This is a genomic window from Streptomyces sp. NPDC037242, assembly GCF_055604165.1.
The window spans coordinates 1-55574 of record NZ_JBVJUY010000010.1; the positions used below are offsets into that span (position 1 = coordinate 1).

Sequence of the window (55574 nt, forward strand, 5' to 3'; positions counted from 1 at the left end):
TGGCGTTGATTTTTGGCACGCTGTTGAGTTCTCAAGGAACGGACGCTTCCTTTGTACTCACCCTCTCGGGCTTTCCTCCGGGCGCTTCCTTCGTTTCCGACTCTATCAGACTCTTTCGTGTCCGATTCCCGGTCGAAGCGGGTTTCGCTTTCCAGGTTTCCGCTTTCGCGTTTCCCTTTCCGGCGAGTTCGACTCTATCAGATCCTTTCGGGCCCGACCCCCAGTCAACGGGGTTTGCCGTTCGGGCTGTTGGGCCCTTGCGGCGAGTGAGACAGTAGCGGATTCCTTGCCCCCGAACCTAATCGGCGGCCGCGTCCTTGAACGCGGATTCCTCATTCGCAAATACGCATGAAAACGGGACGACGAAGTGCGTCGTTCGTTCGAATGTGTAGTGCGGGATGGCTGTCCGGGGACCGACCGGGGTCGGCGCTCACTTCGGACAACTCGAAGAACCTTACGGATGCCGCAAGCCTGTGTCAACCCTTGGCTGGGCGTCACCCGTACGACGAAGGGCCCCGCTCGCGCGGGGCCCTCGTACCTCTGGTGTCGTGGTGTCAGCTGTTGCCGGAGGCGAGCTCGCGGCTGCGGTCGCGGGCGGCTTCGAGGGCGGCGATCAGGGCCGCGCGGACGCCGTGCTTCTCCAGCTCGACGATCGCGTTGATCGTCGTACCGGCCGGGGAGGTCACGGCCTCGCGGAGCTTCACCGGGTGCTCACCGCTGTCGCGGAGCATCACGGCGGCGCCGATGGCGGCCTGGACGATGAGGTCGTGGGCCTGGGCGCGGGGCAGGCCCAGGAGGATGCCGGCGTCGGTCATCGCCTCGACGAGGAAGTAGAAGTACGCGGGCCCGGAGCCGGAGAGCGCGGTGGCCGCGTCCTGCTGGGACTCGGGGACGCGCAGGGTCTTGCCGACGCCCCCGAAGATCTCCTCGGTGTGCCGCAGGTGCGCGGCGGTGGCGTGGCTGCCGGCCGAGATGACGGACATGGCCTCGTCCACGAGGGCGGGGGTGTTCGTCATGACGCGCACGACCGGGGTGCCGGGGGCGAGGCGCTCCTCGAAGAACGAGGTGGGGATGCCGGCGGCGCCGCTGATGACCAGGCGGTCGCCGGGGACGTGCGGGGCGAGCTCCTCCAGGAGCTTGCCCATGTCCTGCGGCTTGACGGTGAGGATGAGGGTGTCGGCGCGCTTCGCGGCCTCGGCGTTGCTGACGGCCTGCACGCCGTAGCGGGAGACCAGCTCCTCGGCGCGCTCCGGGCGGCGGGCGGTGACGAGGAGCTTCGATGCGGGCCAGCCGCCCCGGATCATCCCGCTGAGCAGGGCCTCGCCGATCTTGCCGGTACCGAGGACTGCGACTGTCTGGGTCATGCCCGATTCACCTCGCCGAACTGTGTTGCACGCGTACTGCGGATACCTCCTCATCCTTGCACCCGCGCAGGTGGCGGCGGGCGGGTGTCCGCAGTGCGGTCAGCGCGGTCAGGGCGCGGTCAGGGGGTGCGGCGGCGCAGGGTGGCCGCGCCGAGGGCCAGGACGAGCAGGGCGCATCCGGCGACGATGACGACGTCGCGGATGAAGGCGGCGGTCATGTCGGTGTGGGTGAGGACCTGGGTCATGCCGTCGACGGCGTAGGACATGGGCAGGACGTCGGAGAGCCCTTCGAGGACCGGCTGCATGGTGCCGCGCGGGGCGAAGAGCCCGCAGAGCAGGAGCTGGGGGAAGATCACCGCCGGCATGAACTGGACGGCCTGGAACTCGGAGGCCGCGAAGGCCGAGACGAACAGGCCGAGCGCCGTCCCCAGGAGCGCGTCGAGCAGCGCGACGAGCAGCAGCAGCCACGGCGAGCCGACGACGTCGAGCCCGAGGAACCAGAGGGCCACGCCGGTGGCGAGCAGGGACTGGACCACGGCCATGGCGCCGAAGGCCAGCGCGTATCCGGCGATGAGGTCGCCCTTGCCCATCGGCATGGCGAGGAGGCGTTCGAGGGTGCCGGAGGTGCGTTCGCGCAGGGTCGCGATGGAGGTGATGAGGAACATCGTGATCAGCGGGAAGATGCCGAGGAGGCTGGCGCCGATGCTGTTGAAGGTGCGCGGGTCGCCGTCGAAGACGTAGCGCAGCAGGACGAGCATCAGTACAGGGACCAGCAGCATCAGCGCGATGGAGCGCGGGTCGTGCCGGAGCTGGCGCAGGACGCGGGCCGCGGTGGCGGTGGTGCGGGCTGTGGTCATCGGACTTCGGTCTCCTGAGTCGTACGGGGCGTACGGGACTCCCCGCGGGCGGCGGCGCCGGCGTTGGCCTCGTCGACGAGGCGGAGGAAGCCCTCCTCGACGGTGTCGCAGCCGGTACGGGTGCGCAGGCCCTCGGGGGTGTCCTGGGCGAGGATCCGGCCCTCGCGCATGAGGAGCAGGTCGTGGCAGCGCTCGGCCTCGTCCATGACGTGGGAGGAGACGAGGAGCGTGGCCCCGCGGGTGGCGGCGAGGTCGTGGAAGAGGTTCCACAGGTCGCGGCGCAGGACGGGGTCGAGGCCGACGGTGGGTTCGTCGAGGACGAGGAGCTCGGGGGTGCCGAGCAGGGCGACCGCGAGGGAGACGCGGCTGCGCTGCCCGCCGGAGAGGTTGCCGGCGAGGGCGGTGGCGTGGCTCGCGAGGTCGACGTCGGCGATGGCGCGGGTGACGGTGGCGTGGCGGCGTTCCGCGGCGGCGCGGCCGGGGTCGAGGATCGCGGCGAAGTAGTCGAGGTTCTGCCGGACGGTGAGGTCGTCGTAGACGGAGGGCGCCTGGGTGACGTAGCCGATGCGGTGGCGGAGCTCGGGGTGGCCGGCGGGGCGGCCGAGGACGTCGAGGGTGCCCGTGACGTGGGCCTGGGTGCCGGCGATGGCGCGCATGAGGGTGGACTTCCCGCAGCCGGAGGGGCCGAGGAGGCCGGTGATGCGGCCGCGGGGGACGTCGAAGCCGATGCCGTCGATGACGGTGCGGGGGGTGCGGCCGGTGCCGCGGCGGACGGTGAGGTCGAAGGCGCGTACGGCGGGGCCCTGGGCTCCCGGCTCGCGCTCGGACCGGTTATTCATCATGTGATGAATAATGCTCCCGGCTGTGCCGGGGCGTCAATCGCCCGGAGGGGTGCGCCTGGGTTTCTCCCGGCTCCGCGCCCGCGCTACTTCTTGCGCTTGGGGCGGCGGGCCGCCGGGTTGCCCGTACGGGAGCTGCGGCGGCGGGCGTACTCGGCCACGGCGCGCTCGTACTCGGCGCGGCGCAGCTTCTCGCCCGGTGCCTCGACCAGGCAGCGCAGGAAGTACGCGATGAGGCTGCCGATGAAGCCGATCGCCTTGAGGCCCTTGAGGGCGGCCTCGTCGGAGGACGGGGCGTGGCGGCGGCTGAAGGAGTCCCAGGTCTTGGCGAAGGCGATGGAGCTGGCGATCGCGAAGAGGATGACGACGGAGATGCTGAGGAAGGGGCCGACGTTGCCGATCTCCAGGCCCTCGTAGGACAGGCGCAGCAGGACCGCGGCGGCGACGGCGGTCGTCAGCGCGCCGACGGCGACGGCCGCGCGCCGCAGGGCGTAGCCCCCGTCGTGGTTCACCCAGGTGGTGCCGAAGAACCGGATCGGCTCGGGCTCCGGGCCCGCGGGGGCCGCGGCCTGGGCCGGGCCCTGGGCCTGGGCCGGCTCGGCGGGGGTCTGGTCTCGCTGGTCGTCGCTCACGTCAGCGATTATCCCCCGCCGGGGCCGGCCGGTCAGGGCCGAACGTCAGGCGCAGCGGGTGGCGACGTAGCCGTCACTGCCGGTCTTCACGTACGCGTCGGAGACGAACTGGCCGTTGCCGATGCAGTCCCAGATGTCGGTGGTGCCGTACGGGCCCGAGACGGTCGTGCCGGAGCACTGGCAGCGGATGCCGACGGTCGCGCCGAGCGGCAGCACGTCGACGACGGAGTAGTTGGTCCCCGGACCGCTGCGGACGTTCAGGCGGTAGCCGGGCGCGACCGGATACCGCGGGAATCCGGAGGTCTCGGCAAGGCTCTGTACTTGGCTTGAATCGTTCTCAAGCGACATGTGGAAATTCCCCCCTTGGGTGTCACTCTGCGCAACTCGCGCAGGGTAGCAGGACCTTGGATATCCCTACGGGCCATCGACTAGGCTCCGGCGGGGGTGGTGAGCGGTGCATTCGCTGCGCGCGGACTACGTGGGATTTCCGGAATACGCCGGTCAGTACCGGCTTGAGTCCGTGCTCGGCTCCGGCGGCATGGGCGTCGTCCACCTGGCCACCTCCGGTTCGGGGCTGAAACTCGCCGTCAAGATCGTGCACCCCGAGCACGCGGTCGATCCGGAGTTCCGGGCCCGCTTCCGGCAGGAGGTCACCGCCGCCCGGCGGGTGAGCGGGGCGTTCACCGCGCCCGTCGTGGACGCGGACCCGGACGCCGAGCGGCCGTGGATGGCCACGCTGTTCATCGACGCCCCGACCCTCGCCGAGCGCGTACGGGAGCGCGTGCTCGACCCCGCCGAGCTGGCCCGGCTCGCCGCCGGGCTGGCGGAGGCCCTGCGGGACATCCACCGGGCGGGCGTGGTGCACCGGGACCTGAAGCCCAGCAACGTACTGATGGCACCGGACGGGGTGCGGGTCATCGACTTCGGCATCTCGCGGCCGACCGACAGCGATCTGCGCACCGAGACCGGGAAGCTGATCGGGACCCCGCCGTTCATGGCGCCGGAGCAGTTCCAGCGGCCCCGGGAGGTCGGCACCGCCGCCGACGTGTTCGCCCTCGGCGCGGTGCTGGTGCACGCGGCGACCGGGCAGGGGCCCTTCGACTCCGACAGCCACTACCTCGTGGCGTACCAGGTGGTGCACGGCGAGCCCGACCTGACGGGACTGCCGCCGAAGCTCGCGCCGCTCGTCGCCCGCTGCCTTGCGAAGGACCCGGCGGAGCGGCCCACCGCCGACGAGCTCATCGGGGAGATGCGGGCGCTCGCGTACCCGACGGGCGAGGACACCCAGGCCTTCATCCCCCGGCCGAGGCGGCCGCTCGCCGGAGCCGGCCGGGGCGGGCGGGGCGGGCCGGGCGGCTCCGGCGACGAGGCCACGCACCTGCGGGACCGGGGCGCGGCGGAACCCTCCGCCGCCGGGCGGTCGCGGTCGCGGCGGACCCGGGCTGCCCTGGCGGCGGGCCTCGGGGTGCTGCTCGCGGCCGGAGCGGTCGGCGGGTACCTGTGGTCCGGGCCGGGGGACGAACCTTCGCGGCCGCGCACCGCGCCGGAAGCGCCCGGGCCGAAGCCGAAGCCGTTCGCCCCGTGGGCGGTACCGCTGGGCGAGCGGAACGCCGCCTGCTCCTGGGAGGCCGCGGCGCTGTACTGCGCCGGGCCGGGGCTGGCCGCGGCCCGGCTCGACCCGGCGGACGGCTCGGTGCTGTGGTCCGTACGGGCCGCCGCAACGGCCTCGCGCCCGGCGGCCGACGGCACTCCCCTGCACGCGGGCGGGCTGGTCCTCGCGGCGGCCCCGGGCAGCGGGCTGCTCCAAGCGCTGGACCCGGCCACGGGCGCGGAGCGCTGGCACCGCGGCCTGCCGCAGGGCGCGCACGTCGTACCGGCCGGGGGCCAGGTGCTGGTCGCGGGGGCGGACGGGGGCGTCACCGCGCTGGACGCGGCGAACGGGGCGGTGCGCTGGACGAAGCAGCTCGGCGGGGTCGGCTCGGTGTGGTGGGCCGGGCCGTCGGAGCCGGCGGTGGTGTACGTCGCCACCCCCGACGCGGGCGGCCGGACCACGCAGCTCTCGGCGGTGGACCCGGCGAGCGGAACGGTGCGCTGGCAGACCCGGCCGACGGGCCGGCTGCGGCCGGTGGGGGTCGCGCGCGGCGCGGTGTTCCTGCTGGACCGGGACGGGGACGCGCGCAGCGGCGCGGTCGTACGGGTGGATCTGGCGGGGACGCACCCGGCGGAGCGGGTACGGCTGTCGGCTCCGCTGTTCGAGGCCGAGGCGACGGTGGGCCCGGACGGGGTGACGTACGTGTTCGGGACCACGGGCGCGCTGGCGGCGGTGGGCCCGGCAAAGGAGGAGTGGCGGCTGGAGACCGGCGTGGCGGTGGCCTCGCGGCCGGTGTTCGCCGACGGGCGCGTCTACCTGGCGGCCGCGGACGGCCGCCTGCTGGCCATCGACGCGGCCGTGGGCCGGCTGGCCGGCCAGACGAAGCCCCGGATGGCGGGCGGAAGCGGCGGCACCTTCGCGGCAACCCTCCCCGCCCCCGTCGCCGCCGAAGGCCGAGTCTTCACCTCGGCCCCCGACGGCTCCCTGTTCGCGGTCCCCGCCACCAACCCCGCCGCCTGGTGAACGGCGGGGGGTAGCGCCGCCCGACCCGCCGACGGACGGAGTCCGGCGCAGCGACCCGAAGCCTGCGCAGCAGTGCGAGGGACGCGTCGAGAGGGGCGCGGCCGAGTCTTCACCTCGGCCCCCGACGGCACCCTCTTCGCCGTACCCGCCACCAACCCCGCCCGCCTGGTAGTACGGAAGAACCCCGCCGGGGGTGATATCCCGGCGGGGTTCTTTGTTCGTACGGTCCCGGAAAGGGTCAGCCCAGGCGGGTCACGTCGCGGACCGCGCCCTTGTCGGCGCTGGTGGCCATCGCCGCGTACGCGCGCAGCGCGGCCGAGACCTTGCGCTCGCGGTTCTTCGGCGCGTAGACGCCGCCGAGGGCCTCGCGGCGGGCCGCCAGGGTCTCCTCGTCGACCAGCAGCTCGATGGAGCGGTTCGGGATGTCGATCCGGATCCGGTCGCCGTCCTCGACCAGGGCGATCGTGCCGCCCGCCGCCGCCTCCGGGGAGGCGTGGCCGATGGAGAGGCCGGAGGTGCCGCCGGAGAAGCGGCCGTCCGTCACCAGCGCGCAGACCTTGCCGAGGCCGCGGCCCTTGAGGAAGGACGTCGGGTAGAGCATCTCCTGCATGCCGGGGCCGCCGCGCGGGCCCTCGTAGCGGATGACGACCACGTCGCCCGCCTTGATCTCCTTGCGGAGGATCTTCTCGACGGCCTCGTCCTGCGACTCGGAGACGACGGCCGGGCCCTCGAAGGTCCAGATCGACTCGTCGACGCCGGCCGTCTTCACGACGCACCCGTCGACGGCGATGTTGCCGCGCAGCACGGCGAGGCCGCCGTCCTTGGAGTACGCGTGCTGGACGGAGCGGATGCAGCCGCCCTCGGCGTCGAGGTCGAGGGTGTCCCAGCGCTCGGACTGGGAGAAGGCGGTGGCGGAGCGCACGCAGCCGGGGGCCGCGTGCCACAGCTCCATGGCGGTGTCGCTGGCCGTGCCGGAGCGGGCGTCCCACTTCGCGAGCCAGTCCTCCAGGCCGTCCGAGTGGACGGAGGTGACGTCCTTGTTCAGGAGGCCGCCGCGGTGCAGCTCGCCGAGGATCGCGGGGATGCCGCCGGCGCGGTGGATGTCCTCCATGTAGTACGTACCGCCGGGCGCGACGTTCGGCGCGACCTTGGACAGGCACGGGACGCGGCGCGAGACGGCGTCGATGTCCTTGAGGTCGTAGTCCAGGCCCGCTTCCTGCGCCGCGGCCAGCAGGTGCAGGATCGTGTTCGTCGAGCCGCCCATGGCGATGTCGAGCGCCATGGCGTTCTCGAAGGCCTCGCGGGAGGCGATGTTGCGCGGCAGGACGGACTCGTCGCCGTCCTCGTAGTACCGCTTGGTGATCTCCACGACGGTCCGGCCGGCGTCCTCGTACAGGGCGCGGCGGGCGGTGTGCGTGGCGAGGACCGAGCCGTTGCCGGGGAGGGCGAGGCCGATGGCCTCGGCGAGGCAGTTCATGGAGTTGGCGGTGAACATGCCCGAACACGACCCGCAGGTCGGACAGGCGTTCTCCTCGATGCGCAGGACGTCCTCGTCCGAGACGTTCTCGTTGGAGGCGTCGACCATGGCGTCGATCAGGTCGAGCTTGCGGACGGTGCCGTCGACGAGGATGGCCTGCCCGGCCTCCATCGGACCGCCGGACACGAAGACGACCGGAATGTTCAGGCGCAGGGCGGCCATCAGCATGCCGGGGGTGATCTTGTCGCAGTTGGAGATGCAGATCAGGGCGTCGGCGCAGTGCGCCTCGACCATGTACTCCACCGAGTCGGCGATCAGGTCGCGCGAGGGCAGCGAGTAGAGCATGCCGCCGTGGCCCATCGCGATGCCGTCGTCGACCGCGATCGTGTTGAACTCGCGCGGGATCGCGCCCGCCGCACGGATGGCGTCGGAGACGATCCGGCCGACCGGGGCCAGGTGGGTGTGGCCCGGGACGAACTCGGTGAAGGAGTTGGCGACCGCGATGATCGGCTTCCCGATGTCCGCGCTCGCTACGCCCGACGCACGCATAAGGGCACGTGCGCCCGCCATGTTGCGGCCGTGGGTGACGGTGCGGGACCTCAGCTCAGGCATCGGGTTCACTCCCCATGTGTGCGGCGGCGTCTGACGCCTGCCGCGACTGCGGATATGGCTCGGTTACGAGGCTACGCCCACCGCCCGGGATCCGGACACGCGGTCCGGATGCCGGGACGGGGGGCTCGGTCCTCGGTCACTCTTCGGTCAGGTAGCGCTGGAGGGTCGGTGCCACCAGGGCGACGATGTCCTCCGGGTCGGCGGACGCGAGGGGCTCGACCTGGACGACGTAGCGCAGCAGGGCGATGCCGATCATGTGCGAGGCGGCCAGTTCGGCCCGGAAGGTGGGGTCGGGGACGTTGAGGTCGGCGGCGACGCGCTCCAGGACCCGGCGCAGGATCAGGCCGCGCAGCACCTTCGCGGCGGCCTCGTGCGTCAGCGCGGACCGGATCACGGCGAGCAGCGGGGCCCGGCTGACCGGGTTCTCCCAGATCCCCAGGAAGTAGCGGGCGAGGCGCTCCCCGATCCCCTCGGGTCCCTCGCCGACGATCGCCGGGACCACGAGCGCCGGCTCGATGCTCAGCTCGATGGCGGCGGCGAAGAGCTCGTCCTTGCTGCCGAAGTAGTGGTGCACCAGGGCGGGGTCCACGCCCGCCGCCTTGGCGATCCCGCGTACGGAGGTCTTGTCGTAGCCGCGCTCGGCGAACTCGGAGCGGGCGGCGAGGCGGATGCGCTCCTGCGTGCCGGGACCGTCGTCGGCCTCGTCCTGCCGGGGCCGGCCGGGTCCCCGGCGGGGGCGCTGCGCGGGGGCGGTCACGGGCGGGGCGCCGGGGTGGTGTTCGCGGCGAGGTGGAGGCGGGTGAAGGCCAGCGCCTCGGCGAGGTCGGCCTCGCGCTCGGCGGAGGACATCGCGCGGCGGGTGTTGACCTCGATCACGACGTGCCCGTCGAAGGAAGTGCGGGCGAGGCGCTCCAGCAGCTCGGCGCAGGGCTGTGTACCGCGGCCGGGTACGAGGTGCTCGTCCTTCGCGGAGCCGTTCCCGTCGGCGAGGTGGACGTGGGCGAGCCGGTCGCCCATCCGGTCGATCATCGCGGTGGCGTCCGTACGGGCGGTCGCGGTGTGCGAGAGGTCGACGGTGAAGTGCCGGTAGTCGTCCTTCGTCACGTCCCACTCGGGCGCGTACGCGAGCATCTCGCGGTCGCGGTAGCGCCACGGGTACATGTTCTCGACGGCGAAGCGGACGTCGGTCTCGTCGGCCATGCGCCAGATGCCGCTGACGAAGTCGCGGGAGTACTGCCGCTGCCAGCGGAAGGGCGGGTGCACGACGACGGTGGACGCGCCGAGGCGCTCGGCCGCGGCCTGGGCGCGCTGGAGCTTGGTCCAGGGGTCGGTGGACCAGACGCGCTGGGTGATCAGGAGGCAGGGCGCGTGCACGGCCAGGATCGGCACCTGGTGGTGGTCCGAGAGCCGCCGCAGGGCGTCGACGTCCTGGCTGACCGGGTCCGTCCAGACCATGACCTCGACGCCGTCGTAGCCGAGGCGCGCGGCGATCTCGAAGGCGGTCGCCGTCGACTCCGGGTACACGGAGGCGGTGGAGAGGGCGACTTTCGCGTTCGGGATCCGGACTGGGTTTGCCACGGGGACAGGGTACCGATGCCCCGCCCCACCGGGGGCGGGATCCCTCCGGTGCCCGGCCCCGCCGTCGCCGCGCGTCAGGACGGCGGGGGGACCGGGAGGTGGTCCAGGCGGCGCAGGATGACGCCCTCGCGCAGGGCCCAGGGGCAGATCTCCAGTTCGTCGACGCCGAAGAGGTCCATCGCGCCTTCCGCGACCAGCGCCCCGGCCAGGAGCTGCGAGGAGCGGCCCTCCGACACGCCGGGGAGCGCGGACCGCTGGGAGGTCGTCATCGCCGCCAGCCGGGGGACCCACTCCTCCAGGGCCTTGCGCGTCAGGTCCCGCTGGACGTACAGGCCGTCCGCCGAACGTGCCGCGCCCGCGATCCGGGCCAGCTGCTTGAACGTCTTGGACGTCGCCACGACCCGGTCCGGCGTCCCGAAGCGGCTGAACTCGCCGACCGTCCGCGCGATCTGGGCCCGCGCATGGCGGCGCAGCGCCCGTACGTCGGCGGGGTCCGGCGGGTCGCCCGGGAGCCAGCCCGCCGTCAGGCGGCCCGCGCCGAGCGGGAGGGAGACGGCCGCGTCCGGTTCCTCGTCGATGCCGAAGGCGATCTCCAGCGAGCCGCCGCCGATGTCCAGGACCAGCAGCTTCCCCGCGGACCAGCCGAACCACCGCCGGGCGGCCAGGAACGTCAGCCGTGCCTCGTCGCCGCCGCTGAGCACCGGCAGGTCGATGCCCGTCTCGGCCTTGACCCGGGCCAGCACCTCGTCGGCGTTGGTCGCCTCGCGCACCGCGCTCGTCGCGAAGGGGAGTACGTCCTCGCACCCCTTGTCCTCGGCCGCCTGCACCGCGCCGCCGATCACCGAGACGAGCCGCTCGACGCCCTCGGGCGTGACCGCGCCGTGCTCGTCGAGGAGCTCCGCCAGCCGCAGTTCCACCTTGTGCGAGTGCGCCGGCTGCGGGCGCGCACCGGGGTGCGCGTCCACCACCAGCAGATGGATCGTGTTCGAACCCACATCAAGGACACCGAGTCTCATAGGGGGAAACGCTACTGCGCGGATCGCGTAGGGGTGGAGTAAGGGGCCCTTAGGCTTGGGTTTGTGCCAAATACGAAGAAGGCCAAGTCCAAGAGCAAGAGCAAGACGAAGGCGGGCGCCGCCGCCCAGGCCCCGGTCGCCGGTGACGAGAAGGGCCTCGACTTCCCCCGGGCGTGGGTGGAGTTCCCCGACCCCGCCGACGACGAGCAGGTCTTCCGCTGCGACCTGACCTGGCTGACCTCCCGCTGGACGTGCATCTTCGGCAGCGGCTGCCAGGGCATCCAGGCCGGGCGCGCCGACGACGGCTGCTGCACGCTCGGCGCGCACTTCTCCGACGAGGACGACGAGAAGCGCGTGGCGGAGCACGTGGCCCGGCTGACGCCGGAGCTGTGGCAGTTCCACGACGTCGGCAGCGAGACCGGCTGGACGCAGCACGACGACGACGGGGAGAAGCAGACCCGGCGCTGGGACGGCGCCTGCATCTTCCTGAACCGGCCCGGGTTCGCGGCCGGGGCCGGCTGCTCGCTGCACATCCTGGCGGTGCGCGAGGGCAAGGAGCCGCTGGAGACCAAGCCGGACGTGTGCTGGCAGCTGCCGATCCGGCGGACCTACGACTGGATCGACCGGCCGGACGACACCCGCGTGCTGCAGGTGTCGATCGGCGAGTACGACCGGCGCGGCTGGGGCCCCGGCGGCCACGACCTGCACTGGTGGTGCACCTCGGCCACGTCCGCGCACGGCGCCGGGAAGCCGGTGTACGTGTCCTACCGCGCCGAGCTGACCGAGCTGATGGGCAAGGAGGGGTACGAGGCGCTGGTGGAGCTGTGCGAGGCGCGGCTGTCCTCGCTGCTGCCGATGGCCCCCCACCCGGCGGACCCGGTCCTGCCCGCCTGACGGGTACCGGGCTACGGGGCTACCCCGAGGCGGAGGTGTCCGGGCTCGGGGAAACCGTTCCTTCTGACCCCGTCGGGGTGGGCGTCGCCGTCGGGGTCGGCGTGGGCGACTGCGGCGGCGTCGAGGTGGGAGTCGGGGTCGGCGTGGGGGTCGGCGTCGGGGACGCCGGCGCGGTCGGCGTGGGCGTCGGTGCCGGGCGGCCGCGGCCGCGGATGGAGACGACGGCGCCGCCGGGCTCGATGCCTACGTGGGCCGTCCACTCCCCGACGGGCTGGGCCTCGGGGTCCACGTCGATCCGTAGGGTGGCCGATTCTCCGGGGACCAGCGTGCCCGAGGTCCGGCTCGCCCGGAGCCACGGCGCGTCGGACCACAGCCGCCAGTCCACCGGCGCGTCGCCCGAGGCGCTGAGGGTGAGCAGGGTGGTCGCGCCGTGGGAGGAAGCGGCCACGGCGAGCCGGCCGGGGGCGCCCGGGCCGGAGCGGTCGGGGGTGGCGGGCGGCCCGGTGCTGATCACCTCGACGGACACGTCGGGCGCGGCGCTGCCCGCGGCGAAGCCGGGGCCGCCGGTGGTGACGGCGGCGTTGCCCGCGTTCTCGTACGCCGCCAGCGGGCGGCCGTCGGTGCGCGGCAGCGGCATCTCCGACTCGCTCGCGGAGATCCGGGCGGAGCCGCCGCCGACGGGCTCCCCGGTGCTGGGGGCCCCGCGGTAGGCGGCCCAGAGCGCGAGCACGGGGGCCGCGACGACGGTGGCGACCACCGTGGTGGTCACGGCCCGGGTGCGCATCCGGTCGCGGCGGGCCGCGCGGTCCTTGGGGTCCATCGGGAAGCCGGTCCGGTCGAAGCGCGGGCCGGCTCCGCGGCGCCGACCGGAGCGGAGCATCGCGGCGTGCACGGCCGTACGGGGTGCCGGGACCAGCGGCAGCGCGGCGGTGTCGACCCCGCCGGAGCCCGGCCAGGGCCCGCCGGCCCCGACCCGCTCGGCGACGCGTCGGCAGCGCGGGCAGTCGTCGACGTGCCGGACCAGCTCGGCGCGCAGGCTGGTGGACAGCAGGACCGCGCCGTCGCCGCCGTCGCCGGTGAGCCGGGACACGGTCGGGCAGTTGCCCGTCTCCACGACGGCGAGGGCGGCGCGGGTGCGCTCCACCTCGCAGGCGGCTCCGGTCAGCAGCTCGCGGGCGGCGGGCTGGGCCGTACCGAGGACGGCGGCGAGTTCGGACACCCCGAGGCGGTGGCGGACGGCGAGTTCGAGGGCCTCGCGCTGCCCGGGCGTGGTCCCGGCGGCCTCGGGCCAGGCGAGGCGGGCGAGCTCGGTACGGCGGTAGGCGCTGACGTCAAGGAGCCGGTGGGCGCTCGGCGCCTCCGGCGCACACCCCGGGTCCGTGCGCTCCGGCGCACGCCGGGCGGAATGCGCCCCCTGCCTGGCGCGCCGCTGCTCGGCGAGCCGGCGCAGGCAGGCCCAGCGCGCCAGCGCGTACAGCCAGGCGCGCCGGTCCCCCTCGTCGGGACACCGCCCCGGGTGCCGCTCGGCCACGGCCAGCACGTCGCCGAGCACGTCGGTGGCGGTGTCGTGGTCGCAGAGGACCGAGAGGCAGTACGTGAACAGGCCGTCGAGGTAGGGCTCGTGCCGGAAGGGGGGCGGCTGCTCCGTCGAGTGCCCCTCGCGGCGCGTGCGCCCGTGCGCCCGGTGTGCGCCGGTGCGCGATGCGGGGTGCGATTGGTTGCTGCTGTTCACCTGGCGACCGTAGGCGGCATGCCGCTTACCCCCTGGAAGCCTTCACCACAATTAGCCCTTATGGGTGAACAGATCGGTACCGCGCTGACTTCACCCCTGACGCCGCCCGCCACGGCGCTGTCGGTACCGGCGGCTACCGTGGGGCGCATGGCTGCCCGTACATCTCGCTCATCCGCCAAGGACCGGCCGTCCTACCGCTGTACCGAGTGCGGGTACTCCACCGCCAAGTGGCTCGGCCGGTGCCCCGAGTGCCAGGCCTGGGGCACCGTCGAGGAGATCGGCGGCGCGCCCGCCGTCCGGACCACCGCGGCCGGCCGGGTCTCGTCCGCCGCGGTCCCGATCGCGCAGGTCGACAGCCGCACCGCGACCGCCCGCAGCACCGGCGTGTCCGAGCTCGACCGCGTCCTCGGCGGCGGCCTGGTGCCCGGCGCCGTCGTCCTGCTCGCGGGCGAGCCGGGCGTCGGCAAGTCGACGCTGCTGCTCGACGTCGCGGCGAAGGCGGCCACCGACGAGCACCGCACGCTCTACGTCACCGCCGAGGAGTCGGCGAGCCAGGTGCGGCTGCGGGCCGACCGGATCAACGCGCTCAGCGACCACCTCTTCCTCGCCGCCGAGACCGACCTGTCCGCCGTACTGGGCCACCTCGACGCGGTGAAGCCGTCCCTGCTGGTCCTGGACTCCGTACAGACCGTGGCCTCCCCGGAGATCGACGGCGCGCCCGGCGGCATGGCCCAGGTGCGGGAGGTGGCCGGGGCGCTGATCCGCGCGTCCAAGGAGCGCGGGATGGCCACGCTGCTCGTCGGGCACGTCACCAAGGACGGGGCCATCGCCGGACCCCGGCTGCTGGAGCACCTGGTGGACGTCGTGCTCAGCTTCGAGGGCGACCGGCACGCGCGGCTGCGCCTCGTGCGCGGCGTGAAGAACCGGTACGGGGCCACGGACGAGGTCGGCTGCTTCGAGCTGCACGACGAGGGCATCACCGGGCTCGCCGACCCGAGCGGGCTGTTCCTGACCCGCCGCGCCGAGGCCGTGCCGGGGACCTGCCTGACGGTGACCCTGGAGGGCAAGCGCCCGCTGGTCGCCGAGGTGCAGGCGCTGACGGTGGACTCGCAGATCCCCTCGCCCCGCCGGACCACCTCGGGTCTGGAGACCTCCCGCGTCTCGATGATGCTGGCCGTGCTGGAGCAGCGCGGCCGGATCACCGCGCTCGGCAAGCGCGACATCTACAGCGCGACCGTGGGCGGGGTGAAGCTGACCGAGCCGGCCGCCGACCTGGCCATCGCGCTGGCGCTGGCCTCGGCCGCCAGCGACGTCCCGCTCCCGAAGAACCTCGTCGCCATCGGCGAGGTCGGGCTGGCCGGCGAGGTGCGGCGCGTGACGGGCGTACAGCGGCGCCTCGCGGAGGCCCACCGGCTGGGGTTCACGCACGCCCTGGTGCCGGTGGATCCGGGGAAGGTGCCGCCCGGCATGAAGGTCACGGAGGTCGCCGACATGGGCGATGCGCTACGGGCCCTGCCGCGCGGCCGGTCCCGCACTCCGGCCCGGGAACGCGACGCGGAGTAGCAGCTCAGCAGGTCCGTACGGGGCCCCGTGGCGGGCGCCTGCGCCAACGCTCGGCGGGGCCGCAGTGCGCGCCGGTAGACTTTGTGCTGGTCCGCCCGGCCGTACGCAGGCGGCACAACCCGCGACCGGAGGAGTGCAGTGGCAGCCAAGGACGGGGCAGCAGCATCCGGAAAGTCGGGCGCGAGCTCCAAGCAGGAGGCCATGATGCGTGCCTCGCTGAGCGCGGTCGCACCTGGTCAGCCGCTGCGTGACGGGCTGGAACGGATCGTCCGCGGCAACACCGGCGGGCTCATCGTCCTCGGCATGGACAAGACGGTCGACTCGATGTGCACCGGCGGCTTCGTGCTGGACGTGGAGTTCACGGCGACCCGCCTGCGCGAGCTGTGCAAGCTCGACGGCGCGCTCATCCTCGACAAGGACATCACCAAGATCCTGCGGGCCGGCGTGCAGCTGGTGCCGGACGCGTCGATCCCCACGGAGGAGACCGGCACCCGGCACCGCACGGCGGACCGCGTCTCGAAGCAGTGCGGCTTCCCCGTCGTCTCGGTCTCGCAGTCGATGCGGCTGATCGCGCTGTACGTGGACGGCGAGCGGCGCGTGCTGGAGGAGTCCGGGGCGATCCTGTCCCGGGCGAACCAGGCGCTCGCCACGCTGGAGCGGTACAAGCTGCGCCTCGACGAGGTCGCGGGCACGCTGTCGGCGCTGGAGATCGAGGACCTGGTGACGGTCCGCGACGTGACGGCGGTCGCCCAGCGGCTGGAAATGGTGCGCCGGATCGCGACCGAGATCGCCGAGTACGTGGTCGAACTGGGCACGGACGGGCGACTGCTGTCCCTCCAGCTGGACGAGCTGACGGTCGGGATCGAGCAGGAGCGGGAGCTGGTGATCCGGGACTACGTTCCGGAGCCGACGGCGAAGCGTTCCCGCACGGTGGACGAGGCCCTCTTCGAACTGGACGCGCTGACCCACCCCGAGCTGCTGGAACTGGCGATCGTGGCGAAGGCGCTGGGCTACACAGGCTCGCCGGAGACCCTGGACTCGGCGGTGTCCCCGCGGGGCTACCGGCTGCTTGCGAAGGTTCCGCGGCTGCCGGGGGCGATCATCGAGCGGCTGGTGGAGCACTTCGGCGGCCTGCAGAAGCTGCTGGCCGCGTCGGTGGACGACCTCCAGACGGTCGACGGCGTCGGCGAGGCGCGTGCGCGCAGCGTCCGCGAGGGCCTGTCCCGCCTGGCGGAGTCCTCGATCCTGGAACGCTACGTCTGACCCTTCAGTCCTGCTGACCCTTCAGTCCTGCTGACCTTTCAGTCCTGCTTCAGGACGAACGAGGTGCGGGCCACCGGCATGCCCGGGGACTTGACCTCGACCACGTAGGTGTCAGGAGCCGCGGACCCCGCCGGAGGCGTGGCGCACTGGTCCGCCGCGCTGAAGCGGCGGTCCCATTCCAGGGACTGCTTCGTCTCGCCCTGCGCCGGGACGCGGAAGAAGACGTTGCCCGCGCCCGCAGGGCAGTCCGCCGAAGACCAGACGGCCTTGCTGGTCGTCGCCTGAAGGATGGTCAGTACCGCCTGCCTCGGGCCGAGATCGACCTTGCAGGTCGTGCCGGAGACGTTGCGGGCCAGGAGTTCGAGGCGGGGCTTCTCGTTCGCCTCGTACTCGTTCTTCACGCTCTTGACCTCCCACTGCACCGCGCCCATCGCGCAGGTGGGCAGCGGGGAGTCGGCCGGGACCTGGGCCGAACCGCCGCCACCGGAAGCGGAACCCGATCCGCCCGCGCCGCCGGAGCCCGTGCCGCCGCCCGGTTCGCCGTTCTTGCCGGCGCCCGCGGAGCCGCCGCCACCGCTGCCGCCCTCGGAGCCGGTGCCCGACTCCGCCCGGCCGCCCGGGGCCTGACTGATCGCCGGGCCACTGCCCGAGGGGCCCGGGGTGATCGAGGTGACGGGGTTGGGGCCGCTCTCGCCCTTGCCGTTCGTACTCGTCTTGCCCCCGCCGGAACTGACGGTCCATACGGCGAGGAGCGCGAGGAGCGCGGCAACGGACGCCAGCACAGCCCTCCGTCGCCAGTAGATGGAGGAGGGGAGCGGCCCGACCGGATTGCGCAGAGATCCCACGAACGGAACCTTACGAGAATTCGCGGCGCGATCCGTGCCCCACATGCCGCGCACCCGGCTTGTTTTGGCGATGATCATCCTGCGAGTGGACTGACGAGCGATCAGAACCAGCCGTTCACCTCACAAAGTCATTAATCCGCTTTGAGTACTCTCGGTGACCATGGACAGTTCTGACCTCTATCGCGACATCACCGACTTCGCCCACTCCACACCCGCCTGGGTGCAGTCGGCCGTCGAGGTCTGGACGGAGTACGGGCTCCTCTTCTTCGGCCTGCTCTTCGTGGCCGCGTGGTGGCGGGCCCGCCGCAGCCCCGACCCCCGGGCCGTCGCCCTCGCCGTCGTGGCGCCGCTGGCCACCGCCATCGCCTACGTCGCCTCCGAGGTCGTGAAGTCCACCGTGGACGAGGAGCGGCCCTGCCGGGCCGTGGCCGGGGCGGCGGCCTCGCTGGTCCCGTGTCCGCCCTCCGGTGACTGGTCCTTCCCCAGCAACCACGCCGCCATCGCCGGCGCCGCCGCCGTCGCGCTCGCCCTGGCCGTGCGCCGGCTCGCCCTGCTGACCGTGCCGCTCGCGCTCCTGATGGCCCTCTCCCGCGTCTTCGTCGGGGTGCACTACCCGCACGACGTCGCGATGGGCCTGCTGCTCGGCGGTTCGCTCGCCGCCCTCGTCGTACTGCTGCTGACCGGTCCTATCAGTACGATCACCACCGCCATGCGGGCGAGCGGCGGCCGCGCCGCTGTCTGGTTCACCGGCCCGGGCCCCGCGCGGCAGGCCCGAAACGTGCCAGGATGCCGTCTGCCATGACTGCACCCGTATCCCAGCACTCCGCGCACGCGCTGCACTCCCCCGTCATCGCGTGGTTCGACGAGCACGCCCGCGACCTGCCCTGGCGCCGCCCCGAGGCCGGCCCCTGGGGGGTCATGGTCAGCGAGTTCATGCTCCAGCAGACCCCGGTCAGCCGCGTCCTGCCCGTGTACGAGCAGTGGCTCGCCCGGTGGCCCCGGCCCGCCGACCTGGCGGCCGAGCCCTCCGGGGAGGCCGTACGGGCCTGGGGGCGGCTCGGGTACCCGCGCCGGGCCCTGCGCCTGCACGGCGCGGCCGTCGCGATAACGGAGCGGCACGGGGGCGACGTACCGCGGGAGCACGCGCAGCTGCTCGCGCTGCCCGGGATCGGCGAGTACACGGCGGCCGCCGTGGCCTCCTTCGCGTACGGGCAGCGGCACGCCGTGCTCGACACCAACGTCCGCCGGGTCCTCGCGCGCACCGCCACGGGAGTGGAGTACCCGCCGAACGCCACCACCGCGGCCGAGCGGCGCCTGGCCCGGGAGCTGCTGCCCGGGGACGAGGACACCGCTGCCCGCTGGGCCGCGGCCTCCATGGAGCTCGGGGCCCTGGTGTGCACGGCCAAGAGCCCGGACTGCGCCCGCTGCCCGGTGGCCGGACTGTGCGCGTGGCGGCTCGCCGGGAAGCCGGCGCACGAGGGACCGCCGCGGCGCGGGCAGACGTACGCCGGGACCGACCGGCAGGTGCGCGGCAGGCTCCTCGCGGTGCTGCGGGAGGCGGTCGGCGCGGTTCCGCAGGCGCTGCTCGACACGGTGTGGGACGAGCCGGTGCAGCGCGCCCGGGCGCTGGACGGTCTGGTCGCCGACGGGCTGGTGGAGCCGCTGGCGCAGGGCATGTACCGGCTTCCGCAGAGCGGAGCCGCCACCGGCTCGGAGCCCGCTCGAAGCTGACTGGAAGCTGACTCGAAGATTCCGCTTATGTCCGCGAAACCCCAGCTCACGGGTGCTGTTACACAACCTATGGGTGTCCGTGCGCCCACCGAAGGCTGGTCCGCACAGGCCCGTGACAACGCCTCCGTACTTTCGAATCCGTAAGGCAGAGGACGCGGGTTGGTCGGTCGGTACGGAGGCGGTCTGAGATGGCGCACACGGCGCACGGCGAGGTACTCGAATTCGAGGAGTACGTACGCACTCGGCAGGACGCGCTGCTGCGCAGCGCCCGGCGCCTGGTCCCGGACCCCACCGACGCGCAGGACCTCCTGCAGACCGCCCTCGTGCGCACCTACGGCCGCTGGGACGGCATCGCCGACAAGTCCCTCGCCGACGCCTACCTGCGCCGGGTCATGATCAACACCCGTACCGAGTGGTGGCGCGCCCGCAAGCTCGAAGAGGTCCCCACCGAGCAGCTGCCCGACGCCTCCGTCGAGGACGGCTCCGACCAGCGCGCCGACCGCGCCCTGCTCATGGACATCCTCAAGGTGCTCGCGCCCAAGCAGCGCAGCGTGGTCGTGCTGCGACACTGGGAGCAGATGAGCACCGAGGAGACGGCCGCGGCGCTCGGCATGTCGGCGGGAACCGTGAAGAGCACTCTGCACCGCGCGCTGGCCCGCCTCCGGCAGGAGCTGGAGAGCCGGGACCTGGACATGCGCGCGCTCGAACGCGGTGACCACACCATCCGGTACGAGGGGCGTGAGCGGTGCGCGGCCTGAATGGCCAATGCCTGAGCGGTAGAAGCTCGCTGGTACTGGTGTCGACGGGGACGGTCGTCCTCGTCGGCACAGTGCTGTTCGCGGTCGGATGCTCCACCGGGGGCACCGGCCTGCGCGACGGCGGCCCCGCCCGCACCGAGTCCGTGGCCAAGAGCACCCCGCCGACCGCCGCCCCCTCGGCCGACGCCCCGGCCTCCTCCGCCCAGCCCGCGAAGAAGGTCGACCCGATCGCGCTGCTCAAGGCCGACCCCAAGGTGAGCGCAGAGATCAAGCGCGACCTCAAGCCCTGCACGGGCAAGGAGTACCCGGTCGACGTCAGCTACGGGAAGCTCACCGGCAGCTCGGCCGTGGACATCGTCGTCAACGTCCTGTCGTGCGCCGACGCACTGGGCCGCGGCTCGTACGTGTACCGGGCCGACGACGGGAAGTACGAGAATGTCTTCTCGGACGAGCAGCCGCCCGTCTACGCGGAGATCGACCGCGGCGCCCTCGTGGTCAACAAGCCGGTCTACGGGAAGAGCGACGCGCTCGCCTACCCGTCGGGCGAGGACGTGATCACCTACCGCTGGAGCGGGGAGATGTTCACCGAGCAGGACCGGGTCCACTCGGACTACAGCAACGTGGTCGACGGCGGCGTGGCACCCGCTCCGGCCATCACCAAGAACTAAAGGCGAGGCTTCCGCATGGCCGAGACCCATGTCCTGTTCGTGGAGGACGACGACGTCATCCGCGAGGCCACGACCCTGGCGCTGGAGCGCGACGGGTTCGTGGTCACCGCCATGCCCGACGGGCTGTCCGGCCTGGAGTCCTTCCGCGCCGACCGGCCCGACATCGCGCTGCTCGACGTGATGGTGCCCGGCATGGACGGCGTCAGCCTGTGCCGGCGCATCCGCGACGAGTCCACCGTCCCGGTGATCATGCTGTCCGCGCGCGCCGACTCCATCGACGTGGTGCTGGGCCTGGAGGCGGGCGCCGACGACTACGTCACCAAGCCTTTCGACGGCTCGGTGCTCGTCGCCCGCATCCGCGCGGTCCTGCGCCGCTTCGGCCACGCCGGCGGACCGCAGAACGGCGGCTCCGGCGGCGACGAGGCCGGCTCCGAGGAGCGCGGGGTCCTGGCCTTCGGCGACCTGGAGGTCGACACCGAGGGCATGGAGGTCCGCAAGGCGGGCGCCGCCGTGGCACTGACCCCGACCGAGATGCGGCTGCTGCTGGAGTTCTCCTCCGCGCCCGGCACCGTGCTCTCGCGCGACCGGCTGCTGGAGCGGGTCTGGGACTACGACTGGGGCGGCGACACCCGGGTGGTGGACGTCCACGTACAGCGGCTGCGCACCAAGATCGGTCAGGACCGGATCGAGACGGTCCGGGGCTTCGGCTACAAGTTGAAGGCCTGAGGCCCCGAAGGCAATGAAGCGGTTCACCCTCCGCACCGGCATCCGCTGGAAGATCACCCTCGCCATCACCACCGTGGGCGCGCTCACCGCGCTCGCGCTGAGCCTGGTGGTGCACAGTGCTGCCCGGGTGTCGATGCTGGAGAGCGCCCGCGAGGTACAGCTCGACCGGGTGCAGTTCATCTCCCGCAATGCCGAGGCCGGGCGCAAACCCCCGATGGGGGCCAAGCTCAACGACCCCGACCTGCCCGCCGAGCTGCGCGAGAAGGCGCGCTCGGGGCGGCGCGGCACCTACATCCAGGACAACCCGAAGGGGCTCCCGGAGGTGTGGGCCGCCGTACCGCTCGGCAACGGGCAGGTGCTGTCGCTGCACACGCAGTTCCGGGAGAGCGCCAACATGGTGCGCGACCTGGACCGGGCCCTGGTCGTCGGCTCCCTCGCCGTCGTGATCGGCGGCTCCGCGCTCGGCGTCCTCATCGGCGGGCAGATCTCGCGCCGGCTGCGCAAGGCCGCGGCCGCCGCGCAGCGGGTGGCCCACGGGGATCCCGAGGTACGGGTGCGGGACGCGGTCGGAGGCGTCGTACGGGACGAGACCGACGACCTCGCGCGGGCGGTCGACGCCATGGCGGACGCGCTCCAGCAGCGGCTGGAGGCCGAGCGGCGGGTGACCGCGGACATCGCGCACGAGCTGCGGACCCCGGTGACGGGCCTGCTCACGGCGGCCGAACTGCTGCCCGCGGGCCGTCCGACCGAGCTCGTACGGGACCGGGCGCAGGCCATGCGGGTCCTGGTCGAGGACGTGCTGGAGGTGGCCAGGCTGGACAGTGCCTCCGAGCGCGCCGAGCTCCAGGACGTGGCGCTCGGCGAGTTCGTGAGCCGCCGGGTCGCGGCGCTGATGCCGGAGGCGACCGTACGGGTCGTCGCGGACGAGGTCGTCAGCACCGACCCGCGGCGGCTGGAGCGGATCCTGGGCAACCTGCTCGCCAACGCCGCGCGGTACGGGCGCCCTCCGGTGCAGGTGGACATCGAGGGCCGGGTCGTGCGCGTACGGGACCACGGGTCGGGCTTCCCCGAGGCGCTGCTGCGGGAGGGGCCGAGCCGGTTCCGCACCGGGTCGACGGACCGCGCGGGGGTCGGGCACGGGCTGGGACTGACCATCGCGGAGGGCCAGGCGCGGGTGCTGGGCGCGCGGCTGACGTTCCGTAACGTGGCGGCCCCGGGCGGCTTCGACCGCGAGGGCGCGGCGGCGGGCGCGGTGGCGGTGCTGTGGCTCCCGGAGCACGCGCCGACGGCGACGGGCAGCTTCCCGGTCGTCAAGCCGCAGCAGTAGGCGACCAGGCCGTTCGCAGCCTGGGCCCGATGTCTTAGCATCCGTGCCATGACTGAAGGTACGGATCGCCCCCACAACCCCCAGCCGAACCCCGCGACGGGGCCCGGCGGATACGGATACCCGCCGGGCCAGATACCCGGGGCCGGCTACGGGTACCCGCAGCCGGGGCAGCCGAACCCGTACTCGGCGCAGCCGCAGCCCGGCGCACCGGGCGCGTTCGGGGAACCGGCCTTCGGGGAGCCGGCCTTCGGCGAGCCGACGACCTTCGGCGGACCGGCGCGGCACCAGGAGCCGGCCTTCGCCCAAGCCTCGCAGCCCTCGCAGCCCTCGCAGCCCTCGCAGCCGGACTGGCAGGCGATGGCCGACCGCAGCGAGGCGCAGCGCTCGCGCCGCAAGATGCTGTCGATCATCGGCGGGGCCGTCACCGTGGTCCTCCTCGCGGGCGGGGGCTACCTGTTCTTCGCCGGCGGCTCGGACGACAAGCCGAAGGACGACAAGCCCCCGGTGGCGGCCTCGGACTCCCCGAGCCCCTCGAAGAGCCCGGAGGACAAGTCCCCGACGGTGGCGGGCGACCCCACCCTGCTGCGCGACCGCGTGCCCGGCGGATCCCCGGTGCAGCTCGCGATGGCCCCGGACGCCGCGCTGTTCAAGATGGGCGAGCGCGACGAGGTCCGCTTCAAGGGCGGCCCGAACTCCTTCGCCCAGGGCTCCGAACAGGCCGTGGACGTCACGAAGAGCTTCAGCGTCACCACGCGCCTCTACACCGTCGTCGAGAACGGCTCCCGCATGGCGATCAGCCAGGGCGACGGGGACTCGTACTCCTTCGAGCTGGGCTTCGAGTCGGTGAACGGCAAGCCCTCCTGGGTGTTCCGCGTCCAGACCGGCGACAAGGGCGCCGACGCCACCGTGCAGCAGGTGGTCGTGGACGCTCCCGGCGCGGTGAACAAGTGGACCCAGCTGACCGCCACGTACGACGCCGACAAGAAGACGATCGCCCTCTACGTCGAGGACAAGCTCGCGGGAGCGGCCCAGATCAGCGGGATCTGGCCGGGCCCCGGTCCGGTGCAGCTGGGCCGGTCGCGCCACCACGGCATCTGGAGCGGCTCGCTCGTCGGATCGCTCGACCGGATCCGGATCTGGAACAAGGTGCTGAGCCCCGAGCAGGTCGCGGTGCTGGACTCCGGCAAGCTCGACTCCCTGGGCATGCCGAGCCACGCCTGGATCATCTGATCCGACCCGAAAGCCCCGGACCTGGTCGGGTCCGGGGCTTTCGGGTCGTGCGGGTCGTGCGGGGCTGCGGGTCCGGGTCAGACGGTGACGCCGGCCGCGCGCAGGAAGGCCACCGGGTTCACGGCGGAGCCGTAGTTCGGGGTGGTGCGGATCTCGAAGTGCAGGTGCGGGCCGCTGGAGTTGCCGGTGTTGCCCGACAGGGCGATCTGCTGGCCCTTGGTGACCTTCTGGCCGACCTTGACCTTGATCTTCGAGAGGTGCGCGTACTGCGAGTACGTGTTGTTGGCGTGCTTGATCACGATGGCGTTGCCGTAGGCCGGACCGTCGCCGCCGCCGTTGGGGCCGGCCTTGACGACGGTGCCCGCGGAGGCGGCGTCGACCGGGGTGCCGACCGGGACGGCGAAGTCCTGGCCGGAGTGCTTGTTGGACCACATGCTGCCGCCCTTGCCGAAGGTCGCGGACAGCGTGTACTTGTCGACCGGCTTCTCCCAGGCGACGACCGCCGGCTTCGCGGCGACGGCGTCGGCCTGGGCCTTGGCCTGGGCGGCGACCAGCTCGGCGGTACCGGTCAGGGCGGTCTGGGTCGTGTCGGCGAACGCGGCGGTCGTCCCGGCCCCGAATGCCAGGGCCGCACCGAGGGCGGTGGCGCCGATGGCGATACGGGTACGACGGGTGCTGACGCGCTTCGCGGACATGAAGGAGACCTCCGGGGCCGGGGACAGGGACGGTTCGCGACCCGTTCGGGGCGGCGAGCCCACCCTTGGTAACCCGTGCCCCCCGGCTTCCCCAAACCCCGCTCTTACTACCGGGGCTCGTAGGTGAGCAGAGGGCCGGCTGACCTGTTGACCGCCTACTTACTGGGCTCGGGGTAGGGCAAATCGGACCATTGGATCTACGAAAGTTCCTAGTAGGCCCGATTTGCCCTGTGCGGCTTGTCACCGGCGCGGGACCTCCGCGGGCCACTCCGGGACCAAAGACCTGCAACCTGCACCCCGCCCTGGCTACGCTCACGCCCGTGGACGCATCGGTGGCGGTGATCCGGCTGGCCTCGGGGGTCGTGACCCCCCTCGTCAAGAAGCTCTTCCGGGGCGAGGGCGCGGGAGCCGGCCTCGTGGACCGGCCCGTGCGGATCTCCTCGTACGTCTCCCTGCGCGAGCAGCGCGTCCTGTCCGGCCCGGACCTGCGCAAGCTGGCCGACAAGCTGGTCGCGGAGGCGCTGGACGCCCCCGGCGAGCGCCCCCTGCCACCGGGCGAGGAGGCGGGCGTGGCCGCCGCCCTCGCCGCCACCCTCCACTGCCTGGGCAACATCACCCTGACCGACCTGGAGGCCGTCCGGCTGGGTCCGGAGGCCTTCGCCCGGGCCTTACGGGACGCGGCGCCCTACCGGGGCCTGTCCTACGACGCCGAGCTCTTCTACCGGCGCGTGCTGGAGCTGGCCTGCCTGCACATCCTGAACTTCTTCACGCAGCGCTCCACCTTCGTGGCCGCCACCCTCGTCGAACAGAGCCGCCGCCAGGGCGAGCTGATCACCAAGGTGGACGAGGTGCTCACCCGCGTCCCCCGCCAGGACGGCCGCGACACCGCCTTCGAGCGCCGCTACCTCGACTACCTCGCCCGGCGCCACAGCACGCTCACCATCTTCGGCCTGGACCTGGCCCCCGGGTCCTCCCGCTGGCCGCTGGACGCCGCGTACGTGAGCCTGGAGGTCGACCGGGCGGCCCCGGCCCCCGCGCCGGGTACGGCTCCCGCCCCGGCCCCGGTCCCTGGAGGGGGCCTGCTGCCCGCGGACGCGATCCTGACCGAGTACCGGCGGGTCCTGCTGCGCGGTGAGGCCGGATCCGGCAAGACCACCCTCATCCAGTGGCTGGCCGTCGCCGCCGCCCGCGAGCCGGCCGGCCCGGGCCACATCCCGTACGTACTGCCGCTGCGCACCCTCACCCGCAACGGCGAGCGGCTCCCCGCGCCCTCCGAGTTCCTGGCCGGCACACCGCTGTCCGGGGAGGACCCCGACGGCTGGACCGGGCGGGTGCTGCGCGACGGACGGGCCCTGGTGCTGGTGGACGGCATCGACGAGATACCCGAGGCGGAACGGCCACGGGCCCGCGACTGGCTCGCCGACCTCATCACCGCCTACCCCGACAACCGCTGGCTGGTCACCTCCCGCCCCTCGGCGGTACGGCACGACTGGCTCGCCGACGTGGACTTCGCCGAGGTGACCCTGGCCCCGATGACCCCGGCGAACGTACGGGCCTTCATCGAGCGCTGGCACGACGCCGCCGACGACGTGCCCCACGAGTACCGCGACCAGCTGCTGGACTCCGTGGCGACCAAGCCGGACCTGGCCCGGCTCGCCACCAACCCGCTCCTGTGCGGCCTGATCTGCGCCCTGCACCGCGAACGCCGCGGCTTCCTGCCCTCGGGCCGCAGGGAGCTCTACTCGGCCGCCCTGTCCATGCTCCTGCACCGCCGCGACCGCGAGCGGGGGCTGCGGCTGCCGTACATCGCCGAGGAGCCCCAGCTCCAGCTCCTCCAGCGGCTCGCGTTCTGGCTGATCCGCAACGGCCGCACCGAGATGAGCCGCGACCAGGCCGAGTCCCTGATCGGGAAGGGCCTGCCCTCCGTACCCGCGGCCGCCGTCCTCGGCGAGGCGCCGGCCGTGTTCAGGCACTTCCTGGAGCGCACCGGGCTGCTGCGCGCCCCGACGGTGGACACGGTCCAGTTCGTCCACCGCACCTTCCAGGACTTCCTGGGGGCCAGGGCTGCCCTGGACGAGGGCAGCCTGAGCGAACTGACCCGGCACGCCGAGGACGACCAGTGGGAGGACGTCATCCGCATGGCGGTCGCCCAGGGCCGCCCCCGGGACCGCGCCGAGATCCTGCGGAACCTGCTGGCGGCACGCTCCACGCGGGCTGTGCTCCTCGCCTTCGCCTGTCTGGAGGACGCGGCCGAGCTGGAGCCGGATCTGCGCGAGGAGATCCGGGCGGCGGCCCGCGCGCTCGTCCCGCCAGGGGACATCGTGGTGGCCGACTCCCTGGCCCGCGTCGGCCCGCTGATCCTGGGGCTGCTGCCCGGCCCCGACATGAGCCTCAGCCACAACCAGACGCTGTGTACGGTCATTGCTGCCGGCCGGACCGGCAGCGACCAGGCGATCCCCTTCCTGGCCCAGTACGTCGGCCACCCCTCGGCGGACGTACGGGAGGAGCTGGCCCGGCTATGGCCGCGCTTCGACACCAAGCGCTACGCCGAGGAGGTCATCGTCCGCCTGGACCCACCCCCGCAGTGGCTCGACATCATCTCGGATGCCCATTTGGCACTGCCCGGGCTCACGGGCGGGGCAGGCCTGATCGTCGGCAAGGACGTGTCACGCGACGCCCTGGCCACCTTCCTGCGCCGCCAGCCGGTGGCGAAGCTAGCCCTCCACCACTTCGGGGGCGGCGCCGACGTGGAGTTCCTACGCGGCCATACCTCGCTCCGAGAGCTGAACGTCCACGATTGGCCCACCCTGAAGGACCTGAGCGGGCTGCACGGGCTGCCCTTGGAGGACGTCACCCTCTACCTGGGTGGCAAGCTGACCGTCGGCAGCGCCACCGCGACCTGGCCGCAACTGCGTCACCTCAGGCTGGCAGGGGACTACACCCCTTGGTCCTTTGCCGATCTGGCCGCGGCCGTACCCCTGGAGGTGCTCGATCTCGAGCACGCACCCGCAGACCTGGCGGGTCTGGGCCAGCTGCGGAACCTTGCCGTGCTGCTGCTCGGATGCGACTGGCGCCCCCGCGGAGAAGCGACCTGGGCCGAGCTCTCCCGCCTAGAGCACCTGGAGGTACTCGCTCTGTCGGCCGCGACACTGGGCGGCCTCGTGGAATTCGCCGACCTGCCCGCGCTCCGGCATGTTCGGGTGTATCCCTGCGAGGGCCTCGACCCCAGAGTTGAGGACCGGCTGCACCGGCGCTTCCCGGGGGTTGAACTGCTGGAGCTGTCGGGAGAGGCCCCGGCATGACGAGAAGGGGCGGCCCGGAACCTCGTGGGTTCCGGGCCGCCCCTTTTGACCTCGCTACTGCTTACGCACCCTTGGAGAGGTCCGGGCCGGAGCCCGTGGCCTCGATCGGGGGCAGGTCGGGCAGCGTGGACTTGTCCTCGCCGCGGAAGGTGAACTTGGCGTCGTCGCCCTCACCCTCCTTGCCGACGACCACGATCTGACCGGGACGCAGCTCGCCGAAGAGGATCTTCTCCGAGAGCAGGTCCTCGATCTCGCGCTGGATGGTCCGGCGCAGCGGGCGGGCGCCCATGATCGGGTCGTAGCCGCGCTTGGCGAGCAGGAGCTTCGCGTCACCGCTCAGCTCGATGCCCATGTCGCGGTCCTTCAGGCGCTCGTCGACCTTGGCGATCATGAGGTCGACGATCTGGATGATGTCTTCCTCGGTCAGCTGGTGGAAGACGACCGTGTCGTCGACACGGTTGAGGAACTCGGGCCGGAAGTGCTGCTTCAGCTCTTCGTTGACCTTCGCCTTCATCCGGTCGTATCCGGTCTTGGTGTCTCCCTGGGCCGCGAAGCCGAGGTTGAAGCCCTTCGAGATGTCCCGCGTACCCAGGTTGGTCGTCATGATGATGACGGTGTTCTTGAAGTCCACGACCCGGCCCTGGGAGTCGGTCAGACGACCGTCCTCCAGGATCTGGAGAAGGGAATTGAAGATATCCGGGTGCGCCTTCTCGACCTCGTCGAAGAGGACGACGGAGAACGGCTTCCGGCGGACCTTCTCGGTCAGCTGGCCGCCCTCTTCGTAGCCCACGTAGCCGGGGGGCGAACCGAAGAGACGGGAAACCGTGTGCTTCTCGCTGAACTCCGACATGTCGAGGGAGATCAGCGCGTCCTCGTCGCCGAAGAGGAATTCGGCGAGCGTCTTGGAGAGCTCGGTCTTACCGACACCGGACGGGCCGGCGAAGATGAACGAGCCACCCGGGCGCTTCGGGTCCTTCAGACCCGCACGGGTACGGCGGATCGCCTGGGAGAGCGCCTTGATGGCGTCCTTCTGGCCGATGACCCGACGGTGGAGCTCGTCCTCCATGCGGAGCAGCCGCGAGGACTCCTCCTCGGTGAGCTTGAAGACCGGAATGCCGGTCGCCGTCGCCAGGACCTCGGCGATCAGCTCCTCGTCCACCTCGGCGACGACGTCCATGTCGCCGGACTTCCATTCCTTCTCGCGCTTGGCCTTCGCAGCCAGCAGCTGCTTCTCCGTGTCACGGAGGGAAGCCGCCTTCTCGAAGTCCTGGGAGTCGATCGCCGACTCCTTGTCGCGGCGCACGTTCGCGATCTTCTCGTCGAACTCGCGCAGGTCCGGCGGCGCGGTCATCCGGCGGATGCGCATTCGCGAGCCGGCCTCGTCGATCAGGTCGATCGCCTTGTCCGGCAGGAAGCGGTCCGAGATGTACCGGTCGGCCAGCGTGGCGGCGGCGACGAGGGCCGAGTCCGTGATGGAGACACGGTGGTGGGCCTCGTAGCGGTCGCGCAGACCCTTGAGGATCTCGATCGTGTGGGGGAGGGAAGGCTCCGCCACCTGGATCGGCTGGAAGCGGCGCTCGAGGGCCGCGTCCTTCTCAAGGTGCTTGCGGTACTCGTCGAGCGTCGTGGCACCGATGGTCTGGAGCTCACCACGGGCCAGCATGGGCTTGAGGATGCTGGCGGCGTCGATCGCGCCCTCGGCGGCACCCGCACCCACGAGGGTGTGGAGCTCGTCGATGAACAGGATGATGTCGCCGCGGGTGCGGATCTCCTTGAGCACCTTCTTCAGGCGCTCTTCGAAGTCACCGCGGTAGCGGGAGCCGGCGACCAGGGCGCCGAGGTCAAGCGTGTAGAGGTGCTTGTCCTTGAGCGTCTCGGGCACCTCGCCCTTGACGATCGCCTGGGCCAGGCCCTCGACGACGGCGGTCTTGCCGACGCCGGGCTCGCCGATGAGGACCGGGTTGTTCTTCGTCCGGCGGGACAGCACCTGCATGACCCGCTCGATCTCCTTCTCGCGCCCGATGACCGGGTCGAGCTTGGATTCGCGGGCAGCCTGGGTGAGGTTGCGGCCGAACTGGTCCAGGACGAGCGAGGTCGAGGGGGTGCCCTCGGCCGGGCCGCCGGCGGTGGCCGACTCCTTGCCGCCTCCGGAGTAGCCGGAGAGCAGCTGGATGACCTGCTGCCTGACTCGGTTGAGATCGGCGCCCAGCTTCACGAGGACCTGGGCGGCGACGCCCTCGCCCTCGCGGATCAGGCCGAGCAGGATGTGCTCGGTGCCGATGTAGTTGTGGCCGAGCTGGAGGGCCTCTCGGAGCGAAAGCTCCAGGACCTTCTTCGCCCGCGGGGTGAAGGGGATGTGGCCGGACGGGGCCTGCTGGCCCTGGCCGATGATCTCCTCAACCTGCTGGCGAACAGCCTCGAGCGAAATCCCGAGGCTCTCCAGGGCCTTAGCGGCGACACCCTCACCCTCGTGGATCAAGCCCAGGAGGATGTGCTCGGTGCCGATGTAGTTGTGGTTGAGCATCCGGGCTTCTTCCTGAGCCAGGACGACAACCCGCCGCGCGCGGTCGGTGAACCTCTCGAACATCGTTTATCGCTCCTCAGAGCGGTCGGGCAGTTCGGGGTCGGTCCCCGCCCTGTCCTTCCGCATGCTAGTCCCGCGGGGCGGGACAGCTCATTCCAACTGCCGACATCCCTCCGCGGCTCACCCCCGCATCGGGGGGAAAACCGGCTTGAAGAGCCGACAACTGCTCCAACCCGATGGTGCGAGACGATGTTCCCGCAGGCCAGGCAGATACCCGTCACACGTGTACGCCGAGCGCGAACGGGAGCCGGTCAAATCAGCGTGTCGCCCCGATCCACAAGGAATGTCTTACCCGTAAGGACTGACACTCCATGCCGGTGGCACCGGTTCCCTCCGCTACGGGCGAACACGTTCGCGTCCCGAATGTGGGACGCCACCTCGACGGATGTTTACGTTCCGCATTGGTGTGGCTGCGGTGTGTCACATCGCGCGTAACCCGGGAGCGTTTCGGGAGTTGCTCCGGTCATGGCCCTCACCGTCCCGCTGCCCCGCCGCCCCGCCGCCACGGAAGCCCTCACGGGAGCGGTGGAGGGCGCGGAAGGCGCGCCCCCGGCAGCCTGGGCGTCCTGGTACGAACGCGTGCTCGGCTGGACCGTCGCGGGCGGGCCGCCCGCACAGCTCGTCACCGGGGTGCGGTTCGACGTGCTGGAGCTGCCGGCCGATGCCGGGACCGCGGTGCTGCGCAGGCGCGTCACCACCGGTCCGGTGGCGGTCATGGGGCGCAGGATGCGGTTCCTCGTCGCCGCGGGCGGCGCGGAGGAGCTGGAGGGCCTGCTGGACTGGCTGGAGTGGGGCGGGGTCGCTCTGGATCTCGCCGCCCTGGGTGCGGGTGGCCGGATCACCGCTCCGGTGCCGCCCGGGCACCCGGACCCGGAGGGAAGTCCCCGGGGGACCGCCGTGTGGCTGCGGCCCCCCGAGCCGGGGTGCGAGGCATCGCTGCCCGCCCTGCCCGGTACGGGGCAGGGCGTCGGGCCCGTCGGGAGGGACGGGGCCGATCTCGTACGCCTCGTCGCCGCGGCGGCGACGGAATGCCACCGCGCCCGCCTGCGGCGGCGTACGCCTCAGCCCTTGGCGTTCTCGTAGGCCTCGCGGATCTCCGCGGGCACACGACCGCGGTCGTTGACGCTCAGCCCCTGGGACTTCGCCCACGCACGGATCTCGGCGGTGTCCGGGTTTCCGGAGCCCGCAGTCGCGCGAGCACCCTTGGCGCGCCCGGCCGCGGCACGGCCACCGGTGCGGCGACCGCCCTTGGTGTACGGGTCGAGCAGGCCGCGGAGCTTTTCAGCGTTGGCGGTGGTGAGGTCGATCTCGTAGGTCTTGCCATCCAGAGCGAACGTCACGGTCTCGTCCGCCTCGCCACCGTCGAGGTCGTCGACAAGAAGGACCTGAACCTTCTGTGCCACCGGATTTCCTTTCATCGAAAATGCAGTACGCGGAAAGGAAACCGCTTTTGCCTGGAAAACACAAACCCCCCGGGGAAGGTTCGAGACCGCAACGAGGCGGGAAACGTGCGCGATTCGGACATAGGCCACAGGTGCGCGGACCGCCGTAAAAGCCGCCCTGATCGTTCAGAGGTGCAGAAGCATCCGGCTGTTGCCCAAGGTGTTCGGCTTCACTCGTTCGAGACCGAGGAACTCGGCAACACCCTCGTCATAGGAACGCAGCAGCTCCATGTAGACATCGGTCTCGACCGGCGTCTCGCCGATCTCGACGAAGCCGTGCTTCGCGAAGAAGTCCACTTCGAAGGTCAGGCAGAAAACCCTGCTCACCCCGAGCCGACGGGCGGTGTGCAACAACTTGTCCAGCACCAGATGTCCGACTCCCGCGCCCTTCAACTCGCGGTCGACGGCGAGAGTGCGCACTTCGGCGAGGTCTTCCCACATGACGTGGAGAGCGCCGCAGCCCACTACCTGGCCGTCCCCGGCGCGTTCCGCGACCCAGAACTCCTGGATGTCCTCGTAAAGGACGACCGGGGCTTTGTCGAGCAGGATCCTCTGCTGCACGTACTGGTCGAGGAGGCGGCGCAGCGCGGGAACATCACCGGTGCGCGCGCGGCGGATCGTCACGGTTTTTGCATCTGCAGCGGAAAGCTCTCCCATGCCCGGACGCTATCGCCCCGGTTCGGACCGCTGCTCGGCGGCGTCCCCTTCGGGAGCGGCCTCCGCTTCGGGGGCGGCTTCGCCTTCCGGGGCTTCCGGGGCTTCGGGGGCTTTGGTGGCGGCTTCGCCTTCGGGGGCGGCGGCCGGCTCCTCCGCGGGCTGGACGATCCGTACGGCATCGCGCAGGGCCTCGCGCTGTTCGGCGGACATCATGCCGAAGAAGGCCACGAGGGCGGCCGCGGGGTTGTCGCTCGTCGACCACGCTTCGTTCATCAGTGCGGCCGAGTAGGCGGCACGGGTCGAGACCGCCGTATATCGATAGGCGCGGCCTTCCGCTTCCCGGCGGACCCAGCCCTTCTGATGAAGATTGTCCATAACGGTCATGACCGTGGTGTACGCGATGGACCGTTCCTGCTGGAGGTCTTCCAGTACTTCCCGAACGGTGACCGGGCGGTTCCACTGCCACACCCGCGTCATGACTGCGTCTTCGAGTTCTCCCAAGGGGCGAGGCACAACAGCACGATAGTGCGGGATGTCGCGAATTGCCCGACTATTCGGCCGGCAACGCGCAACAAAATCGGGGGGCGGACGGCCCGAAAGCCGTACGCCCCTCCTCGCGGTCCGCTACTTCTGCGGCTTCGCCTGCTGTGCGCCCTCGGCGCGGGCGAGCACGGCGTCGACCGCCGCGTCTTCCTTCGCCTTGTTGGAGCCGCCCTGGCTCTTCACGATCGTCACGACGAGAGCGATGAAGAACGCGGCCATCACGAACGGGGGCACGAGCGCGGAAACGTAGTCCATGGCCTCAGGGTAGCTAGCCGACCGCCAGACCCGTCGCCCGGCCCGCCGCCGGGGGCGGTGTGGGCTTGCGGCGCGGCGGGAACACCTCGCCGGGCGTCGGAATGGGCTTTTCCTTCGGCTGCTCGGGCTGCGGCTTCTTGGGTACGGGGCGCGGCTCGTCCTCCTTGCCGCCCGCGAGGGCCAGCAGCCGGGTGCGGGGCGCGGGGGCCGTGGAGAGCCTGCGGCGTACGGAGCGCTCCGCGATCCCCTGGGCCCGGTCCAGGAGCCCGGCGGCCACCGGGTTGGCGCGGAGCGCACGCAGGGCGGCGAGGTCGTCGGGCACGGGCTCGTACCCGGCGGCCAGCGCGTCCTGCAGCAGCTCCAGGAAGCCGGAGAGGCTGCCGGGCAGGGCGGCCCGGTAGCGCGCCAGGTCGGCGAGGAGGAACTCTCTGAGCCGACCCGCCTCCTGGACCGCGTCGTCCACCGACTGCGCGAGGCGCAGGCAGTCCTGGACCTCCGCGGCCGTCAGTGGGGCCGTGGAGGACTGGAGGGCGTGGGCGAGGAGACGCCTGAGCACGAGCAGCTCAGCTGCGCTGAACGCCATCCCGCCGCGGGATCCGTAGGGCGTGGGCATGGGCCGAAGATACGCGCTAATCGGACAAAATCCCCTGAGGGTGGCCTGGCGCGGCGCGGCGGGTCAGAGGTCAGCCGGACTGCTTGACCGCGCGCAGGAAGTCCGCCCAGGCGGCCTGGGTCGTGGCGAGCACGAGGTGCGCGGGGTCGGCGTGGTCCGCGACGCGGACGAGTGCGCCGGGGGCGGCGGCGACGTAGACGCAGGCGTCTCCCTCGCCGCAGAACGAGGACTTCTGCCAGACGGGCTGAGCGGTCATGAGTGTCTCCTCCGACAACGGCGCCGGTAATTCCCGTGGAGGGACGGTAACGCCGCGGCGGCTCCCAGCCACCGTCTTCCCGGGAATTCGGTGCGCCGCACCGCAGCACGCCCCGTCCCCCACCACGCCCGCGCACGCCGCGCCCCGCCGGTGCGAGCCCCTGCCGGCGCGGCCCGTCCCGCACCCGCACCCGCACGCCTCGCCCCCGCCGGGGCGGACCCGTCCCGCCGCTGCGCCCGCGCCTCGCCCCCTGCCTGGGCGGGCCTCCGCCAGGGCAGGCCCGCAGGGCTCATCCCCCGCCGGGGCGGCCCCGTCCCCACGCCGCCCGCGCGGCTCGGCCCCCGCCGGGGCGGGCACCTGCCTGGCGGACCCGTTCCCGCTGCGCGGGGCTTCTCCCCGCCCCGCCCCGCCACCGTTCCCCGGGCTCTGCCCGCACCCGCGCGCAGCTACCGCTGGCGGTCCCCCTTGGCGGGGCGGACCCGTCCCCACGCCGCCCGCGCGGCTCGGCCCCCGCCGGGGCGGGCACCTGCCTGGCGGACCCGTTCCCCCGCTCCCCGCCCCGCCCTTCCGCCGTTCCCCGGGCTCCGCCCGGACCCGCGCCCAGCTGCCGCTGGAGCGGATATTCAGCCCCGCCGGCGATTGAGGGCGCGGAGCCCCGCCCGGCGGGGCTAAAGGTGGGTGAGGAAGGTCGTCGCGGCTTGTTTGACGTCCTCGGGGGTCCAGGTGAGGCCGGGGGCGGTGACCTCGACCTCCGTCATCGAGACGCCCGGGGGGCCGTCGGCGGACCACCGGCGGAAGAGCATCGTGCCCGTCTCCTCCGCCAGGCGGATCCCCGCGTCCGTCAGGCGGTCCGCGTCGTACGGCAGCCACAGCTGGAACTGGTGCGTGTGCGGCACCTCCGGGTTGATCCGGAACCACGGCACCCCGGCCGCCTCGAACGCCTCCCTCAGGGACTGCGCGACGGCCCGCGCCCCGGCCACGTACGACGGGAGCCTCGGCAGCTCGGACTCCAGCCCGGCCAGCGCCGACAGCGCCGCGGGGAACTGCCGGAAGACCTGGCCCCCGTACCGGTGCCGCCAGACCCTCGCCTCCGCGACCAGCGACGCGGACCCGGCGAGCGCGGCCCCGCTCAGCCCGCCGAGGGACTTGTAGAAGGAGACGTAGACCGAGTCGGCCAGCGCCGCGATCTCCGGCAGGGAACGGCCGAAGTGGACCGTCGACTCCCACAGCCGGGCTCCGTCGAAGTGGACGACCGCGTCGCGTTCCCGCGCGGCGGCCACGAGCTCCTCCAGCTCCTCCCACGCGGGCAGCAGGAAACCGGCGTCCCGCAGCGGCAGCTCCAGCATCAGGGTGCCGAAGGGCTCGGGCAGGTCCCGGACCTCCTCCGGCGTCGGCTGGCGCGGCTCCCCCGTCGGGTGGACGGTCCGCAGCCCGGAGACGACCGACAGCGCGCCCCCCTCCCACCGCTCCGGATGGCTCATCGGGTGCAGCGCGACCACCGGGCTGCCGGTCCGCCCCGCCCAGCACCGCAGCGCGATCTGCTGGGCCATCGTCCCCGTCGGGAAGAACGCCGCGTCCTGGGTACCCAGCAGCTCCGCCACCCGCCGCTCCAGGCGGCCGACGACCCCGTCCCCGTACAGGTCGGCCGGCTCGTCCGGATCCGGCGCGCTCAGCCCGGCGAGCAGTTCGCCGACGGTGGCCTCGCGCAGGCTGCCCCCCAGCATCCGTTCGGCCGCCCGCCCCGCCGCCACCAGCCGCCGCGCCCGCTCCGCGTCCTGGTCCGTACCCTGCTCCGGGCCCTGTTCCGTGTCCTGCGTCATGCCCCCGATCATCTCCGACCGGGGCACACGCCCAGGAGCTAGCATGGCGACGTATCGTCCGGTACCCCCCGCGGACTGGAACGGAAGGCCCACCCCGCGTGAACTCATCACAGCAGCCGCGCCCTGCGCGGCTCACCGTCGGCGTCGTCGGGGCCGGCCGCGTCGGTCCCGCCCTGGCCTGCGCCCTGCAGCAGGCCGGACACCGGCCGGTCGCCGTGTCCGGCGTCTCCGACGCGTCCCGCCGCCGCGCCGCGCGGATGCTGCCGGACGTGCCCGTCGTGACGCCCGCGCAGGTCCTGGAGTACGCCGACCTCGTCCTGCTCACCGTCCCCGACGACGCGCTGCCCTCCCTGGTCGAGGGCCTCGCCGAGACCGGCGCCGTCCGCCCCGGGCAGCTCATGGTCCACACCTCCGGGCGCTACGGAACCGCCGTGCTGGACCCCGCGCGCCGCGCGGGCGCCCTGCCGCTGGCCCTGCACCCGGCGATGACCTTCACCGGCACCGAGGTCGACGTGCAGCGCCTGGCGGGCTGCTCCTTCGGCGTGACCGCCCCCGACGAGCTGCGGCTCGCCGCCGAGGCCCTGGTCATCGAGATGGGCGGGGAGCCCGAGTGGATCGCGGAGGCCAACCGCCCGCTCTACCACGCGGCCCTCGCCCTCGGCGCGAACCACCTGGTCACCCTGGTCGCACAGGCCATGGAGCTGCTGCGCAAGGCGGGCGTGGAACACCCCGACCGGATGCTCGGCCCGCTCCTCGGCGCGGCCCTCGACAACGCCCTGCGCTCCGGCGACGCCGCCCTGACCGGCCCGGTGGCCCGCGGCGACGCCGGTACGGTCGCCGCGCACGTCTCGGAGCTGCGCAAGCACGCCCCGGGCACGGTCGCCGGATACCTGGCGATGGCCCGCACCACCGCCGACCGGGCCCTGGCGCACGGGCTGCTCAAGCCGGAACTCGCCGAGGACCTGCTGGGCGTACTCGCCGACACGGAATCCGACGGGAGCGAGCTGTGACCGACCTGCTGCTGCACACGGCCGAGGACCTGCACCGGCTCCCGCGCGACGGCCGCAGGGCCGTGGTCATGACCATGGGCGCCCTGCACGAGGGGCACGCCACCCTGATCCGTACGGCGCGCGAGCAGACCGGGCCCGGGGGCCAGGTCGTGGTCACCGTCTTCGTCAACCCGCTCCAGTTCGGGGCGGGCGAGGACCTCGACCGCTACCCGCGCACCCTCGACTCCGACCTGCTCATCGCCGAACAGGCGGGGGCCGACGCCGTGTTCGCCCCGGCCGTCGACGAGGTCTACCCCGGCGGCGACCCCCAGGTCCGGATCGGGGCGGGCCCCATGGGCGAGCGCCTCGAAGGCGCCACCCGCCCCGGCCACTTCGACGGCATGCTGACCGTCGTCGCGAAACTGCTCCACCTCACCCGCCCCGACCTGGCCCTCTTCGGCCAGAAGGACGCGCAGCAACTGGCGCTGATCCGGCGGATGGTGACCGACCTGAACTTCCCCGTCGAGGTGGTCGGCGTACCGACCGTCCGCGAGGAGGACGGGCTCGCGCTGTCGTCGCGCAACCGCTACCTCTCGCCGCTGGAGCGCCGTACGGCCCTGGCCCTGTCGCGGGCCCTGTTCGCCGGCCGCGACCGGCTGGCCGCGCAGGCCGCGCTCCAGGCGCGCGCCGAGGCCGCCCCGGCGAGCGACGAGCGGGCCACCGCGCTGGCCCGGCTCGGCGAGATCCGGGCCTCCGCCGACGCGCACGCCGTCTCGGCGGCGGGCGCCGGGCTGCCGGAGGCCGTACGGGCCGCCGCGCGGCACGTCCTGGACGAGGCGGGGCGCTACGACCCGCCGCTCGTGCTGGACTACCTGGCACTGGTGGACCCGCAGGACTTCACCGACGCCGGGCCCGGTTTCACCGGTCAGGCGGTACTGGCCGTCGCCGCGAAGGTGGGCACGACCCGGCTGATCGACAACATCCCATTGGAGTTCGGAGCGCACTCGTGAGCACCCCAGGCAGCGGCCCCGCCACCGGAAGCACCGGCATACGGCTGCACGCCCCCGCCCCCGGCTGGTCCGTAGACGCGGACGTCGTCGTCGTCGGCTCCGGCGTCGCCGGCCTGACCGCGGCCCTGCGCTGCGCCGCCGCGGGACGCCGTACGGTCGTGGTCACCAAGGCCCGCCTCGACGACGGCTCGACCCGCTGGGCCCAGGGCGGCATCGCCGCGGCCCTCGGCGAGGGCGACACCCCCGAACAGCACCTGGACGACACCCTGGTCGCGGGCGCGGGCCTGTGCGACGAGGCGGCCGTGCGGCTCCTCGTCACCGAGGGCCCCGACGCCGTGCGCCGGCTGATGGCGGCCGGCGCGGTCTTCGACACCTCCGCGGAGACCGGCGAGATAGAGCTGACCCGCGAGGGCGGCCACCACCGGCGCCGGATCGCGCACGCGGGCGGCGACGCCACCGGCGCCGAGATCTCCCGGGCCCTCGTCGAGGCCGTGCAGGCCGCGGGCATCGAGACCGTCGAGAACGCGCTCGTGCTCGACCTGCTCCAGGACGCGCAGGGACGTACCGCGGGCGTCACCCTGCACGTCATGGGCGAGGGCCAGCACGACGGCGTCGGCGCCGTCCACGCGCCCGCCGTGATCCTGGCGACCGGCGGCATGGGCCAGGTCTTCTCCGCCACCACCAACCCGTCGGTGTCCACCGGCGACGGCGTGGCGCTCGCGCTGCGTGCCGGGGCCGAGGTCTCCGACCTGGAGTTCGTGCAGTTCCACCCGACGGTGCTCTTCCTGGGCGCCGACGCCGAGGGGCAGCAGCCCCTGGTGTCGGAGGCGGTCCGGGGCGAAGGCGCGTACCTCGTCGACGCGGACGGCGTCCGCTTCATGGTCGGCCAGCACGAGCTCGCCGAGCTGGCCCCGCGCGACATCGTCGCCAAGGGCATCATGCGCCGCATGCAGGAGCAGGGCGCGCAGCACATGTACCTCGACGCCCGGCACTTCGGCGCCGAGATGTGGGAGCAGCGCTTCCCGACCATCCTCGCCGCGTGCCGCTCGCACGGCATCGACCCGGTGACCGGGCCGATCCCGGTCGCGCCCGCCGCGCACTACGCCTCCGGCGGCGTACGGACCGACCTGCACGGCCGGACCACCGTCCCCGGCCTGTACGCCTGCGGCGAGGTCGCCTGCACCGGCGTGCACGGCGCGAACCGGCTCGCCTCCAACTCCCTGCTGGAGGGACTGGTCTTCGCCGAGCGCATCGCCGACGACATCGTCGCGCACGCGCCCGCCGGCACCGGCCCCGGCATCCCGGTCCCGGCGACCGGCCCGCTCCAGCCCGCCGAGGCCCGGTACGAGGTCCAGCGCATCATGACCGGCGGCGCGGGCGTGCTGCGCTCCGCGGAGTCGCTGCGCACGGCCGCCGAGGCCCTCGAAGCCCTGTACGCCACCGCGCTGAACAACCTCGAAGCGCACGGCAAGACCGCCGAGCCCGGGGTGGACACCTGGGAGGCCACGAACCTGCTGTGCGTGGCCCGGGTACTGGTCGCGGCCGCCCAGCGGCGCGCGGAGACCCGCGGCTGCCACTGGCGCGAGGACCACCCCGACCGGGACGACGCCGCCTGGCGCCGCCACCTCGTCGTGCGGCTGTCCGCCACCGAGAAGCGGGCCCTGGTCGTCACCCCCACCGAGTCCGCGGACTTCCCTTCCGTACTTCACCCCCTCAGCCAGGAGCAGTGACCGTGAGCACCCCCGAACTCCCCCTGATCGACCAGAACGACGGCGGCTGCGGCGACGACTGCGCCTGCGGCGACGGCGAGGAGACCGGGCTCGACCCGGCGCTGGCCCAGCTGCTCGTGGACGCCGGCCTGGACCCCGTAGAGATCGAGGACATCGCCCACATGGCGATCTCCGAGGACCTGGACGGCGGGGTCGACGTGACCACCGTCGCCACCGTCCCCGAGGACGCCGTCGCGACGGCCGACTTCACCGCGCGCGAGGCGGGCACGGTCGCCGGCCTGCGGGTCGCGGAGGCCGTCCTGTCTGTCGTGTGCACCGAGGCCTTCGAGGTCGAGCGCCTCGCCGAGGACGGTGACCGCGTCGAGGCCGGCCAGGTGCTGCTGTCGGTCACGGCCCGTACCCGGGACCTGCTCACCGGCGAGCGCAGCGCGCTGAACCTGCTGTGCCTGATGTCGGGCATCGCGACGGCCACGCGCAAGTGGGCCGACGAGCTGGAGGGCACCAAGGCCAAGGTCCGCGACACCCGCAAGACCACCCCCGGCCTGCGCTGCCTGGAGAAGTACGCGGTGCGCTGCGGCGGCGGCGTCAACCACCGGATGTCGCTGTCGGACGCGGCGCTGGTGAAGGACAACCACGTGATCGCGGCCGGCGGTGTCGCCGAGGCGTTCAAGGCCGTGCGCGAGCAGTTCCCCGACCTGCCCATCGAGGTCGAGGTCGACACGCTCCAGCAGGTACGGGAGGCCCTGACGGCGGGCGCGGACCTGATCCTCCTGGACAACTTCACCCCGATCGAGACCGAGGAGGCCGTCGCGCTGGTCCGCGGGCGCGCGGTGCTGGAGTCCTCGGGCCGCCTGACGATGGCGAACGCACGCGCGTACGCCGAGACGGGCGTCGACTACCTCGCGGTCGGCGGGCTCACCCACTCCTCCCCGATCCTGGACATCGGCCTCGATCTGCGCGAGGCGGTGTAACCCGTGCTCCTCACCATCGACGTAGGCAACACCCACACGGTCCTGGGCCTGTTCGACGGTGACGAGATCGTCGAGCACTGGCGCATCTCGACCGACCCGCGCCGCACGGCCGACGAGATGGCCGTACTGATGCAGGGCCTCATGGGCATGCACCCGATGCTCGGCAGCGAGCTGGGCGACGGCATCCACGGCATCGCGATCTGCTCGACGGTGCCGTCGGTGCTGCACGAGCTGCGGGAAGTCACCCGCCGGTACTACGGCGACGTGCCGGCGGTCCTGGTGGAGCCGGGCATCAAGACGGGCGTCCCGATCCTGATGGACAACCCGAAGGAGGTCGGCGCGGACCGCATCATCAACGCGGTCGCGGCCGTCGACCTCTACGGCGGTCCGGCGATCGTGGTCGACTTCGGTACGGCGACCACCTTCGACGCGGTGTCCGCGAAGGGCGAGTACGTGGGCGGGGTGATCTCCCCCGGCATCGAGATCTCCATGGAGGCCCTCGGCGTGCGCGGCGCGCAGCTCCGCAAGATCGAGCTGGCCCGCCCGCGGAACGTGATCGGCAAGTCCACGGTCGAGGCGATGCAGTCGGGCGTGGTCTACGGCTTCGCGGGCCAGGTCGACGGGATCGTCACGCGCATGGCCAAGGAGCTCGCGGGCCCGGGCGGCGACCCGGACGACGTCCGCGTCATCGCCACCGGCGGCCTGGCCCCGATCGTCCTCGGCGAATCCTCGGTGATCGACGACCACGAGCCCTGGCTCACCCTGATCGGGCTGCGCCTGGTCTACGAGCGCAACGCGCCGAACTTCGAGTAGCCGGCCGCCCTCCGCGCCGCCCGGGCTTCAGCAGGAGTGGTACGGGCGGTGCAGGAGGCGGTGGAGCGCCGCCCGCCAGGGGTGGCGGGCCGGGCGGCCGGACAGGACGGCCCGGAACTGCTCGTACGAGCGGGCCGCGCGCAGGACGGCCACGTCGTCGCGGCCCGGCGGCGGGGGCATCGGGGCGCTGTGCTGGGACGCCCGGTACGTGTCGATGAGGTACTGCTCGATCGCGGTCATGTATCCACCCTGAACCCGATCGGCGCAGGTCGCGCCACGATTGACGGTCCCCGTCAATCGTCGCGCGTTGCGCCGTCCGGCCGGGTCGGCGCCGCCGCCGGTGGCGGGGCGCGACAGAATGGGGCGATGAGCGTCACCATCGACATCGCCGGGCTCCCCGACGAGCGGATCGCCTTCGCGCCCTCCCCGCTCGCGGAGCTCTGCATGGCCCTGCACGCGCTCTCCCAGCCCGCGCACCACCCCGGGCTCTCCTCCTGGACCACCGCGACCGCCGCCGGGCTCGACCCCTGCCTCGCGGACCGGCTGCTGGAGGGCGACTTCATGTGGCGGGGCTCCTTCGCCGACATCTTCATGCCCTTCGCCGGGATCCCCGGCGGCACCGGCCTGCCCGCCCCGACCCTGGCCGAGGAGCTCGACGTACTCGACCGGCTGGACGACGAGCGGTTCGTGATGGCGGCGCTGGAGCACTGCTGGCTCGCGCTGTACAACGAGGGCGGCGGACCCTCCCCGCTGCGGGACCCGCGCGCCCGCGCCAAGGCGCTGGAGACGGCCGCTGCCCGCGGCCCCCGGCAACTGGAGTTCTCCGCCCGGCTGCTGGACGACACCGCCGCCGTACGGGTGTGGCTGCGGCGGCTCCTGGAGGACTGCGACGAGGCGTTCTTCGCCGAGACCTGGAAGCGCATCGAGCCCCGGCAGAGCGCCGACGCCCGTCACAAGACCGAGGTGCTGCGCCGCAAGGGGCTGGGGACCGCGCTCAAGGAGGTCTCGGCCGCGCTGAGCGTCGACGAGGCGCACACCACCATCACCGTGGACAAGATGGTCACCGGGAACGCGACCGCCACCGATCCCCGAATAGGCGACGGCCTGGTCTTCGTACCGACCAACTTCGGCTGGCCCCACCTGCTGGTGCTGCACGCACCCGGCTGGCGCCCGGTGGTCCACTATCCGCTCGACTCCCCCGAACTGGCCCCCGCGCCGGGCTCGGTGGAGCTGCTCCAGCGGCGGATGGAGGCCCTGGCCCACCCGATGCGGATGATGCTGTGCCGGAGCCTGGCCCGGGCCCCGTACACGACCAGCGAGCTGGCGACCGTGTACGGGATCACCGCGCCGGAGGTCTCCCGCCACCTGGCGGTACTGAAGAAGGCCGGGCTGCTTCACACGCGGCGTCAGGGTCGTTATGCCCAGCACCAGTTGGATCTGTCCGCGGTTGCCCGGATCGGGTCGGATTTCATCGAGGGCATCCTCCGCTAGCGCGCGGATGCCGGGCATTGGCCGGTTTTCGACGGCGCAGATGCTCCGATATACGGAATTCGTAAACCGAAATCAGAGAAAACTCTGGCCAGAGCGGCCACTTGGTGTCTAACGTGCGTCCACCGCTCCCCCCGCGTATCACGCACCGCTCACGCATGTCCGTGCACTTTCGTGGAAGGACCTTCATGCCCTCACGTCGTATAGCCGCAGCAACTGCCGCTCTCGCTGCCGCGGCCCTCGTCTCCCCGCTGCTGCTCGCCGGTCCGGCCGGAGCCACCGGCTCCCCGCAGAGCGATGCCGCCAAGGGTGACGCCCTGGCCAAGAAGCTGGTCAAGGAGGCGACCGGCAAGGGCGCCAACAACCACCTGAAGGTCTTGCAGTCGATCGCCGACTACAACGACGGCAACCGCGTGGCCGGCTCCAAGGGCCACCAGCAGTCCGCCCAGTACGTCGAGGCCGTGATGCGCGCGGCCGGCTACAAGGTCACGAAGAACGAGTTCGAGTTCGTGTACGTCGAGACCATCGCCGAGACGCTCAAGGTCAACGGCTCCGCCGGCCGCGACGTCCCGATCAAGCTGATGACGTACACCGCGAGCGGTCCGGCGGACGGCGTGACGGCGCAGATCGCCGTCGCCCCCGTCGACGCGGACGGTACGAACGGCTGCGAGCCCGGCGACTTCGCCTCGGGCACCTTCACCGGCAAGATCGCCCTGGTCAAGCGCGGTGGCTGCACCTTCGCGGCGAAGCAGGCCAACGCGGCGGCCGCCGGCGCGGTCGGCGCGGTCATATACAACAACACCGACGGCGCCCTCAACGGCACCCTCGGCGACCCGGCGGCGGGCAAGGTCCCGACGGGCGGCATCACCCAGCAGGAGGGCGAGAAGCTCGCCGCGGACGCCGCGGCCGGCCCGGTCGAGGTCACCCTCGACATCCGCGAACTGCGCGAGAGCCGCAAGACGTACAACGTCATCGCGGAGACCCGCGGCGGCGACGAGAACAACACCGTCTTCCTCGGTGCGCACCTCGACTCGGTCGCCGAGGGCCCCGGCATCAACGACAACGGCTCGGGCTCGGCCGGCATCCTCCAGGTCGCGCAGCGCCTCGCGAGCAGCCAGTCGAAGATCAAGAACAAGGTCAAGTTCGCCTGGTGGTCGGCCGAGGAGTTCGGCCTGCTCGGCTCCGAGGCGTACGTCGCCGGGCTGACGGACGAGCAGAAGAAGCAGATCAAGCTCTACCTGAACTTCGACATGATCGCCTCGCCGAACGCCGCGTACTTCGTGTACGACGGCGACGACTCGGACGCCACGGGCGCGGGCCCCGGCCCTGCGGGCTCCGCGCAGATCGAGCGGGGCATCACCGACTTCCTCGACTCGAAGGGCCTGCCCCACGAGGGCACGGACTTCTCCGGCCGCTCGGACTACGGCCCGTTCATCGAGGTGGGCATCCCCTCCGGCGGCACCTTCACGGGCGCCGAGGGCATCATGACGGAGGCCCAGGCCGCGAAGTTCGGCGGCACGGCGGGCGTCGCCTACGACGTGAACTACCACGGCAAGGGCGACGACATCACCAACATCGACCAGAAGGCGCTCGACATCAACGTCGACGTCATCGCGGACGCGGTCGGCCACTACGCGTACGACCTGGCCCCGCTGTCGAAGCCGGTCGTCCCGCAGCCGACCACCCCGGGCACAGGCAGCGGCGGCGGCCTGCACGAGGGTCACGGCAACGAGGTGTCGCAGTAACAGCCCACAGGCACACGGGCACACAGCTCAAAGGCGGGGCCGGTTCCTTCGGGAGCCGGCCCCGCCGGCGTTCCCCGCCCGGGTCCCTAGACCCCGCCGCCGCCCGGCCACGGTCCGACGCCCACCGGCTGCACCAGCCAGCCGAAGTCCCCGAGCCCGCCCCGGGCCGTCAGCTCGGCCGCCTCGCCCGCGGCGGCGAGAGCGCGGACGTACGCCGCCGGATCCGTCGACGCCAGGGCCAGCGGCGGCCGCGCCCCCGAGACGCCGAGCGCGCCGAGCGCCTCGCGCTGGGTGAGCAGGGCCGCGCCCTCCCCCGCGCAGGCGTCCAGCGCCACATGGGCGGTCACGTCGCAGCTGCCGTCCGGCACCGGCGGGACCTCCCGCCCCGCGCGAAAGCCCGTCAGGGTGCCGTACGGGGGCCGGGCCTCCCGCACGTGGGCGTAGTCCACCGCCACCGCCAGGCCCCGCTCGACGGTGGCGACGGCCGCCGCCCAGGCCTCGTCGCGCGCCCGGCCGATCTCGGCGCGGCCCGGGCCCGGCCACCACCGCTCCAGCCAGGCCAGGTCGGCGGCGTCCAGCGGCCCGCCCGCGCTCTCGGAGCCGTCGGGCGCGACCAGGACGTAGCGCCCGTCCTCGGCGATCTCCAGCGGTACGTTGTCCAGCCACTCGTTGGCGAAGAGGAGCCCCCGCGTCCGTTCGGGCGGTACGGACACCCAGCGGATCCGCCCGTCCAGCCCCTCGGGCCGCGCCGCGCGCTCCACCCCGTACGGCCGCACCCGCGCGGCCACCTCCGCCGGCAGCGCGGCCAGCACCCCGGCCAGCAGCTCACCGCGACCGGCCCCGACGTCGACCAGGTCCAGCCCCTCCGGGCGGCCGAGCTCGGCGTCCACCCACAGCAGGAGGCGGGCCACCGCCCCCGCGTACAGCGACGAGGCGTGCACGGAGGTCCGGAAGTGCCCGGCCGGCCCCGCCCCGTCAGGGCGGACGTAGAAGCCGTCCGGCCCGTACAGGGCGCTCTCCATCGCCGGCAGCCACCGGACCGGGGGGCCCGCAGGAAGCGGCGGACTCACGCGTTCACCCTGAGTGCTCATCCCTCAAAGGCTAAGCTCACGTCCACCTTGGGGAGTACTCCCCCTCGGCATGGATCGCACCTCTGGTTGACTCCAGCACCTATCTCCGTTCCCTACTCTGGGTTACGTGCAACGCCTCTACGACTTCCTCCGCAGACACCCGACGGGCGTCGACAGCTTCTGGGCTGTCCTCCTGTTCGGGATCTCGATGCTGAACGTCGTGTCGGAGAGCTACAGCGCCCGCCAGAAGCTGGCCGCCGTCCCCGTGGTGATCGCGCTGAGCACGGCCGTGGCCCTGCGCCGCAAGTGGACCGGGCCGATGTTCTGGCTCACCCTCGCGACGGGCGTCTACCAACTGGCCCTGGGCATCGTCATGGGGTTCTTCGACGTCGCCCTGTTCGTGATCCTGTTCACCGTCGCCGCGAGCGACGTCCCGCGCTGGGTCTCGCGCACCGCGCTGGGCTGGGGGGTGGCAGCCGCCCCGCTGTACTTCCTGCGCTTCGGCGTGGACAAGGGCAGCAGCGACGCCGACAGCATCCTGTTCACCCTCTTCATGGTCATCCCCTTCGTCCTCGCCTGGGTGATGGGCGACTCCCTGCGCACCCGCCGGGCCTACTACGCCCAGCTCATCGAGCGCAACCAGCGCCTGGAGAAGGAGCGCGAGGCCCAGTCCAAGGTGGCCGTCGCCGCCGAGCGCGCCCGGATCGCCCGCGAACTGCACGACGTCGTCGCGCACAACGTCTCGGTCATGGTGGTCCAGGCGGACGGCGCCGCGTACGTGATGGACGTAGCCCCGGAACAGGCCAAGGAGGCCCTGCAGACCATCTCCGGCACCGGGCGCCAGGCCCTGGCCGAGATGCGCCGCCTGCTGGGCGTCCTGCGCACCGGCGAGCCGCAGGAGTCCGAGGACTACGTGCCGCAGCCGGACGTCGAGCAGATCGAGGTCCTGGTCGAGCAGGTACGGGCGGCCGGCCTCACCGTGGACTTCGAGGTCGAGGGCGCCCCGCGCAGGCTGCCCAGCGGCGTCGAACTGACGGCGTACCGGATCGTGCAGGAGGCGCTGACCAACACCCGCAAGCACGGTGGCCCCGACGCCAGGGCGAGCGTCCGGCTGGTCTACTTCGACGACGGGCTCGGCCTGCTCGTCGAGGACGACGGCCGCGGCTCCCCGCACGAGATGTACGAGGACGGCGGCGCGGACGGCGCCGGACACGGCCTGATCGGCATGCGGGAGCGCATCGGTATGGTCGGAGGAACCCTGGACGCGGGCCCGCGCCCGGGCGGCGGCTTCCGGATCAGCGCCCTGCTCCCGCTCAAGAAGACGTAGAAGACTTCAGAAGAGGTAATGGATGTCCATCAGAGTGATGCTGGTCGACGATCAGGTCCTGCTGCGCACCGGCTTCCGCATGGTGCTCGCCGCACAGCCGGACATGGACGTCGTCGCCGAGGCCGGGGACGGCCTGGAGGCGCTGGAGGTGCTGCGGGCCACCAAGGTGGACGTGGTGCTGATGGACGTACGCATGCCCAGGCTCGACGGGGTCGAGGCCACGCGCCGGATCTGCGAGCCGGACGAACACCCCAAGGTGATCATCCTGACCACCTTCGACCTCGACGAGTACGCCTTCTCCGGCCTGAAGGCGGGCGCCAGCGGCTTCATGCTCAAGGACGTGCCGCCGGCCGAGCTGCTCGCCGCCATCCGCTCCGTGCACAGCGGCGACGCGGTGGTGGCCCCCTCCACGACCCGGCGTCTGCTGGACCGCTTCGCCCCGATGCTGCCGACCACCACGCAGGAGCCGCAGAACAAGGAGGTCGAGCGGCTGACGGAGCGCGAGCGCGAGGTCATGCTGCTGGTCGCCCAGGGCCTGTCGAACGGCGAGATCGCGGCCCGGCTCGTGCTGTCGGAGGCCACCGTGAAGACCCACGTGGGCCGCATCCTGACCAAGCTCGACCTGCGCGACCGGGTCCAGGTCGTGGTCCTCGCCTACGAGACGGGCCTGGTCCGCGCGGGCGGCAACCCCGGCGCGTAGAGCGCTGGCGCCGCACTGGGTCCTAGGTCATCCAGCGGTCCGGGCGGGCCGCCGCCCGGGAGGTACGGGAGCGGGCCGCCTGGGCGTGCAGGAGCTCGGCGGCCTCGGCCGAGGAGCGCAGCCGGGCCGTGACCGTGGCGTTGGCGCCGGTGTCCACGTGCAGGTCGGCCAGGCCCCGGGCGCGCTCCCAGGGGCCCTGCGTGAGGCGCACGCTCTGCACCTTGGCGTGCGGGACGATCTCCGTACGCCGGCACAGGCGCCCGCGGCGGGCCGCGAACACCTCCGGGGACACGGCCAGCCCGTACCCCTTCCACCACACCGGGACCACCCACCGCGACCCCGCCCGCGGCGCCGGGCTGAAGTCCAGCCCGGCGAGGTCCACGCCCGGCAGCACGCGGGCGACGACCGCGTACGCCGCTTCCCGGGCGGCCACCGGGACCAGTACGTCGTTCTTCGAGCCGGCCACCGCCAGCTCCACCCGGACCCACCCGCGCCGCCGCCACAGCAGCGGCTCCACGATCCGTACGGTCTGCACGCGCCCGGGCGGCACCGTCTCGTGGGCCCGGTCCAGCAGTCCGTGGTCCAGCCGGAGCCCGTCCGGGGACTCGGCGACCGTCCAGTCGTACTCCACGAGGAACCGGCCCGCGCTGCCCGCCCAGAGCGCGCCGAGCATCGGCAGGAGCGTGGCGAGGGCCGCCCACGGGCTGGAGCTGACCCACCACACCGCCGCCGGGGCGGTGAGCCCGCCGAGGACCGCCGCCCAGCAGCCGAGGCTGAGCAGCAGCGACACCGCGAGGTCCCGGGGGGCGACGCGCAGCAGCCCCCGCTCGGGGGCCTCGCCCACCGCGGCCGCCTCGGCCGGGGCGAAACCGGCCGCCCGGGCCAGGAGCTCGGCGCGCAGCGCGACCGCGTCGTTCTCGCTCAGGAAGGCCAGCTCGTCCTTGTCGTCGGTGCCGATCACGTCGAGCCGCAGCTTGGCGACCCCCGCGACCCGGGCCAGCATCGGCCGGGTGACGTCCACCGCCTGGATCCGGTCGAGCCGGATGTGCGCGGTGCGGCGGAAGACCAGGCCGCTGCGGATGCGCAGTTCGGTGTCGGTGACGGCGTAGTGCGTGAACCACCAGCTGAGGAACCCGTACGCGCCGAAGACGAGGACCAGCCCGGCGAGCGCCAGCGCCCGCAGGAAGGCGGAGAGGTCCACCACCCAGTGCGCCACGTTCTCGCCCTGCTGGGCGAGGACTCCGACGGTCGCGGCGATCGGCACCCATGCGCGGCGCAGCGGTGTGAGGAAGTGCAGCCGTCTCTCGACTGCGGCGTCCGCGCCTCCGGGCGGCGTCACAGGCCCGCCGACCTTGCCTCGCCGAGCTCGGTCAGCCGGTCGCGCAGCCGCTCCGCCTCGGCGGGCACCAGCCCCGGGATCCGGGCGTCCGAGGCCGCGGCCGCCGTGTGCAGCTGTACGGAGGCCAGCCCGAAGCGCCGCTCCAGCGGGCCCGAGGTCACCTCGACCAACTGCATCCGCCCGTACGGGACCACGGTCTGCTCCCGCCACAGCACGCCCCGGCTGATGAGCAGGTCGTCGGCGCGCTCGGCGTACCGCCAGGACCGCCAGTTCCGGCCGAGCAGCACCCACCCCCAGGCCAGGACGGCGAGCCAGAACGCCCCCGCGGCGGCCCACGCGGGCCCGACGGCCAGGCCCAGCAGGACGGCGGTCACCGCCGTGAGCAGGCACGTCCAGACCACCAGCAGCAGCCGCCGCAGGGTGAGCAGACCGCCGGGCAGCCCCACCCACTCGGGCCCACTCGTCTCACCCGTCGTCCCGGTTTCCATGCGCCCAGACTAGGGCTGCGACAATGCCCGCATGACGGAGACCACGGTCGGCATCGGCGGCGCGGCGGAGAGCACCGACATGGTGCTCAACATCGGACCCCAGCACCCTTCCACGCACGGCGTCCTGCGCCTGCGCCTCGTCCTGGACGGCGAGCGCATCGTCAGCGCGGAGCCGGTCGTCGGCTATATGCACCGCGGCGCCGAGAAACTCTTCGAGGCCCGCGACTACCGGCAGATCGTGATGCTCGCGAACCGCCACGACTGGCTGTCCGCGTTCTCCAACGAACTCGGCGTGGTCATGGCCGTCGAGCGGATGCTGGGCATGGAGGTGCCCGAGCGGGCCGTGTGGATGCGGACCCTGCTCGCCGAGCTGAACCGGGTGCTGAACCACCTGATGTTCCTCGGGTCGTACCCCCTCGAACTGGGTGGAATCACCCCGATCTTCCACGCGTTCCGCGAGCGCGAGGACCTCCAGGCCGTGATGGAGGAGATCTCCGGCGGCCGCATGCACTACATGTTCAACCGCGTCGGCGGCCTCAAGGAGGACCTCCCGGCGGGCTGGCTCGGCCGGGCCCGCGCCGCCATCGACGCCTGCCGCACCCGCATGGACGTCTACGACAAGCTCGTCCACGGCAACGAGATCTTCCGCGCCCGCACCCGCGGGGTCGGCGTGCTCTCCCCCGAGGCCGTGCACGCGTACGGCGTCTCCGGCCCGATCGCCCGCGCCTCCGGCGTCGACTTCGACCTGCGCCGCGACGAGCCGTACCTCGCGTACGGCGAACTCCAGGACGTCCTCAAGGTGGTCACCCGCACCGAGGGCGACTGCCTGGCCCGCTTCGAGGTCCTGCTGGACCAGACCCACAACGCCCTCGACCTGGCGGTGGCCTGCCTGGACCGGATGGCCGAGCTGCCGCCGGGGCCGATCAACCAGCGCCTGCCGAAGGTGCTGAAGGCGCCCGAGGGCGAGACGTACGCCTGGACCGAGAACCCCCTCGGGATCAACGGCTACTACCTGGTCTCCAAGGGGGAGAAGACCCCGTACCGGCTCAAGCTCCGCTCGGCCTCCTACAACAACATCCAGGCGCTGGCGGTACTGCTGCCGGGCCAGCTGGTCGCGGACATGGTGGCGATCCTGGGCTCCCTGTTCTTCGTGGTCGGGGACATCGACAAGTAATCCCGGGCAGCGGCCGCACCGGCCCGCCTACCCTGGGCGGCATGATCACCGCACCCCTCGCCGGCTATCTGCGGCGGCTCGGATTCGCCGGGCCGCCGCGCCCCACCTCCGAGGCGCTCTTCGCGCTCCAGCGGGCCCACCTCGAACGCATCCCGTACGAGAACCTCGACATCCAGCTCGGCCGGCCGGCCGGCATCGACCCCGAGCTGTCCGTGCGCCGCATCGCCGCCGGGCGCGGCGGGTACTGCCTGCACCTCAACGGCGCCTTCTCGGTGCTCCTCGGCGCCCTCGGCTACGACGTGACCCGGCACTTCGGCGCCGTGCACCTCGCGGCGGAGCGGGAGCGGCGCGACGTCACGGGCGACCATCTCGCGCTGACCGTACGGGTGGACGGGGCGGAGTACCTCGTCGACACCGGGCTCGGCGACGGGCCGCACGAGCCGCTGCCGCTGCGCGTGGGCAGGTACCGGCGGGGCGGGTTCACGTACCGGCTGGAGGAGCTGGGCGGGCCGGTGGCCGGCTGGCGGTACGCGGACGGGTCGGAGTCCGGCATGGTGATGAACTTCCACGCGGGGCCCGCGGTCATGGGCGAGTTCGAGGCCGAGCACCTGCGGATGTCCACCGACCCCGAATCCGGGTTCGTACGGACCCTCGCGCTGCTGCGGCGCGACGCGAGCGGCATCGACGCGCTGCGGGGGCGGGTGCTGAGCCGGATCGACCCGGTGGCGGGGACCACCGAGCGGGAGTTGGAGACCCCGGCGGAGTTCTTCCGCGTCATCGAGGAGGTCTTCGGGCGCCGGCTCGACGACCTGACCCCCGCCGACCGGACGGCGCTGTGGGCCCGGGTGGAGCTGGCCCACGAGACGTGGCTGGCGGGCAAGAAGGCCGGCAAGGCGGCGAGCAAGGCCGGCAGCTAGTGCCGTGGCCGGAAAGGTTTGCCGGGGCGCGGTGTCCGGTGCGGTGCATCGCAAGGCGGAGGGCCGCGGGCCGTACTGGACGTACTTCCGTGGTCCGACAACGCGGCGAGGTGCCGTGCCGGGCGCCGCGACCCGGTGGACCTTGCCGGTCACGGCACCAGGGGGTGTCTGACGGGTGTCCGTGGGGGAAGGAGCGGCGTCCGGTGCGGCGAGAGCGCGTGCCGGGCGTCGCGACGCCGCGGACATCCGTCAGACACCCCCTAGGTTTGGGGGCATGTCCCACTCCCCCCGACGGGCCTGCCCCGCATGCGGGCGCGACTGCGCCGTGACCGCCGGCCGGATCGCCCGCCACGACCCCCCGGCCGGACGCGGCCGCGGCGACCTGGTTTCCTGCCCCGGCTCGCGGGCCCGGGTGGTGCTCGGGGCGTCGGCGCCCGTCCTGGACGGGTTCGTGCTGTCCGAACACCCGGGCCAGCTGCCGCTGTTCTGACGGCGCACGGGCGGACTGAGTATCCGTACGGATGCCCCCGGCGGCGGCCCGGGACAGGATGGCCGCATGTCCTGGAACCCACAGCCCCGTTCCGTCGCCGCGCCGCCGCCCGCCGCCGCGGCGCGGGTACGGATGCACGCGGGGATCGGCGCCGCGCTGTTCCTGCCCGCCCTGGTCCTCGCGAAGGTCCTGGTGCTCACCACGGAGACGGGCTCGCGCTGCCTGGAGAAGGGCGGCTGCACGCCGTTCCCGGCCGCCGCCTTCGGGGTGCTGACCTGTGCGGCCGCGGTGGCGCTCGTGGCGGCGATGGCCGCGCCGCTCCGGGTGCGGGCGGGCGCGCTGGCCGCGCAACTGCTGCTGGAGGCCGTCGCGGTGGGGACAGTACTGGTCTACCCCTGAGGCCAGGAGGGGGATAGCCCCCGTCAACTACCCCTGGGCAGCCGGATGTTGACGGGAACGGGCCGACCTTACCGTTCCGGCCATGACGCATACGCAGACGACACGGCCAACGCAGCGGCGCGACCGGCGGCAGTGGCTCCGGCGCGGGGCCGCCACCGTGGCCCTCGCGGCCGTCCTCGGCGCGGCCGCCGCCCCGGCCGCGCTGGCCGCCCCGGCCGCGCCCGGAGCCGCACCCGCCTCAGCGCCCGGCGCGGCCGCTTCCGCGACCGCCCGGGGTGCGCTGATCTCCACCGCCCCGCTCGCCACCCTCGACCGCGAGCAGGTCGTCGCCGAACTCGCCGCCCTCGGCATCGACCCCGCCACCGTGCGGTACGGCATCACCGCGCACCGGCTCACCTACGCCACCGTCGACCCCCGGGGCCGCCCCACCACCGCCACCGGGCTCCTCGTCCTGCCGCGCGGCGGCCCGCACCGCCTCGACCTCGTCTCCGACACCCACGGCACGGTCGCCTCCCGCGACGCCGCCCCGTCCGGGGGCCCGGGCTACAACCGGCTCACCCCGTACCTGCACGCCTCCGCCGGGCGTGCCGTCGCCGCCCCGGACTACCTGGGCCTGGGCGGCGGGCCCGGCCGCCACCCGTACATGGACACCCGCTCCTCCGTCACCGCCTCCGTCGACATGCTGAAGGCCGCCCGGACCGCCGCCGAGCGGCTGGGCCGGCCCGTGACCCGCGACGTGTACGCCACCGGGTTCTCCCAGGGCGGCCAGGTGGCGATGGCCCTGGGGCGTGAACTCTCCCTGGGCCGCGACGGCCTGCGGCTGCGCGCGCTGGCTCCGATGGCCGGACCGTACGACCTGTCCGGCTCCGAGGTCCCCGGCATCTTCGACGGCCGGGTCGCGCCGCGCTCCGCCGTCTTCTACCTCTCGTACGTCCTCACCGCGCAGAACCGGCTGCACCCGCTCTACGGGGATCCGGCCGAGGTGTTCCGCGCACCTTACGCACAGGCTGTGGAAAACCTGTTCGACGGAAGCCACCGCGAGGAGGAGATCGTGGCCGCGCTCCCCGCGACCCCCGAGGAGCTGCTGACGCCCGAGTGGGCCGAGAACCTGCGCAACCCGCGCGGAGCCCTGCGCGCGGTACTGCGCTCCAACGACTACGCCTGCGACTGGCGGCCCGCCGCCCCCGTACGCCTCTACGCGGGCGCCGCCGACACGGACGTACCGATCGCCAACGCCCGGGCCTGCGCCGCCGACCTGGCCCGTAACGGGGTCCGGGCCCGGGTCGTCGACCAGGGCCCGGATGCCGACCACTCCACCACGGCGATCCGCTCGGCTCCCCAGGCGGTCCGCTGGTTCGACTCGCTGAGCCGGGCGGAGTAGGCGGCTAGGGGGTGGGGGGGGGGGGGGGGGGGGGGGGGGGGGGGGGGGGGGGAAGGAGAAGGCGGGGTGGGGGGGGGGTGTCTGGGTCCTCCTCCGCCCCCCCCCCCCCCCCCCCCCCCCCACCCCCTAGGAGATGGCGGTGCGGAGCTGGGCCACGTCGATCGGTTCCGTCTCGTCGTGGGCCGTCAGGTCGATGACCTGGCCCACCGCGCGGTGTTCGGCCGTGGCCGGCTTGAACTCCGGTCCGGTGGCGCCGCGGGCGGCTTCCGCCTTGTGGACCGCGAGAGCCTCGGCGCCGACCACGTCGGCGAGGTCCTCGTTCTGCACCGACTCGATCACCGCGCGGGCCTGCGCCGCGTTCTTGGTGCCGAAGAAGTCGAAGCCGCCCTCGACGCGGGACGCCGAGCGGCGCTGCGGGGAGTACGGGGCCACCGTGGCCGCGAGCCGGCGCGCGGGGACCGCGGCGGCCGGGCCGGCCGGCGCGGGCCGCGAGTGCGCCTCCAGCGCCGGGGGCACGGGAGCCGCCGCGAGGGCCGGCGTCTCGGGGGCCCCGGCGGCCGCCTCGGCCTTGCGGGCCAGCGCCATCAGGGCCGCGTGGGCGCGGGCGTAGCCGACCGGGGTGGGCGCGCCGGCCGCGGTGCGCTCCTCGGAGGCCGGCGGAAGTTCCTTGGGGGCGGCCGCCGCCGGGGCCGCCGCGGCCTCGATGGCCAGCAGCCGGCGCCGTTCCAGGGCGCTCGCGCGCTCGGTCTCGGCGGTCGCGTACCGGCGCAGCAGCGCCGCGTGCTCGCCGCGCAGACCGGCGAGTTCGACGCGCTTGGCCCGCAGCTTGGCGTCGAGCCTGGCGCGCAGGACCCGGGCCTCTTCGAGGTCGGACTCCAGCTCGGCTATGCGCTCTTCGGTCTTCCACTCGTCCTTGACCCGTTCGCGCGCCAGCTCCGCCACCCGGCGGCCGGCCGAGCGGTCCCAGGAGCGCATGACGACGGCGCCGGCCACACCGGCGGCCGCGGTCAGGGCGACGAGCAGGCGCAGCGCCATCGGTTCCGCGAGCAGCCAGGCCGCGCCGGCACTGCCGACGGATATGCCGGCAACGGTCGTCGGCGTGAGCAGCCGGTGCAGGGGTTCGGGATTGCGGTGGCGTCCACGGGGCATGGCCTGAAATTTACAGGGCGTGGACGGGGAGTGGGGTAGCCGCCCGGCAATTCGTTCCCGAGCAGTTACCCCGCAATTCTCCATCAACCCCGCAACTGCTACTTCTTCACGAGGCCCTTGGACTCCAGGTAGGCCTTCGCGACATCCGCGGGCTTCGCGCGCTCGGCGTCCACCTTGCGGTTCAGCTCGACCAGGTCGGCGGTCGTGAGCACCTTGGTGAGCTTGTCGAGCGCGGCCGCGATCTCCGGGGCCCCCGCGTCCTTGGCGTTGACCACCGGCAGGACGTTGTCGGCGTTCTGGAGCTTCTTGTCGTCCTCCAGCAGCACCAGACCGTAGCTGTCGAGGGTGGCGTCCGTGGTCGTGGTCAGCACCAGCTGGTCGGTCCCGTCCTTGACCGCCTGCTTGGCCTGCGGGGTGCCGACGCCCTTCGGGTCAATACCGGAAATGTCGATTCCGTATGCCTTCTTCAACCCCGGGGCGCAGAACGGGCGGACAGCGCAT

At 72.9% G+C, this 55574-nt stretch carries 53 protein-coding genes (1 of these 53 running past the window's edge); 27 read left to right on the forward strand and 26 right to left on the reverse strand.

Annotated features, from left to right (window positions below; all coding sequences use genetic code 11):
• Window positions 1-554 precede the first annotated feature (554 nt).
• The 5 genes from proC to ACZ7GJ_RS14010 all read right to left on the reverse strand — a co-directional run bounded on the left by proC (window position 555) and on the right by ACZ7GJ_RS14010 (window position 4040).
• The gene (proC, locus tag ACZ7GJ_RS13990; RefSeq protein WP_470751591.1) at window positions 555-1364 is read right to left on the reverse strand and encodes a pyrroline-5-carboxylate reductase; all 810 of its coding nucleotides are present in this window, start codon (window positions 1362-1364) and stop codon (window positions 555-557) included.
• Window positions 1365-1483: 119 nt separating this feature from the next.
• Window positions 1484-2221, reverse strand: coding sequence for an ABC transporter permease (locus tag ACZ7GJ_RS13995; protein ID WP_365923919.1), 738 nt, complete (start codon window positions 2219-2221; stop codon window positions 1484-1486).
• A complete protein-coding gene (locus ACZ7GJ_RS14000) occupies window positions 2218-3063 on the reverse strand; it encodes an ABC transporter ATP-binding protein (RefSeq protein WP_470751593.1) in 846 nt (281 codons plus the stop codon). The genes ACZ7GJ_RS13995 and ACZ7GJ_RS14000 overlap by 4 nt, the downstream gene beginning before the upstream one ends.
• 83 nt (window positions 3064-3146) lie before the next feature.
• Entirely contained in the window at window positions 3147-3692 is a 546-nt protein-coding gene (locus ACZ7GJ_RS14005) for a hypothetical protein (protein ID WP_470751594.1), read from the reverse strand.
• Between the two features lie 45 nt (window positions 3693-3737).
• Window positions 3738-4040: a peptidase gene (locus tag ACZ7GJ_RS14010; protein WP_470751595.1), complete on the reverse strand. Its 303-nt coding sequence runs from the start codon at window positions 4038-4040 to the stop codon at window positions 3738-3740.
• 106 nt (window positions 4041-4146) lie between these two features.
• On the opposite strand from ACZ7GJ_RS14010, the gene ACZ7GJ_RS14015 reads away from it, so the two are divergent.
• Entirely contained in the window at window positions 4147-6306 is a 2160-nt protein-coding gene (locus ACZ7GJ_RS14015) for a serine/threonine-protein kinase (protein WP_470751596.1), read from the forward strand.
• A gap of 238 nt (window positions 6307-6544) precedes the next feature.
• On the opposite strand, the gene ilvD is transcribed toward ACZ7GJ_RS14015, so the two are convergent.
• The 4 genes from ilvD to ACZ7GJ_RS14035 form a co-directional block, all read right to left on the reverse strand.
• Window positions 6545-8395, reverse strand: coding sequence for a dihydroxy-acid dehydratase (gene ilvD, locus ACZ7GJ_RS14020; protein ID WP_470751597.1), 1851 nt, complete (start codon window positions 8393-8395; stop codon window positions 6545-6547).
• A gap of 136 nt (window positions 8396-8531) precedes the next feature.
• Complete coding sequence (locus ACZ7GJ_RS14025) at window positions 8532-9152, reverse strand: TetR/AcrR family transcriptional regulator (RefSeq protein WP_470751598.1); 621 nt, start codon at window positions 9150-9152, stop codon at window positions 8532-8534.
• Window positions 9149-9973, reverse strand: a complete 825-nt coding sequence (locus ACZ7GJ_RS14030) for a sugar phosphate isomerase/epimerase family protein (protein ID WP_470751599.1) — start codon at window positions 9971-9973, stop codon at window positions 9149-9151. The genes ACZ7GJ_RS14025 and ACZ7GJ_RS14030 overlap by 4 nt, the downstream gene beginning before the upstream one ends.
• Window positions 9974-10047: 74 nt before the next feature.
• A complete protein-coding gene (locus ACZ7GJ_RS14035) occupies window positions 10048-10989 on the reverse strand; it encodes a Ppx/GppA family phosphatase (RefSeq protein WP_470751600.1) in 942 nt (313 codons plus the stop codon).
• A 63-nt stretch (window positions 10990-11052) separates the two neighbouring features.
• Here ACZ7GJ_RS14035 and ACZ7GJ_RS14040 point away from each other — a divergent pair, with 63 nt between their 5' ends.
• On the forward strand, window positions 11053-11883 hold the full coding sequence (locus tag ACZ7GJ_RS14040; RefSeq protein WP_470751602.1) for a DUF3109 family protein: 831 nt from the start codon (window positions 11053-11055) through the stop codon (window positions 11881-11883).
• A 19-nt stretch (window positions 11884-11902) separates the two neighbouring features.
• On the opposite strand, the gene ACZ7GJ_RS14045 is transcribed toward ACZ7GJ_RS14040, so the two are convergent.
• On the reverse strand, window positions 11903-13615 hold the full coding sequence (locus ACZ7GJ_RS14045; protein WP_470751603.1) for a BACON domain-containing protein: 1713 nt from the start codon (window positions 13613-13615) through the stop codon (window positions 11903-11905).
• Window positions 13616-13762: 147 nt separating this feature from the next.
• Here ACZ7GJ_RS14045 and radA point away from each other — a divergent pair, with 147 nt between their 5' ends.
• Window positions 13763-15178, forward strand: coding sequence for a DNA repair protein RadA (radA, locus tag ACZ7GJ_RS14050; protein ID WP_470751605.1), 1416 nt, complete (start codon window positions 13763-13765; stop codon window positions 15176-15178).
• Window positions 15179-15316: 138 nt separating this feature from the next.
• On the forward strand, window positions 15317-16441 hold the full coding sequence (disA, locus tag ACZ7GJ_RS14055; protein WP_470751607.1) for a DNA integrity scanning diadenylate cyclase DisA: 1125 nt from the start codon (window positions 15317-15319) through the stop codon (window positions 16439-16441).
• 38 nt (window positions 16442-16479) lie between these two features.
• Here the strand turns inward: disA and ACZ7GJ_RS14060 are convergent, their stop codons facing one another.
• Window positions 16480-17223 carry a hypothetical protein gene (locus ACZ7GJ_RS14060; protein WP_470751609.1) on the reverse strand — a complete coding sequence of 248 codons (744 nt, stop codon included), beginning with the start codon at window positions 17221-17223 and terminating at the stop codon, window positions 16480-16482.
• 223 nt (window positions 17224-17446) lie between these two features.
• On the opposite strand from ACZ7GJ_RS14060, the gene ACZ7GJ_RS14065 reads away from it, so the two are divergent.
• The 7 genes from ACZ7GJ_RS14065 (at window position 17447) to ACZ7GJ_RS14095 (ending at window position 23726) form a co-directional block, all read left to right on the forward strand.
• A complete protein-coding gene (locus ACZ7GJ_RS14065) occupies window positions 17447-18088 on the forward strand; it encodes a phosphatase PAP2 family protein (protein WP_470751610.1) in 642 nt (213 codons plus the stop codon).
• The gene (locus ACZ7GJ_RS14070; RefSeq protein WP_470751612.1) at window positions 18085-19017 is read left to right on the forward strand and encodes an HhH-GPD family protein; all 933 of its coding nucleotides are present in this window, start codon (window positions 18085-18087) and stop codon (window positions 19015-19017) included. The genes ACZ7GJ_RS14065 and ACZ7GJ_RS14070 overlap by 4 nt, the downstream gene beginning before the upstream one ends.
• A 188-nt stretch (window positions 19018-19205) precedes the next feature.
• Window positions 19206-19775, forward strand: a complete 570-nt coding sequence (locus ACZ7GJ_RS14075) for a SigE family RNA polymerase sigma factor (RefSeq protein WP_365923948.1) — start codon at window positions 19206-19208, stop codon at window positions 19773-19775.
• A 38-nt stretch (window positions 19776-19813) separates the two neighbouring features.
• Entirely contained in the window at window positions 19814-20443 is a 630-nt protein-coding gene (locus ACZ7GJ_RS14080; protein ID WP_470751614.1) for a hypothetical protein, read from the forward strand.
• A gap of 15 nt (window positions 20444-20458) precedes the next feature.
• Complete coding sequence (cseB, locus tag ACZ7GJ_RS14085) at window positions 20459-21169, forward strand: two-component system response regulator CseB (RefSeq protein ID WP_470751615.1); 711 nt, start codon at window positions 20459-20461, stop codon at window positions 21167-21169.
• Window positions 21170-21182: 13 nt separating this feature from the next.
• Complete coding sequence (gene cseC, locus ACZ7GJ_RS14090) at window positions 21183-22496, forward strand: two-component system sensor histidine kinase CseC (RefSeq protein WP_470751616.1); 1314 nt, start codon at window positions 21183-21185, stop codon at window positions 22494-22496.
• A 48-nt stretch (window positions 22497-22544) separates the two neighbouring features.
• A complete protein-coding gene (locus ACZ7GJ_RS14095; RefSeq protein ID WP_470751618.1) occupies window positions 22545-23726 on the forward strand; it encodes a LamG domain-containing protein in 1182 nt (393 codons plus the stop codon).
• Window positions 23727-23803: 77 nt separating this feature from the next.
• Here the strand turns inward: ACZ7GJ_RS14095 and ACZ7GJ_RS14100 are convergent, their stop codons facing one another.
• Window positions 23804-24421, reverse strand: a complete 618-nt coding sequence (locus tag ACZ7GJ_RS14100) for a M23 family metallopeptidase (protein ID WP_470751619.1) — start codon at window positions 24419-24421, stop codon at window positions 23804-23806.
• Window positions 24422-24741: 320 nt separating this feature from the next.
• Here ACZ7GJ_RS14100 and ACZ7GJ_RS14105 point away from each other — a divergent pair, with 320 nt between their 5' ends.
• Window positions 24742-27723: an NACHT domain-containing protein gene (locus ACZ7GJ_RS14105; protein ID WP_470751621.1), complete on the forward strand. Its 2982-nt coding sequence runs from the start codon at window positions 24742-24744 to the stop codon at window positions 27721-27723.
• Between the two features lie 61 nt (window positions 27724-27784).
• Here ACZ7GJ_RS14105 and ACZ7GJ_RS14110 read toward each other — a convergent pair whose 3' ends face one another.
• Entirely contained in the window at window positions 27785-30310 is a 2526-nt protein-coding gene (locus tag ACZ7GJ_RS14110) for an ATP-dependent Clp protease ATP-binding subunit (protein ID WP_365923960.1), read from the reverse strand.
• A 462-nt stretch (window positions 30311-30772) separates the two neighbouring features.
• On the opposite strand from ACZ7GJ_RS14110, the gene ACZ7GJ_RS14115 reads away from it, so the two are divergent.
• Window positions 30773-31390 carry an SCO3374 family protein gene (locus tag ACZ7GJ_RS14115; protein ID WP_470751622.1) on the forward strand — a complete coding sequence of 206 codons (618 nt, stop codon included), beginning with the start codon at window positions 30773-30775 and terminating at the stop codon, window positions 31388-31390.
• Here ACZ7GJ_RS14115 and ACZ7GJ_RS14120 read toward each other — a convergent pair.
• From ACZ7GJ_RS14120 to ACZ7GJ_RS14150, 7 genes are all read right to left on the reverse strand, one after another.
• Window positions 31369-31710 carry a histone-like nucleoid-structuring protein Lsr2 gene (locus tag ACZ7GJ_RS14120; RefSeq protein WP_470751624.1) on the reverse strand — a complete coding sequence of 114 codons (342 nt, stop codon included), beginning with the start codon at window positions 31708-31710 and terminating at the stop codon, window positions 31369-31371. The two genes, ACZ7GJ_RS14115 and ACZ7GJ_RS14120, sit on opposite strands and share 22 nt — an antisense overlap.
• Window positions 31711-31875: 165 nt before the next feature.
• On the reverse strand, window positions 31876-32406 hold the full coding sequence (locus ACZ7GJ_RS14125) for an amino-acid N-acetyltransferase (protein WP_470751626.1): 531 nt from the start codon (window positions 32404-32406) through the stop codon (window positions 31876-31878).
• Window positions 32407-32415: 9 nt separating this feature from the next.
• Entirely contained in the window at window positions 32416-32883 is a 468-nt protein-coding gene (locus ACZ7GJ_RS14130; RefSeq protein ID WP_470751627.1) for a BlaI/MecI/CopY family transcriptional regulator, read from the reverse strand.
• Window positions 32884-33030: 147 nt separating this feature from the next.
• Entirely contained in the window at window positions 33031-33204 is a 174-nt protein-coding gene (locus ACZ7GJ_RS14135; RefSeq protein WP_365923970.1) for a hypothetical protein, read from the reverse strand.
• 13 nt (window positions 33205-33217) lie between these two features.
• Complete coding sequence (locus ACZ7GJ_RS14140; RefSeq protein ID WP_470751630.1) at window positions 33218-33817, reverse strand: hypothetical protein; 600 nt, start codon at window positions 33815-33817, stop codon at window positions 33218-33220.
• Between the two features lie 70 nt (window positions 33818-33887).
• The gene (locus ACZ7GJ_RS14145; protein ID WP_470751632.1) at window positions 33888-34073 is read right to left on the reverse strand and encodes a DUF397 domain-containing protein; all 186 of its coding nucleotides are present in this window, start codon (window positions 34071-34073) and stop codon (window positions 33888-33890) included.
• Window positions 34074-34741: 668 nt separating this feature from the next.
• On the reverse strand, window positions 34742-35893 hold the full coding sequence (locus tag ACZ7GJ_RS14150) for a threonine aldolase family protein (protein WP_470751634.1): 1152 nt from the start codon (window positions 35891-35893) through the stop codon (window positions 34742-34744).
• A 98-nt stretch (window positions 35894-35991) separates the two neighbouring features.
• Between ACZ7GJ_RS14150 and ACZ7GJ_RS14155 the strand changes: the two genes are divergently transcribed.
• The 5 genes from ACZ7GJ_RS14155 to ACZ7GJ_RS14175 are packed head-to-tail and all read left to right on the forward strand — an operon-like array spanning window position 35992 to window position 41406.
• Window positions 35992-36903, forward strand: coding sequence for a Rossmann-like and DUF2520 domain-containing protein (locus ACZ7GJ_RS14155; RefSeq protein WP_470751635.1), 912 nt, complete (start codon window positions 35992-35994; stop codon window positions 36901-36903).
• Complete coding sequence (gene panC / locus ACZ7GJ_RS14160; RefSeq protein ID WP_470751637.1) at window positions 36900-37892, forward strand: pantoate--beta-alanine ligase; 993 nt, start codon at window positions 36900-36902, stop codon at window positions 37890-37892. Before ACZ7GJ_RS14155 ends, panC begins: the two co-directional genes overlap by 4 nt.
• Window positions 37889-39622, forward strand: coding sequence for an L-aspartate oxidase (locus ACZ7GJ_RS14165; protein WP_470751638.1), 1734 nt, complete (start codon window positions 37889-37891; stop codon window positions 39620-39622). The genes panC and ACZ7GJ_RS14165 overlap by 4 nt, the downstream gene beginning before the upstream one ends.
• Before the next feature lie 2 nt (window positions 39623-39624).
• Window positions 39625-40593 (forward strand): carboxylating nicotinate-nucleotide diphosphorylase, encoded by a 969-nt coding sequence (gene nadC, locus ACZ7GJ_RS14170; RefSeq protein WP_470751640.1) that lies wholly within the window; start codon window positions 39625-39627, stop codon window positions 40591-40593.
• Window positions 40594-40596: 3 nt separating this feature from the next.
• Entirely contained in the window at window positions 40597-41406 is an 810-nt protein-coding gene (locus tag ACZ7GJ_RS14175) for a type III pantothenate kinase (protein ID WP_470751641.1), read from the forward strand.
• Between the two features lie 27 nt (window positions 41407-41433).
• Here the strand turns inward: ACZ7GJ_RS14175 and ACZ7GJ_RS14180 are convergent, their stop codons facing one another.
• Window positions 41434-41646, reverse strand: a complete 213-nt coding sequence (locus tag ACZ7GJ_RS14180; protein WP_470751642.1) for a hypothetical protein — start codon at window positions 41644-41646, stop codon at window positions 41434-41436.
• A 126-nt stretch (window positions 41647-41772) separates the two neighbouring features.
• On the opposite strand from ACZ7GJ_RS14180, the gene ACZ7GJ_RS14185 reads away from it, so the two are divergent.
• Both ACZ7GJ_RS14185 and ACZ7GJ_RS14190 read left to right on the forward strand, forming a co-directional pair.
• On the forward strand, window positions 41773-42897 hold the full coding sequence (locus ACZ7GJ_RS14185; protein ID WP_470751643.1) for a DUF5937 family protein: 1125 nt from the start codon (window positions 41773-41775) through the stop codon (window positions 42895-42897).
• A gap of 185 nt (window positions 42898-43082) precedes the next feature.
• Window positions 43083-44639 (forward strand): M28 family metallopeptidase, encoded by a 1557-nt coding sequence (locus tag ACZ7GJ_RS14190; protein WP_470751644.1) that lies wholly within the window; start codon window positions 43083-43085, stop codon window positions 44637-44639.
• Between the two features lie 86 nt (window positions 44640-44725).
• On the opposite strand, the gene ACZ7GJ_RS14195 is transcribed toward ACZ7GJ_RS14190, so the two are convergent.
• The gene (locus ACZ7GJ_RS14195) at window positions 44726-45730 is read right to left on the reverse strand and encodes an SAM-dependent methyltransferase (protein ID WP_470751646.1); all 1005 of its coding nucleotides are present in this window, start codon (window positions 45728-45730) and stop codon (window positions 44726-44728) included.
• Window positions 45731-45836: 106 nt separating this feature from the next.
• Between ACZ7GJ_RS14195 and ACZ7GJ_RS14200 the strand changes: the two genes are divergently transcribed.
• Window positions 45837-47036, forward strand: a complete 1200-nt coding sequence (locus ACZ7GJ_RS14200; RefSeq protein ID WP_470751648.1) for a sensor histidine kinase — start codon at window positions 45837-45839, stop codon at window positions 47034-47036.
• Between the two features lie 22 nt (window positions 47037-47058).
• On the forward strand, window positions 47059-47736 hold the full coding sequence (locus ACZ7GJ_RS14205) for a response regulator transcription factor (RefSeq protein ID WP_365923995.1): 678 nt from the start codon (window positions 47059-47061) through the stop codon (window positions 47734-47736).
• A 22-nt stretch (window positions 47737-47758) separates the two neighbouring features.
• Here the strand turns inward: ACZ7GJ_RS14205 and ACZ7GJ_RS14210 are convergent, their stop codons facing one another.
• The gene (locus ACZ7GJ_RS14210; RefSeq protein WP_470751650.1) at window positions 47759-49075 is read right to left on the reverse strand and encodes a PH domain-containing protein; all 1317 of its coding nucleotides are present in this window, start codon (window positions 49073-49075) and stop codon (window positions 47759-47761) included.
• Window positions 49072-49563, reverse strand: a complete 492-nt coding sequence (locus ACZ7GJ_RS14215; RefSeq protein WP_470751651.1) for a PH domain-containing protein — start codon at window positions 49561-49563, stop codon at window positions 49072-49074. Before ACZ7GJ_RS14215 ends, ACZ7GJ_RS14210 begins: the two co-directional genes overlap by 4 nt.
• A 31-nt stretch (window positions 49564-49594) precedes the next feature.
• Here ACZ7GJ_RS14215 and ACZ7GJ_RS14220 point away from each other — a divergent pair, with 31 nt between their 5' ends.
• From ACZ7GJ_RS14220 to ACZ7GJ_RS14240, 5 genes are all read left to right on the forward strand, one after another.
• Window positions 49595-50737 (forward strand): NADH-quinone oxidoreductase subunit D, encoded by a 1143-nt coding sequence (locus ACZ7GJ_RS14220; RefSeq protein WP_470751652.1) that lies wholly within the window; start codon window positions 49595-49597, stop codon window positions 50735-50737.
• A 41-nt stretch (window positions 50738-50778) separates the two neighbouring features.
• Window positions 50779-51654, forward strand: coding sequence for an arylamine N-acetyltransferase family protein (locus ACZ7GJ_RS14225; protein WP_470751653.1), 876 nt, complete (start codon window positions 50779-50781; stop codon window positions 51652-51654).
• Between the two features lie 274 nt (window positions 51655-51928).
• The gene (locus ACZ7GJ_RS14230) at window positions 51929-52144 is read left to right on the forward strand and encodes a hypothetical protein (RefSeq protein ID WP_393817736.1); all 216 of its coding nucleotides are present in this window, start codon (window positions 51929-51931) and stop codon (window positions 52142-52144) included.
• 66 nt (window positions 52145-52210) lie between these two features.
• A complete protein-coding gene (locus tag ACZ7GJ_RS14235; protein WP_470751654.1) occupies window positions 52211-52543 on the forward strand; it encodes a hypothetical protein in 333 nt (110 codons plus the stop codon).
• Window positions 52544-52625: 82 nt separating this feature from the next.
• Complete coding sequence (locus ACZ7GJ_RS14240) at window positions 52626-53924, forward strand: alpha/beta hydrolase family protein (RefSeq protein WP_470751655.1); 1299 nt, start codon at window positions 52626-52628, stop codon at window positions 53922-53924.
• 126 nt (window positions 53925-54050) lie between these two features.
• Here ACZ7GJ_RS14240 and ACZ7GJ_RS14245 read toward each other — a convergent pair whose 3' ends face one another.
• On the reverse strand, window positions 54051-55073 hold the full coding sequence (locus tag ACZ7GJ_RS14245; RefSeq protein ID WP_470751656.1) for a hypothetical protein: 1023 nt from the start codon (window positions 55071-55073) through the stop codon (window positions 54051-54053).
• 98 nt (window positions 55074-55171) lie between these two features.
• A protein-coding gene (locus ACZ7GJ_RS14250; protein WP_470751658.1) for an ABC transporter substrate-binding protein crosses the window boundary here: on the reverse strand, window positions 55172-55574 show its 3' portion. The gene runs 584 nt beyond the window's last position; the window shows 403 of its 987 coding nt (coding positions 585-987); its start codon lies beyond the right edge, outside the window; it ends in the stop codon at window positions 55172-55174.

Coding starts and splice junctions, on each gene's coding strand:
- proC (WP_470751591.1), bottom strand. CDS start 1,364: ATGACCCAGACAGTCGCAGTCCTCGGTACCGGCAAGATCGGCGAGGCC.
- ACZ7GJ_RS13995 (WP_365923919.1), bottom strand. CDS start 2,221: ATGACCACAGCCCGCACCACCGCCACCGCGGCCCGCGTCCTGCGCCAG.
- ACZ7GJ_RS14000 (WP_470751593.1), bottom strand. CDS start 3,063: ATGATGAATAACCGGTCCGAGCGCGAGCCGGGAGCCCAGGGCCCCGCC.
- ACZ7GJ_RS14010 (WP_470751595.1), bottom strand. CDS start 4,040: ATGTCGCTTGAGAACGATTCAAGCCAAGTACAGAGCCTTGCCGAGACC.
- ilvD (WP_470751597.1), bottom strand. CDS start 8,395: ATGCCTGAGCTGAGGTCCCGCACCGTCACCCACGGCCGCAACATGGCG.
- ACZ7GJ_RS14035 (WP_470751600.1), bottom strand. CDS start 10,989: ATGAGACTCGGTGTCCTTGATGTGGGTTCGAACACGATCCATCTGCTG.
- radA (WP_470751605.1), top strand. CDS start 13,763: ATGGCTGCCCGTACATCTCGCTCATCCGCCAAGGACCGGCCGTCCTAC.
- ACZ7GJ_RS14065 (WP_470751610.1), top strand. CDS start 17,447: ATGGACAGTTCTGACCTCTATCGCGACATCACCGACTTCGCCCACTCC.
- ACZ7GJ_RS14070 (WP_470751612.1), top strand. CDS start 18,085: ATGACTGCACCCGTATCCCAGCACTCCGCGCACGCGCTGCACTCCCCC.
- ACZ7GJ_RS14075 (WP_365923948.1), top strand. CDS start 19,206: ATGGCGCACACGGCGCACGGCGAGGTACTCGAATTCGAGGAGTACGTA.
- cseB (WP_470751615.1), top strand. CDS start 20,459: ATGGCCGAGACCCATGTCCTGTTCGTGGAGGACGACGACGTCATCCGC.
- cseC (WP_470751616.1), top strand. CDS start 21,183: ATGAAGCGGTTCACCCTCCGCACCGGCATCCGCTGGAAGATCACCCTC.
- ACZ7GJ_RS14095 (WP_470751618.1), top strand. CDS start 22,545: ATGACTGAAGGTACGGATCGCCCCCACAACCCCCAGCCGAACCCCGCG.
- ACZ7GJ_RS14100 (WP_470751619.1), bottom strand. CDS start 24,421: ATGTCCGCGAAGCGCGTCAGCACCCGTCGTACCCGTATCGCCATCGGC.
- ACZ7GJ_RS14110 (WP_365923960.1), bottom strand. CDS start 30,310: ATGTTCGAGAGGTTCACCGACCGCGCGCGGCGGGTTGTCGTCCTGGCT.
- ACZ7GJ_RS14115 (WP_470751622.1), top strand. CDS start 30,773: ATGGCCCTCACCGTCCCGCTGCCCCGCCGCCCCGCCGCCACGGAAGCC.
- ACZ7GJ_RS14125 (WP_470751626.1), bottom strand. CDS start 32,406: ATGGGAGAGCTTTCCGCTGCAGATGCAAAAACCGTGACGATCCGCCGC.
- ACZ7GJ_RS14130 (WP_470751627.1), bottom strand. CDS start 32,883: ATGACGCGGGTGTGGCAGTGGAACCGCCCGGTCACCGTTCGGGAAGTA.
- ACZ7GJ_RS14135 (WP_365923970.1), bottom strand. CDS start 33,204: ATGGACTACGTTTCCGCGCTCGTGCCCCCGTTCGTGATGGCCGCGTTC.
- ACZ7GJ_RS14140 (WP_470751630.1), bottom strand. CDS start 33,817: ATGCCCACGCCCTACGGATCCCGCGGCGGGATGGCGTTCAGCGCAGCT.
- ACZ7GJ_RS14145 (WP_470751632.1), bottom strand. CDS start 34,073: ATGACCGCTCAGCCCGTCTGGCAGAAGTCCTCGTTCTGCGGCGAGGGA.
- ACZ7GJ_RS14150 (WP_470751634.1), bottom strand. CDS start 35,893: ATGACGCAGGACACGGAACAGGGCCCGGAGCAGGGTACGGACCAGGAC.
- ACZ7GJ_RS14180 (WP_470751642.1), bottom strand. CDS start 41,646: ATGACCGCGATCGAGCAGTACCTCATCGACACGTACCGGGCGTCCCAG.
- ACZ7GJ_RS14185 (WP_470751643.1), top strand. CDS start 41,773: ATGAGCGTCACCATCGACATCGCCGGGCTCCCCGACGAGCGGATCGCC.
- ACZ7GJ_RS14190 (WP_470751644.1), top strand. CDS start 43,083: ATGCCCTCACGTCGTATAGCCGCAGCAACTGCCGCTCTCGCTGCCGCG.
- ACZ7GJ_RS14195 (WP_470751646.1), bottom strand. CDS start 45,730: ATGAGCACTCAGGGTGAACGCGTGAGTCCGCCGCTTCCTGCGGGCCCC.
- ACZ7GJ_RS14205 (WP_365923995.1), top strand. CDS start 47,059: ATGTCCATCAGAGTGATGCTGGTCGACGATCAGGTCCTGCTGCGCACC.
- ACZ7GJ_RS14215 (WP_470751651.1), bottom strand. CDS start 49,563: ATGGAAACCGGGACGACGGGTGAGACGAGTGGGCCCGAGTGGGTGGGG.
- ACZ7GJ_RS14220 (WP_470751652.1), top strand. CDS start 49,595: ATGACGGAGACCACGGTCGGCATCGGCGGCGCGGCGGAGAGCACCGAC.
- ACZ7GJ_RS14225 (WP_470751653.1), top strand. CDS start 50,779: ATGATCACCGCACCCCTCGCCGGCTATCTGCGGCGGCTCGGATTCGCC.
- ACZ7GJ_RS14230 (WP_393817736.1), top strand. CDS start 51,929: ATGTCCCACTCCCCCCGACGGGCCTGCCCCGCATGCGGGCGCGACTGC.
- ACZ7GJ_RS14235 (WP_470751654.1), top strand. CDS start 52,211: ATGTCCTGGAACCCACAGCCCCGTTCCGTCGCCGCGCCGCCGCCCGCC.
- ACZ7GJ_RS14240 (WP_470751655.1), top strand. CDS start 52,626: ATGACGCATACGCAGACGACACGGCCAACGCAGCGGCGCGACCGGCGG.
- ACZ7GJ_RS14245 (WP_470751656.1), bottom strand. CDS start 55,073: ATGCCCCGTGGACGCCACCGCAATCCCGAACCCCTGCACCGGCTGCTC.